The organism is Neolewinella antarctica (assembly GCF_011927835.1).
Classification (GTDB): Bacteria; Bacteroidota; Bacteroidia; order Chitinophagales; family Saprospiraceae; genus Neolewinella; species Neolewinella antarctica.
The window spans coordinates 502446-560116 of the sequence record NZ_JAATJH010000001.1 but is presented as its reverse complement, the minus strand read 5'-3'; the positions used below and the strand labels follow the sequence as shown (position 1 = coordinate 560116).

Genomic DNA, 57671 nt, shown 5'->3' with positions numbered 1-57671 from the left:
GGCTGTTCGCGCTGATCGTGGCGGAGGGGCTGATCGTGGCCGTCATTGGGTACGGCCTGGGGATTCTACTCGCCCACGCCATCCTTACTTTGCTGGCGGCGGACATCAGCGGGGAGTTTCGCTATTCGCTTGACGCCTGGCGCTTCTTGCCGGAGGAATTTTGGTTGCTGGCCGGCGCCGTTTTGTTGGGCTTGGTCGCGGCAATCATCCCGGCCATCCAGGCGGCGCGTACGGACATCGGGGAGACGCTGACGGGGGAAGGGTAGGGCGTGGTCGTCCCGACTGATTGCGGGACTCGCAATCGCTTCGCGGATGTGGGGGAGGTGTGTAAGGCAAAGAAGATTGGGCGTGCGGACGAACGCTCGGGCCGCTCATCAGTTTTTGTGGTAACTTGATGGTACGCACGCTGCGGAAGTAATCTCGTCGAGGGTTGGCGCATCAGTCAACTGCTTACCGCAGAGATTACGATTCCGGTCTTTCGTAACCCACCTTGTGGTAGTGTACACTCCGCACTTGTTTTCTTCCAGAAATTCACTAATAAAAGACGTAACCATGGTAATCGGTGATATTTTCGACGCGGTGAAGGATGGTTTGGGTGATTTGGTCGATACCGTTGGCGGTGGCGCGGGAGAAAAATCTTTGGCGATCATCGACGACTGGCTGGAGATATTTCCGGCACTGGCGCAGTACAACCTCGAACTGACGAGCTTTTCCCTGGGCCTGGCCATCAGTCCTTCGCTCAACGTAGAGTTGGTGGGCAGCCACGCCGACTGGTCGGAAGAAAACATCGCCGAGCGCCTCGCGCGGCACCAGGGAGAACGAGCGATTACGATGGTGCTGACGACCATCCGGACGGCCTACCGGCTGCACAAGAAAACGCAGGCGGCATTGCGGGAACCGTTGATCCTTAAAGTTATCGTCAAAGTCCCGCCGGTGGTGCGGGTGGTGCTGGGGCAGCCGATTCTGGAAGATTGACTCCGGTAGTGTCACAAATACATGGCACTCTACGCATAAATCCGGCATCCACCCCGGTAGCTATCGGGGCACCCCTGCGACTTAACTTTTTCCTAACGACGGTGCCCGCGAAGCGAGCAACAAAGCCACCCCGGCGCTTGTCTTCCCATTCGTGAACAAGGACAACCCCATCAGAATTGGACTAACGCTTTCCGGCGGAGGCGCCCGCGGGGCCGCCCACGTCGGCGTCCTGCGTGCGCTACTCGAAAACGACATCGTTCCGAACAGAATCGTGGGTGTCAGCGCCGGTGCGATCGTCGGGACACTCTACGCTGCCGGACTGGACCCGGATGAGATGATGAAAGCCGTAGCCGCTACGAGCCTGGTGAAGTTAGTTCGCTTCGGTATCCCTACTACCGGCCTCACCAAGCTGGATTACCTGGCGGAAAGAATTTTGGAAGTGCTGCCGAACGACTCTTTCGACGACCTGCGCTTCCCCCTGCACATTGGCATCACCAATCTAAATTCCGGTCAATTAGAATTGCGCAACAGCGGTTCGATTTCCGACATCCTGGCCGCCTCCTGCTCCATCCCCTTCGTCTTCAAACCGGTACTGGTGGACGGTAATCACTGCGTTGATGGTGGCGTCATCTGCAACATGCCCGTGACGCCGCTACTGAACGATGCCGATTTCATCATCGGCAGTAACCTCATGCCCTACGGTATGCTGCCCCCGGCGGATACGGGTACGGTGATCAATATCGTGTGGCGATGTTTCGATTTGGGGATTATGTCCAACACGCTGCCCAGTCTCGATCTCTGCGACATTGTCATTGAGCCTTCTTTGCTCAATTCCTTCAATATCTTTAGCATCAACCGGCTCACCGAACTGCACGACGTCGGTTACGAACATACGCTGAGCAGAATCCCGGCCATCAAGAAGACCCTGGCGCTGAAGAAGGATTTGTTGCGGCAACTTTAGCGTTAGCTCGGGGCTCGTTGTGAGTGTTCTTTCGGGGCAAGGGCAGTACAATTGCACTAAAAACTAGACGGGCCAAGGCCACCGATTGAGTCGTTTATCTAGTAAGGCACCGCTGCGCAATTTATCCGGCACGTAATAATTTAGAACGGCCCGGCTTTGTCGGTCCGGCAGCAGTGTTTAGAAATTGATCTAATGGGTGCAGACGAGCGCCGCGCCAGTACGTTCAGCGGTGCATCTATCTGACTACCGCCAAACATCGTGCGTTGCGAAGCCTTACATTAGCGAGGGAATAGTTTATACTACTCTAATTCTCCAGCAGTCCGTGTAGATTGCAAACCGACCATCCGTCCAGCACGCCCCGCCCCATGCTCAAAGTCGTCAACACACTATTCCGGATCTACATCGGGCGTTACCGGCGGGAGTTGCGGGAGCACTACGATAACCCGGTGAGAATTCAGCAAGAATTACTACGCGACTTACTCGCCCGCAACGCCAAAACGGCCTTCGGGGTGGAGCACGGATTCGACCGGATATTGAGAGAACCCGACACCTACGCTGACCGCGTCCCAATCAGAACCTACGAAGCGCACTTACCCTACCTGGACCGTGTCCTCGGGGGCGATCGGCAGGTACTGACGGCCGACGAACCCGACTGGCTCGCCACAACGAGCGGGACCACCGGCGCGCCGAAATACCTACCGTATTCTAACCACGCGGTGCGGGAAATTCACCTGAAGGGCAGCTGGATGAGCCTGGCTTGCCTGTACGAAAAAGACCCGGAGATTCAAGTTTTTAATAAAAAAAACCTGTTAATCGGCGGCGCTTTTAAGGGTATTCACGCCGCGAGCGGTCTGCGGCAAGGTGATATTTCGGCCATCATAATCCAGTCCATCCCTAAGGTGATGCGCTCGTTTTACATTCCCGATCTCGACCTAGCCACCGAGGTCGACTACGCGACTAAGATTGAAAAGATCGCTCAACTCGCCGCCACCGAGCCGGGTATCACCATCCTGGGCGGCGTCCCCACCTGGAACCTACCGCTGTACCGACGAATCCTGGAAATATCCGGTGCCAAGAACATGGTCGAAGTCTGGCCCGACGCACGGGTTTTCAAACACGGTGGCGTGAACTTTGCGCCGTACCGGGAGCAATTCGAGCAGCTGTTCCCACGCGAGGATTTCATCTTTCAGGAAATCTACAACGCCACGGAGGGTTTCTTCGGCGTCCAGGACAAGGACGATCTGCGCACGATGTTGTTAATCCTCAACGCCGGTGTGTACTACGAATTCATCACCTGGAAAAATTACCAGCAACAGCACTTCAAAACCGCCGTCTCACTTTCCGGCGTCACTACCGGGGAAATCTACGTAATGATCATCACCACCGAAGCCGGTTTGTACCGCTACCCCATGGGTGACCTGATCGAGTTTACTGAAACGGACCCCTTCCGCATCCGCATCCTGGGCCGGACGCAGGAGTTCATTAACGCCTTCGGGGAAGACCTACTCCGCTCCGAAGCCGAAGCCGCCTTACTGGAAGCTTGTAAACAAACCGGCGCGCTCGTCCGGGAATTCACCGTGGCCCCGGTCTACATTAAGCTGGACGGTAAGGGCCGCCACCACTGGGTGGTCGAGTTCGAGCGAGCCCCCGCAGATTTCGACCGGTTCAACGACCTGCTCGACGTGGAGTTGCAAGCAAGCAATTACAACTACAAAGCTAAGCGCAGTAACGACTACGCCATCGGGCGGCACAGGCTGACGGTCGCACCGGACGGGTTCTTCCGCGGGTGGCTACGGGCGCGCGGCAAAGAAGGCGGGCAGCACAAGGTGCCGCGGCTGGCGAATCACCGACGTTTTCTGGATGATATTTTGGCGCGAATTAATGAATGATATTTAATGCGAAAAAATGCACACCGGGGCCGCAGCGATTGTTAGGGAAATATGACAAAGTATATTGCTATTGCAGTAGTCGTTTGCCTCATCGCTTTTGCGGTATTCATACTCTACTTATTCCGAAAGCCAGTATTAAAGAAACTCAAACCCTTCCCCCGGAAATGGCGCGTGTTCCTCAACCAGCGCGTACGTTTCTACCGTAATCTCGATAAAAAGGAGAAGAAACGGTTTCAGCAGCGGATCCAGCGTTTCCTCAATAGGGTGACCATTACTGGCATTGAAACGGAGGTGACCCTCGAAGACCGGCTGCTCGTTGCGGCCAGTGGTATCATTCCTACGTTTGGGTTTGAAGCCTGGAACCATTATCCCCGCCTGAAGGAAGTGCTCCTTTATAAAGGTAATTTCAGCCGCGGGCAGTTTGGGCTCAAGGGTGATGATTCTAGCGCAAGTGGTATGGTGGGCGGCGGTTTCCTTAGCGGGAAGCTATTGTTGTCGAGACCTTCGCTGGAACGCGGCTTCAAAACGTTCGGGCCGGATAACGTCGGTATCCACGAATTCGTCCACCTGCTGGACATGGCGGATGGTGCCGTCGATGGCGTCCCCGAATATTTCTTGGAAAATACTTACGTCCTGCCGTGGGTAGAAATGATGCGGTCCGAGATGGAAGCGATTGAGCGGGGGCGTTCCGACATTGGCGCTTACGCAACTACGAATAAAGCGGAATTTTTGGCCGTTGCCTCGGAGTACTTCTTCAGCCAACCGGATAAATTTGCGGAAAAGCACCCGAAGATTTTTGCGCTGATGGAGGAGATTTTCGAGCAGGACCTCGACGAAGACGGAGGAATCGGGACCGTCGACGGGAATGACATTCTTAGTAAAATTGTGCAAGAAAAGAATTGAAAGCCAGGGTTAAATTTGGGTTAACACGGTGCGTGTATGTTAATAGTCTCGGCGGGAGAGAATAGATTGGATACATAAGTCCATTCTCATGCAACACTCATTTATCTTTTTAATAGTCATTTTGTGTACGACGACCCCGTACGCGCAGGAAATGCAATCCGGCACCCTGGTGGCAACCATTGAGGGCGGGCAGTACTTTATTGAGATTTCCACCGCCAAATCTTACAATCGCCACCTGTACGTTTCGGGGGAGGTGTACCTGAGTCAACCCGATCGCTACGCACCGAGCCAGCGCATCGCGGGGGATTCACCGGACGACCTACGCATCGTTCTGCAACACGTCGACGGGTTACGGGCGGAAGGTTGGGTACTGCGGACGGTCACTAACGAAACTACGTTCGCGGACGGGGCACCCGCCAACAATTTAATTGCCGCCACGGCGCGTCGCTACGTTTACTTTTTCGACGTCCCCCCCGGGGCCATGCCCGCCGCCTCGGAACCGAACGAAATGTCGGTGGTGCACGAGGTGAAACGTGCGCCGGTTCACGCCAGTGATGCCGTGCGCCGGGTACAAATACTACGGGACCGGGCGGGTACTGGCTACCTCAGGATCGCTAAATTCGGTCAGGGGACTTGGTTTGAAATTGTCGAAATTGTCGACGTGCCCTTGTTAAAATTAAACGATGGGTTTACCATAACGGACGTTGAGTACGTGGGTAACGCACTGAGTATTAGCACGGCTTCGAAAGAGTCGACGTGCAGTTATACGTTCAAAGAGATAGGTAAGAAATTAGTGCTTCGTGAAGTACGGTATTCCCTGAACCAGGGGGGCGCGGACGCGGGGTGCAGGGTTAATGAGTTCTTCGTGCGGTACGGGCCGTACGAACGGACTTTCATTTCCGGAAGCGTTCCGCCGGGTGCCTGCCCGCTGGGGAATAGAGATAGAAACACTTTTTCCCTGCGCGTTGATCCGGAAGTCATTTGGATCGACGACTTGCGCCCCGGCGAAATGACCATCATGGTCGAAAAACCTCGCCTTGCCTTGCGGTTTTAGGGTTAAGCCGAACACACCGGGTAGGTAGGCGCGTTGCCGAGGGGAAAGGGCCGGCCAACAATTCATTTCCGTACCTTGGACCCAGACAGCCACCTATGATTCCCGAACTCCGCAGACAGTACAACGATCTATTTACCAACGAAGCTTACCGCGCCATGCTGGACTGGATGGGGGGGCAGTACGGTGAGAGACCCGAATTTCACATCGCTGAAACACCGGTTTTCGTGCCCAATGAACTGCGGGATCAACTCCTCGAAGCTTGCCAGGAAATCATGGCGTTCGTTACGCGGCCAGACTTCGCCGAGCGGGCCAAAAAGGCCATCCCCGCGGGAGAGAATGTACCCGGCCAGGATGAGCACCCGCTGTTCATCCAGCTGGATTTTGGACTCTGCGAGGGGGAAAACGGCAAAATAATTCCCCAGCTAGTCGAAGGCCAGGGCTTTCCATCGCTGTATTTCTTTCAGTACCTACTCGACAAATGCTACCGTAAGTTTTTCCCCGTCCCGGAAGATTTTACCTGCCGCTTTAACGGGTACGATGAGGCGGGGTATCTCGATCTGCTGCGCAAATGCATCCTCGGAAACCACGCAAAGGAGAACGTTATCTTGCTGGAAGTAGAGCCCAGAAAACAAAAAACGCGCGTCGATTTCACCGTCACTTGCGCCGAACTAGGTATCGAGGAAGTGTGCATCAGTGAAGTGGAGCGCGATGGCGATAAGCTATATTACCAAAAAGACAGTGCTCGCACCCGCATTCACCGCATCTACAACCGTGTCATCTTTGACGAACTCAAACAACGGCCCGACCTGAAGCGAAGCTTTAACCTCACGGAAGACGTCGACGTCGAATGGGCCGGTCACCCGAACTGGTTTTTCCTGCTGAGCAAGCATTCTCTGCCATTCCTGAAAAGTAAGTACGTTCCGGATACCCAGTTCGTGAGTGACCTGACCGAAGTGCCCGCCGACCTCGAAAAATACGTGCTCAAACCGCTGTACAGTTTCGCCGGGGCCGGGGTCAATCTGCACCCGACTCCGGAGGCAATTGCCGCGGTGGACGACCCGACGCACTATATTCTCCAAAAGAAGGTCAAGTACGCCGAGATAATCGAGACCCCCGACGGCCCGGCCCGAGTAGAAATGCGGCTGATGTTCGTGTGGCCGGAAGATAGCGCGGAGCCCATTTTGGTCAATAACCTCGTCAGAGTTTCGAAAGGAGAAATGATCGGTGTGCGCTACAATGCGGGTAAAACGTGGGTGGGTGGTGCTATTGGCTACTTCAAGCCCTGAGTGTCGAGACCACAGGCCGCAGACCGCAGACCGCAGACCGCAGACCACAGACCAAATACCACAGACCACCAGACTAATACCCATATCCGTACCTTCGCTCCATGAAAGATATCTTCGATCTGGTCGGGCGCGTTCTCCTGTCCTTCCTCTTCTTTTTCGAGGCTTATGACTACTTTGCCTACGAACGACTCAACAAGGAAGCGATGACCATTTACGGCCTGACGTGGAACCAGAATTTCTTTCTCTACGTCGCCATTTTCTTCCTCATCGTCGGTGCGATTACCCTGCTACTGGGCTACCGGATGCGCCTGGGGGCCATTCTGTTGCTCATTTATTTCATCCCGCTCACGTTCATCGTGCACGACTTTTGGACGGAAATACCGGGAACCGATGATTATCGCCTGCAGAGTATTTTGTTCATGAAGAACGTAGCGATCATCGGTGGCTTACTCATCGCGGCAACGCATATTTCTGGTCGCTACCGAATCCGTAGAATTTTCGCAACGACTAAAGTGTAGTGGTATCAGCAACACCTCTAAATCTACCACTAACTGCGTAGGTTAGAAAGTTGCGAGATTAGGGGCCCAATTAGGGTGGGGAAACATCTATTTTTTCAGAAACACATAAAAAGTTTACGTATGTGGATTTGTTGTCGTAAATTGTGGCAACAACAAAAACTTAGCCAGTCACTTTTTGTGGCGTATTACTTTAGATTCCCATCGATTTAACGAGCAACAGATGCTGGTTGCTTCTATTTTAGCATACTCAATTCGTATTCCGTACACACTGTCTTCCAACTCTCTCACTGAAACATAAGTTATTTTCCGAGCTACGGCCATCGGTGCGTTCAGTCGTACCTCATTGGCCGAATAGTGAGTGAGTTTTGGTATATTTCGTATGAACAACAACACAACGTTTTCCATGCTGCACTACGCTACAAATCGGTCTTGATCTGACCGTCGAGACATTGTAACTCCAATGTTATAATACTCGCAAAGAAGTTTTTTTGAAGTAGGTCTTGATGGTCGGGTTTGAGAGGACTCGGCCATCCATTATTTATACCCCCTCCTCTCTCCCTTTCTTTTTAGAAGTACGATCTACCCACTAATCGCGTAGATTCATACGCCTACCACCATCGCCGTAGCGACATTAAATCTGGCGGTTAGGTACAGTCCTAGTCTTAGCTACTCGCACTGAGCTAAGTAGGTATCGACGAAATACCTTAGCTAAGTATAAGCTGAGACGCTAGCTTCCAGTCTTATCCTAGTCACATTTGTACTGGTCTTCGTCAATAAAATCCACGATCTCCGAAGTGACTGGCGCGGCTAAACGCTGGTCTACCTTTGGTGCTACATCGTGCTTACTACCTCAACTATCACGAAACCTTTGTAAGTCCGGCCAGTAACCCACCCCGAAGAAGCAGCGGAGCTAAAGTCATAACACGCGCTAAACACGGGTTTAATCCATAAATATCACCTTACCGCGGTTCTGGCTCCATTCGCCCAATTGATCGGTGTACCGCTCGTGCACCTGCGTTCGCTTTACCTTGAGCGTCGGGGTCAAGAGCCCGTTCTCTACGGTAAAGTCCTCGCTGGTAACGACAATCGCCGCAATCTTTTCGTGCCCACCGAGATCGCCGTTGATCTCTTCTAGTTTGCTTTTGAGTCCACTCAACACGGCATCCCGCGACCGCGCATCCCCAGTTTCGCTCAGTGTAGCGACCAGCACGGGTTGTGGTTGGCCGAGCCCCAGCAGGCACAACTGCTCGATGTCGTTGATCCCCGCGAACTTGTCCTCGATGGGTTGAGGAACGACGTATTCGCCCTTGGCCGTCTTAAACGTATCCTTAACGCGACCGGTCAGGTACAGGAAACCGTCTTTGTCCACGCGGCCCTGGTCGCCCGTGTGCAGCCAGCCACCGGCCAGCGTTTCGGCCGTTTTCTCGGGGGATTTATAATAACCCACCATCGTGTTGCTGGAGCGTACCAACACTTCGCTCGTCTCCGGGTCGATCTTGCACTCCGTGCCCGGCAGCGTTTGACCCACCGAGCCCTTACGTTGCTCTTCCGCGTCGAGCATGTGCCCCACCGCACCGTTCTCGGTCATTGCGTACGCTTCGGAGATCGGGATGCCGATGTGGCCCCACCAGTCCTTCATTTCTTGGCTGATGAACGCTGCGCCGGAAACGTTGCGGCGACTTTTATCCAGACCGAGGCCGCCACGGATTTTGCGCCTCACGTACCAGGAGATTAACGGGATTTTGAGCAGCGTACTTAGTTTCTCCTGTGGCATTTTCTTGAGGACGCCCTGGCGAAGCTTGGTCCAGATGCGCGGGACGGCGAAAAAGAAGGTCGGCGAAGCATCCTTCAGGTTGGCGGCGAAACGGTCAATGCTTTCGGTGAAAAAGATTTCTCCTCCGTGCGTGAAGCACATCATTTCAATCGTGCCGCGCTCTGCCACGTGGTTCAGGGGTAGGAAACTGAAGTAGCGGTTAGCCCCGCCGTAGTCAGCCCTGAGTGGGTTACGATCGTAGAGGTTGGCCATCAGCGCGATCTGGGTGGCGTAAGCAAGCATAACGCCCTTGGGCGTGCCCGTCGTGCCGGAGGTAAATATGATGGTCCAGATGTCATCGTCGTGCGGGGTCGGGTCGGTGGTTAACTCAGGTGACGTACTGATGATGTCCGACCACTTTTTGCCCCTTTCCACTTTGTCGTTGTCTGCGTAGGCGGGGAAGGAGATAACGGGCATGTCGGCGGGGACGCCACTCTTCATATTCTCCCAAACTTCCAGCTTACCGACGAACAAGGCATCTACGTCCCCCAGCTCCAGGACTTCACCGATCTGCTCACCCGTCAGGGTGGGGAAGAAGGGGACCGATACGTAGCCGGCCATCATAATGGCCAGGTCGGCGATGATCCACTCGCGGCAATTTTTGGAAACGAGGCCGATGTGTGCTTTCTCCCTCAGGTTGAGTGACTGCAAGTGGTGGGCGACCTTACGCGCCATGGAACCGACCTCCCCCCAAGTATAGGTCTCCCATTGGTCGCCGAATGGCTGGTGCAAAAAAGGGTTGTTGGGGTTGGCGGCTGCTTTTTCGTTGAAGCTTTCGAGGCAAGTCTTGTCGTACATGGCCGCCAAGATAGGAATTCAACCGCGGACGAAACGAAGAACTTTTTTGCGATAATCAAACACATAATGCACGTGGCGACCACCCGTGCAAAATATTATCCGGTCCTACGCGCCGGCTATCCCAGAACGTACCAACACAAAGGTTTCCGGGTCGTGACCCGATCAAACCAAATCTCCTATCTTTGCGTCATAAGGCCTCTAAACGGCTTCTTCTGACCGTACTTTTCCCCCAGCCAACCTCCTTCCTTATGTTGCAATTGACCAACGACCGTTACACCATCGGTGGCGTGGATGCGCTTTCCATCGTGGAGCGGTTCGATGCCCCCATTTATGTTTATGATTCGGCGACGATGAAACGCCAGTACGAGCGGATGGAAGGCGCCTTCAAGCAAGTCAAGCGGCTCCGGATCAACTACGCCTGCAAAGCCCTGACGAATCTCAACGTGCTGCGGTTGTTCCGCGGCCTGGGCAGTGGGTTGGATACCGTATCCATTCAGGAGGTCGAGCTGGGCCTCCTGGCCGGTTTCGATCCCCACGATATTCTTTTCACGCCCAATTGCGTGAGCCTGGCCGAAGTAGAAGAAGCGGCCGCTAAGGGAGTGCGACTCAACATCGACAATATTTCCATCCTGGAGCAATTCGGCACCCTGCACCCGAGTGTGCCCGTTTGCATTCGGATCAATCCCCACATTATGGCGGGTGGAAACTCTAAGATTAGCGTGGGACACATCGACTCTAAGTTCGGGATCAGTATCCACCAGGTTCCGCACGTGCTGAAGGTCGTCAAGGCGCTCGGGATCACCGTCGAGGGTTTGCACATGCACACGGGGTCGGACATCTACGACGCGGAGGTTTTCATCCGCGCGGTGGAGATTCTGCTGACCGCCGCGAGTGATTTTCCGGATTTGGATTATCTAGACTTCGGGTCCGGTTTCAAGGTAGCCTACAAAGAAGGTGGCATCGCCACGGACATCGAGGAACTGGGCGACAAGCTTGGCCGCAGGTTTAATGAGTTCTGTGGCGACTACGGCCGGGAGTTAGAACTCATGTTTGAGCCCGGTAAGTTCCTGGTCAGCGAAGCGGGTTATTTCCTCGTCCGGACGAACGTCGTCAAAACCACCACGGCGTCCGTATTCGCGGGCGTGGATAGTGGCCTGAATCACCTCATTCGGCCCATGTTTTACGAATCCTACCACCACATCACCAACATCTCAAACGCGGGAAGTAAAAAGCGTATTTACAACGTCGTCGGGTACATCTGCGAGACCGATACCTTCGGCGTCAACCGTCAACTGTCCGAAGTGCACGAAGGCGATATTTTGGCCATGGCCAACGCGGGTGCCTACTCCTTCATGATGGCGAGCAACTACAATAGTCGCTTCCGCCCGGCGGAGGTGATGGTGCACGACGGGGAGGCATTTCTCATTCGCGAGCGGGAGAACATGGATGATCTGCTGCGCGGGCAAGTGGCCATTCCGTCGTTAGAACGCAGCACGCACGAAGTCGAAGCATAATGAAAGTTTACGCTCTTTATCGCTACCCGGTCAAGAGTCTGGGCGGTCAGTCCGTCAGTGAACTGGTTCCCCAGCAACGCGGATTTCAGGACGACCGCAGGTGGATGTTTACCGACACCAGCGGCAAATTCATCAGTCAACGCAACAACGTTCAACTCGCCCGTTTCAGCGCGGAAGTCGTGGGGGACACGCTCTCGTTTTTCGACGTTCAGTCGGGTGAGCAAGTGGGCGCGGTCGCGGGTGCCAGGGTGGTTGGTGAGAAAAGCGAAGTGACCGTGTGGGACGATACCTTCCCCGCTACGGAAATCAAATCCGAAGCCCTCTACGCACTCACGCGCAAGCTCGGCGTGCCCGACGCAAGACTGTTCTACATGGATGCGGGCGACGAGCGCCCGGTCGACTCCCGCTACGCCCGCCCGGTCGAATCCGTTTCCTTCGCCGATGGCTATCCCTACTTGGTTGCCACAACCGCTAGTCTTGAATCTCTGGCCAGTCTACTCGATGAACCACAAATCGATATGGCGCGCTTCCGTCCCAACATCGTCGTTACTACGCGGGAAGCCTGGCTCGAAGACAATTGGGCCCGGTTGGACATCAACGGTCACCAATTCCGCCTCCCGAAACCCTGCGCTCGCTGCATCATGGTCACGCACGAACCCGGCACCGGCGACCGCGACCTACGCGTCCTAGCCACCCTAAACCAGCACCGCAAAGTTGACAACAAGTTGCTGTTCGGCATGAACGCCTGTTGGGAAAGCGGAACGGGTCTGCTGCGGGTAGGCGACGTTGTGAACGTGATTGATTAACTCGATTACAACTTGTAAAAGAAGGTTGCCAGGAAGTAACGACCGAGGCTGTTGGAAGTCGTCTCGGTGGTCACGAACTGCCCCACGTTTCGATCGATGACCGTATTCTGATCGAATAGATCGGAACCGGTAAGCTTTACGTAGTGGCCCGCTTTCTTGAACGGACGAATCTCCAAACCAAGCCGCATATCCGCAATCGTCTGCTGTTCGGAAAAGTCATTGGCCGCGTAAATATTGTAGCCAAAGCGCGTCTCGAGCCGCCAGACCGGATTGAGTTCCAGCGCAAAGTCGGCGCTCAGGTAGTGAATGGTTTGCATTGTCGTGACGGTTTCGACGTCCTCAAAGCTGTTGCGCAGGTTCGTGAGGTCATACCCGATAGTGAGGTAGCTGTCATCATTGAGCTCCGTAGTGATGTCTATATTTCCGGATAAGGTGAGATTTGTATTTGTGCGGTCAAGTCCATCTACGAATCCCTGCCCCTGGTTGTAGTTGGTGCTGAACCCCATTTCCGTCTGTCCGTTAATGAAAGCCATCCCGATCGTGCCCCCGAGGTAAAAGTTGGCACTGTAGGCGTGGCTGACGTTGATCGTCCTAAATATCTGCTGACCCTCCGTAAACGTGACTTCGTTACCGAACGCATTGTCGGTGTAGCCTACATTTAAGTTGACGTTACCACTGAGCGCGCGGAACTGATCGTTGTACCATAAGAAAGTCTGGAAATTGGTGGATTGAGCCGGCGTCAGGCTAGAGTTGCCCACCGACACACGTCCGTTGATGCTGGGCTCGGCGATGGTTTGCAGTTGCTGAATGCTGGGCTCCCGTACGCTGGAACGCAGCCCGGCGCGGAAGTAGCCTTTTTCCAGACGCTTACTGTAGCTGGTGTAGGGAAGTAGGTAGTTAAAATTGCGGACTGAATTTACGTCGCCGGATAGTGCCAGGTCGGCCCGCTTGTAGTTAGTACCGATGTCAAAATTTCCGCCCGATTCGAAGCGGTAAGTAAAGCCCAGGTCCGTATCGAACGTTTCCCAAGTGCGTTCCAGGAGGTTCTTCGTCGTATTCTCGTTGAAGTTGAAGCGGTAGTCGCCTTCGTCGTCATCGATGGCGTACCCCACGCCCCCGTCCAGCGACCATTTATCGCCGAGAGGTTCTCCGTACTGAATGCTGCCCCCGTAATTAAGTGAATTAGTCAGTCGAGTCTGCGTCTGCCGGCCGTTCACCAGAGCACCCGGGATGGCCAGGTTGCCATCTTCACTCAGACCTATCGTGGCCAAGTCGATGTCCCGCTGATTTTCGCTAAAACCAACGTTAGCGTTCACGCCCAGGGTGCGGTCCACTTCCGTACTGAGTTTAGTATTGTACCGCGCATTCATCCGCCCGTTCGGCTGGTCCACGTTGCTAATGTTGTTGACGGTAAATTCTTCCCCGCCCCGCCCGGTGTTTTTGACGACGGTGTTGGAATTGTTCGTGTTGTCCCCGCCCGTCAGGTTAAGGTTGCCGTTGACCCGAATCCGGCCGAGCGTATCCAGTTTTTGCCGCAACTCGAAGCCAAAGCTGTGGCGGTAACTATTGGCGCCGTTTACTTCGTCCGTGGAGATAATCCGATTATCGTTTGCCCGGTTGAAGGATTGTAGGCTAGAAGTGAGCTGGGTCTGCTGGCGGTCGAAGAGCGCGTAGTCCGCGGTCAGCTGCCCGTCCTTGCCGAGCGTTTTACCGAAGTTAAGTCCGGCGGCAATGCTGCGGTTCTCCCCGCTTGCGTCTCCGGCCCGTTGGAGACCTTCGTCGCCGCCACCGCCGTTACTCCACCACGACCCGCGGCCCCGCCCGGAAGAGCCGTTGAAACCACTGATTTCGTCGCCGCTAAAGCCTACCCGGTTAATGTTATTGATCGTTCCGAGCACGCCCCACTGGCTGGCGTCGGAAATGCGAAAACCCTTGCCTCCGGCCTGGTAGCGTTCTCCCGTTCCGTAGCCCCCGTAGACGTCGCCGAATACCTTCGCCTTAAATTCTTCCTTGGTTTCCAGGTTAACCGTGATGTTCTCCACACCGTCGTCGACGCCGGTAATTTCTTCGGTATCGGTTTTTTGGTCGTACACCTGGATGTTTTTGACGGCCTTCGCGTCGAGGTTCTGCGTCAGCAGGGTAGTGTTGCCCCCGAAAAATGGCTTGCCGTTGATCATCACTTCGCTAATCGGTCGGCCGCGCCAGGTGATCTGGCCGCTGGCGTCGACCGTCATGCCCGGCAGGCGGCGGAGGAGATCTTCCACCACCGCATTCTCACTTACACCGAACGCGCCGGCGTCGTAAAGCATCGTGTCTCCCTTCATGCGGATCGGAATACGGTCGGCGGTCACCTCGATGCCGCTCAGGAGAAAGCCGGCTGGGTAAAGTTTAATTTCGCCCAGGCCCAGGTATTGATCGTCGCTGGTCAGTTTCAGCGGCATGTCCGGGCGTTCAAAGCCGATGAAGGAGACCCGTAAAAGGTAATCTCCGGTCGGTACGTCCTGCATGCGGAATACGCCCTTGTCGTCCGTCGTTCCGAACGCCGTCAGCAGGCTGTCGGAGGAGCGTAGTAAAATGGCGTTGGCTCCGGGCAAGGTCGTGCCGGTAGAATCGATCACGGTGCCGACGATTTCAACCTGGGCGAAAAGCGGAGTACCGCACAGCAGTAGCAAAAGGGGTAGAAGGTGTTTCATAGTGTGGTACGTCAGTGGGTAGAAAAAGCAGAATAGGCCCGGTGTGCGCCGTTGGCTACCGAATTGAAAGCCGCTTAATAGTGGAATACGTCAAGTATTTAGTCCCGTCCGCGGTCCCAGCCCCGTCGCCGCCGTTCCTGTGCTTGTTTAGCTCGGGTCATGTGTTTGTCGAATGCCTTGCGGGTGATCACTTTCGCATCATCTGGCTTCAGGATGTTTAGACCCTTCGCGTTTGGCGCCATGGTGCTCATCGTGTACTCCGTCGCGCTACCGTCGCTCTGTACTTTGAGGTACAGGATCGCGCCGGGCAGGCCGCCGTAACCTTTGGGGCCGATGGAGAGCGGGATGCTCTCGGTGAAATAGGCCGTGAGCGTGTCGCCGTCGGCGGTGATGGCGGTGGCTAGTTGGGTCGGTAGGGGTAGCTCCTTCATGCCAACCTTCATGTTAGCGATGTTCCAGGAGGGTGGGGTGTAGGCTTCTTCCAGGATGAAGGCTTGGTCCATAATGCGGCGGCGGTCCGTGCGCGTAGAGTCCTTGACGTTCACGTAGTACACCTCCGGGTTCTCCCCCATCCGGGCCATCCAGCGGTTGCGGCCGGTTAATTTGCTGGCGTCGACCGGGAGTTGCTGGTAGCTAAACTCCTCCTCGTTAAAACTAATCTGGCCCGTCTGGTCGAATGCGCCGGAAGCCATTTCCGCTTCCAGTTGTTTTTTACGCGCCGCGTCCATCCAGTCTCCGAAGTCGAAACTGCGGTGCTCGGTGTAGTTGATGGTCCCTGAAGATATTTGGGCGCTAAGGCAAAAGGAGACGGTGAGTAGCAAGAAACAACTGACGGTGCGTAGGGTAAAATTCATGGGTAAGGTTTAGACAGTAAGGTAAGTCAGGTTCGTATTTTTTTGTTGCGTGTTCAACGTTCGTTAACAGGGTAGTACTAATAGGTACGCTTCCGTCGGTAGGTTAGCCCTTTCGGCCTTCTAGTTATGGCGCGGTCGCGGGTGCTGGGTTGTTTTGCTTAAGAAGCAAAGCGCCTTTGCCCACAAATGTAGGTCGACCGTCTCCTAGTCCTGAGCCAATAATGGTTAATAAAGGTTAACCGACACGACAAGGACGCCGGGTCTGTGCGTTCTTTGTGCAAAGCTCGTCAGCGAAGTACCGTGAAAAAACTTGCCTACACCTTTAGCGCTATTCTCGTCCTGCTGGCCGGCTTTCTCGGGGTGTGGTGGCACCAGTCCTACCAAAAGGACGCCGCCGTGCTGCGCGAAACGGTCGAGAATGAAGTCAACCGACTGGTGAGCGACGAGTTCGTTTACCCCACGCTCCAGGCTTTTATGCACCACGAACAGTCCGTCCGGGAAGGAATGATCCTCTGGCGTGATGCAAATACCAGCGTAAACGGTGGGTTGATGCGGATTAAAAAGATTCGAACCAATGCCTACGGGCAGCCGGAAACGGCCGAAATCACCATCATCCGCAACAGCCGGCCCATCGCGAGCTCGCACTTTTACTACGATAAGAAACTGATCGCACTCGATAAGCTTCCCGAGACCGTTCGCGACAGCATGTACCGCAAGTTTGGCATTAACCTGCGCCCGGTATTTTTTCAGCTCCGCTCGGTGACCTTTAACGATCAGTACACCACCGCACCGGAAGAGCCCATGACGGTCCGGATCAAATACATCTCTTCCGTGGGGGCAAGTCACTCTCGGGCGTCCTTCGTGGTTACGGACTACGTGCCCCAGCTATTGCTGGGTCTACTTCCTGAATTTCTCTTCGGATTCATTCTTTTCGGTGCCACCGGGTTCGCCTTTCTTTCCGCGTACCGCAACCTCAACGAACAGCGCGAACAGTTACGCGCCAAGGATATTCTGGTCGCAAACGTCGCCCACGAACTCAAAACGCCCATCGCTACGGTCGGCGTGGCCCTTGAAGCCCTTAGCCTGTTCGGCGCCGATACGGACCCCGCCCGCCGGCGGGAATACGTAGCCATCAGCCAGACCGAGCTCAGGCGCCTCGACGCGATGGCGGACCGGGCCATCGACTCCCTGCAGGAGGGAGACCTCAGTCAGCGACTTGTTCTGGGTAACGTCGACCTAACCGTCGCCATTCACGAAGCGTGGCGGAGCCTCGCCCTGCGCCACCACTTACCCGAGTCCGCACTGCAACTGACGACCTACGGAACCACCCTGGCCGAAGTTGACGCGCACTACTGGCACCACCTGGTGTACAACCTACTCGACAACGCCTGTAAATATGGCGGCCGTCCCCTGGTCGTCGACGTAAACCTGACGAGCCAGGTCGGTGCGCACGTCCTGACGGTTGCCGATAACGGTCCGGGGGTTCCCGCAGCGGAAAGACACAAGATATTCGATCGCTTTTACCGGATTGCGCGTCCGAGTTACGGCCACGCCGTGAAGGGCCACGGGTTGGGCCTCAGTTTCGTCCGCCAGGTAGCTACTGCCCACGGTGGCGGGGTGGAGGTTGACAATGTCGCTGGACGTGGCGCTCGCTTCACCGTGCGGATACCATCCGTGCGTTGACGTCGTACAATCTCGTCAAGCTGGGTACTGCCGATCAGTACTTCACCTACGCCCGTTCGTTTCCCGCCGCTCATAATTATTTCAACCATGAAAGTACTTTACCTAGAAGACGAACTCCTGCTGGCCCGGATCGTCAAAGACTCCTTGGAAAGTCGGGGGCTGGATGTCGACTGGTTCACCGACGGGAAAAAAGCCAGTGGTGCGCTACGGGATGCGGGTAACTACGACATCGCCGTGCTCGACGTTCAGTTACCGGGTGAAGACGGTTTCAAGATTGGCGAACGCCTCCGGGCGGCATTTCCTGACCTGCCGATTCTCTACCTGACGGCTCGGGTTCAGTCGAAAGACGCACTGGTTGGCTTTGCCTCCGGGGGTAACGACTATGTGCGCAAACCCTTCAGTATGGAAGAATTGCTGGTACGCATGCAGAACCTAGTCAACCTGGCGGAGGGCAATTCTTCCGCTCTTAATCTAAATGACCCCGCACCCGCGACCACGCAAACAACCGTACACGTAGCGGAGGAGGTTTATCGCTTTGGCACCTTTATTTTCGACTATAACCATTTGCGATTGACCCACGAAGGAGCAACTACCCGCACGGACTCACTAAGTCACCGGGAGGCCGAGTTACTCCGGCTGTTCCTACGTGCGTACGGCGAAGAAGTGATCGAGCGGAAGCGCATCCTTCTGGAGATTTGGCACGACGACGGGTTTTTCACCTCGCGCAACCTCGACGTTTACGTGCGCAAACTACGGAGCTTACTGGAGGTCGACCCCGGCGTCCGCATCCTGACTTTGCGGGGCGTGGGTTACCGTTTTGTGCTGGACGGCGGTCAACCCTAAACCCCTTTTGTGGTTATCTTTACCACCTATGATAGCAAGTATGACGCCGGACGAAAAGCAGGATTGGATGATTAAAGTAGACGGCGCCCTCGACGACGTCCGTCCCCACTTAGCCATCGACGGTGGCAACATCGAAGTGCTCAACATCAGCGACGATATGATCGTCCAAATTAAGTGGCTCGGTGCCTGTAACGGATGCTCCATGACCGCCATGACGATGAAGGCCGGCGTGGAAGAAACCCTCCGGCGGCGCATCCCGGAAGTCGTTGGCGTAGTGGCGGTGAACTGATTATGCAGCTATTTTACGATCCGGACGTGCAGCGCGGCCCGCACGCCCTGCGGGCGGAAGAAGCGCGGCACGCTTTCCAAGTGCTCAGAAAAAGGGTGGGCGACGAACTCAACTTGGTCGACGGAAAAGGTGGCTGGTACAAAGCTACGGTGGCCTCTATTTCAAAACGAGAATGCTTGATCGACGTCACGTTGTTGCGGCGGGAAGCAGCACGCGCTTCCTACTCGACGACCCTGTTGGTCGCGCCCACCAAAAACATCGATCGCTTCGAATGGATACTTGAAAAAACGACGGAAATCGGTATTGACTTTATCCAACCCATCCTCACGCAGCACTCAGAACGAAAAAACATCCGTACCGATCGTCTGGAGCGGGTCATTGAGTCGGCGATGAAGCAAAGCTTGCAAGCCTGGCTGCCCGCACTGGGTAATTTGTGTTCTTTTGCAGAGGCATTGCAGCAGTCCGACCCGGCGGGGCAAAAATATTTAGCTTACCTCGGTGGACAAAATACACCGCAACTTCACCGCACTTGCCGGCCCGGCGGCCACGTTACAATTGCGGTCGGTCCGGAGGGGGGATTTAGCCCGGCAGAGGCAGAACTAGCCGTTTCGGCGGACTTTAATTTTGTTAGCCTCGGCCCACAACGCCTCCGTACGGAAACGGCCGCGATTACCGCGGTGCACACCATCGCACAGTTAAACTGGTAATATTATGAAAAAGCTACTGGGCCTAATTAGTATTCTCGGAGTGGCAGTGTTGTTCGCTGCGGCCACTTCCCCGGCAGCTCCGGTGGGTATCGGGGCTGCGCAACTTAAACTAGGATTATTAAAGTACAACGGTGGCGGAGATTGGTATTCTAACCCGACTGCCCTCCCCAACCTGGCCGCTTTCTGCAATAACCAACTGGGGACTAACCTAAACGTAGGCTACGGAACCGTTGAAGTCGGCAGTGCTGAACTGTATAACTTTCCGTGGGTCCACATGACGGGCCACGGGAACGTGGTCTTCAACGCGTCCGAAGCGGATAACTTACGCAACTACCTAATCGGCGGCGGCTTCCTGCACATCGACGATAATTACGGCATGGACCCCTACGTCCGGGTTGCGCTGGAGCAGGTATTTCCCGAAACCAAACTCACGGAACTTCCCTTCGATCACCCGGTCTACAACCAAGCTTTCCGGTTTGAAACCGGCTTGCCCAAAATTCACGAGCACGACGGCGGGCCGCCCCAGGGTTACGGCATTTTCCACGAAGACCGGCTGGTGGTTTTCTATTCCTTTCAGTCCGACCTGGGAGATGGTTGGGAAGACGAGGCCGTGCACAATGATCCGCCGGAAATTCGGCAGGCAGCCTTGCGCATGGGGGCGAACTTGATTCAGTATGCATTCGAGCAATAAGCTGCCATCATTACCCGCCGTTTCAGTAATCCTGAGCACGTACCAGCAACCCGACTGGCTGGCGCTCGTGCTGGAAGGCTACGCCCGGCAATCGTTCACAGATTTTGAACTCATCGTAGCGGACGATGGCTCGGACGACAGGACGCGGTCTCTGCTGAACACCACGGCGCCACAATTACCTTTTTCCGTGAAGCATGTCTGGCACGCGGACGACGGTTTTCGCAAGACGATAATTCTTAACGAAGCCGTACGGGTGTCATCCGGTGAGTATCTGGTGTTTTCTGACGGGGACTGTATTCCGCGCGCGGACTTTTTGGCCAAGCACGTCACCCTGCGGGAGCGCGGTGAGTTTTTGTCCGGCGGCTACTTTAAGCTTCCGGCAAGTGTGAGCTCGGCCATTGACGTTGGATCGGTTCGAAGCCAGGAATGCTTTGACTTTGAGTGGCTTAGGTCGCGCGGACTGGAAAGTGGGTTCAAGAATCATAAGTTGACGGCGGCGGGTTATTGGGAGAAGTTTTTGAACCGCTTCACACCAACCGGAGCGACCTGGAACGGTATGAACTCATCTGGCTGGCGGGAAGATATTTTGGCGGTTAACGGTTTTGACGAGCGGATGCAGTACGGTGGGGAAGACCGGGAAATGGGGGAGCGGCTGGTCAACTTGGGCGTCACCGGTAAGCAAATCCGGTACAGCGCTATCTGCCTGCACCTACACCACGAACGGGGTTACGTAACGCCGGAGATGATTGCACGCAACGAAGCTATCCGCAAGGATACCCGTAAGCAACGACTCACCCACACGCCCTTCGGCATCGACCGGGCGCAAGACGATTCATGAGTGCTGCTTAGTTAGCGCGCGCAGTTTTGCTTCCCGCATCCACACGTACTGGCCGTCCGTCTTGGCGATGAAATAGCCCGGCAGTCCGTCGAGAAAACCTAATTGAAAAAAATACTCGCTGATGAAGCGGCCGGCTGGTTTGGTGAGTAGTCGTAGCATGCTACCGCGCTTGCCCAGGTCGTGGAAAGATTGCGCGGCAATGGTGCTATGCTTATTCAGCCGGTTGATGCGGTCGTGAAACCCTTCGTCGGTGTAGTGCAGCAGATCACCGGATAGCAGGGTGTTAGTGGCGCCGGCAACTGGGTCGAAACTATCGTGGGGGTTCACGCCACCGAGGCGGTACTTTCGGCGATCGAAGAGGCGCATTTTACGGTCCGGATACCAGCCTCCGTGGTGAATCCAGACACCCATGAAGCGATTTAGGCGATTCATGTAGTAGCAATCGTGGGTCCAGTCAGCGATTACCGCCCGTAAACTGGTCAAAAGAGCGGGGGAAAGCGCCTCGTCGGCGTCGATCGAGAGCACCAATTCGTTGGTAGCGGAAGCGATCGCGAAGGCTTTTTGCTCCCGGTGGCCCAGAAAGGCCTGGTGAATGACCCTGGCCCCGGCGGCTTCGGCGATGGCGACGGTGCTGTCCGTAGAAAGACTGTCAACCACCACGACTTCGTCGGCAATCGCCCGGACGCTCTCCAAACAGCGCGGTAGGTTTGCCGCCTCGTTTAAGGTAATGATGACCACGCTTACTTTCTTCACCTGACTTGGTTTGAACCGGCTCTCTAGTTGAATTTGGGTTACCGCAAACATACCATTTACCCAACTTGTAATTTTGATTGGTGAATAGGTTCCTTCATCTACACTCACCCTGCACCCGCGTCCGCGCCCACCTCTGCTACGGGAAGGCCAGGTGCTCCTTTACCCTTTCGGCAAGCGCCGTCAAAAACATACCTTTGGCCCATGCCCGAAAATCCTTCCCTCCTCGTCATTAGTTCCTACCGCGAAAGCATCAACACGGTGCGTCCCGAGGGGCGGTGGTTCGTCGGTCTCGCCCGCGACCACGGTTACCGCATAACGGTGATGACCGAACGACGCGAGGCGACTTACCTGGAGGAAATGGAAGCCGCTGGCGTGCGCATTATCGATTGGCAACCGAGCAGTAAGTGGAAGCGGGCCGATAGTCTTCGAATCGCTCGCGAACTCACTGAGAACCATTACGACCTACTGTTCCTGTTGAACAACGTGAGCATTTACTCCGGCATCCGCGCGGCTAAGGGATGGGTGGGAAAAGTCGTGACGTACCGGGGTTACACCGGTAACATCCACTGGTGGGACCCGACAGCCTACCTGAATCACCTGAGCCCGCGGGTGGACATGATTTCGTGCGTAAGTGCCGCCGTTGCCGAAAGTTTGCCCGGATTACCATTCCTGGACCCGAAGAAACTCGCAGTGGTTGGGAAAGGTCACGACCCCGCCTGGTACGCGGACGTAGCACCGCTGGATTTGGAACAGGCGTTCGATATTCCGCCGCACCGCAAGGTGATCGTGATGGTAGCCAACGCGCGCCGGATGAAGGGAACTAAGTACCTCGGCGCCGCCATTCAGCAACTGCCTCCGGGGCTGGATCTCCACTTCCTGTTCGTGGGCCGTGGTCTGCGGACGCCCGAGTTCGAATCGCTACTCACCGACAGCCAGTACGCCCACGAATTTACGTTTGCCGGTTACCGGACGGACGTGCTCGAGATCGTGGCCGCCGCCGACATCAGTCTGCTGCCGAGCGTGAAGGGGGAGGGGCTCAGTAAAGTGCTGCTGGAATCGATGTTTCTGGGCCGACCGACGATCATGACCGACATTGGTGGCAACAGGGGGCTGGGCATCGATCGGGAAACCGCGCTCATCATTCCCGCGCGCGACGACGCGGCGTTGAAGACCGCCATTCAGGAAATGGCCGAAAATGGTGACCTCCGCGCGCGGCTCGGCCCGGCGGGCAGGGCGTTCGTCACCGAGCACTTCCGCGCTACGAAAACGGCGCGTGACCTGGATATCGCCTTTAGAAATCTACTCGCCAGCGATTAAGTGGATTTTTTGCGCGGTCCCGATTGCTATCGGGAGTGCAGGGGAAATGCGGTTAACACCCTACATAATATGGCGAAGCGTAGATGTGGCGGGTAAAAGTAGGCCCGTCGCGGGACTAGTCAATAATTATGCCGGAGGGCTCGACTCGATTTCGCCTATTTTCGTGTTCACTTTGGTAACTTGCCCGTCCAACCAACAACAACATGAGCAGCACCCAGATCACCCGGTTTAATAAAATCCTCGTAGCTAACCGCGGTGAGATCGCCATCCGTATTCTCCGTGCGGCCAGTGAGCTGAAAATGACCACCGTTGCGATCTACACCTACGAAGACCGCTACAGCCTGCACCGCTACAAAGCCGACGAGAGCTACCAGATCGGCGCGGACGACGACCCGCTACGTCCCTACATCGACATCCCCGCCATCATCAAACTGGCCAAGGAGAAGAAAGTCGACGCCATTCATCCCGGCTACGGCTTCTTATCCGAGAACACGGATTTCGCGCGCGCCTGCCGCGACGCGGGAATCGCTTTCGTGGGGCCTTCCCCGGAGAGCATGGATCAACTGGGCGATAAGGTAGCGGCCAAGTTGCTCGCCAGAAAAGTGGGTGTTCCGCTCATCCAGGACAGTGACAAGGATATTTCTAACCCCGAGATCGCCGCGGCGGAAGCGAAGCGGATCGGCTACCCGGTCATCATTAAGGCAGCCTCCGGTGGTGGCGGCCGGGGGATGCGCGTGGTGCGCAGCGAGGAGAAATTGAAAGTCGAAGTAGTCGACGCGGCCAACGAGGCGGAAAAAGCGTTTGGCGACGGTACGATCTTCCTGGAGAAATTTATCGAGAACCCGCGCCACATCGAAGTGCAGCTGCTGGGTGATCACTACGGTAACTTAATTCACCTGCACGAGCGTGACTGCTCGGTCCAACGGCGCTTCCAGAAGGTCGTCGAAGTTGCGCCCGCGCCCAACCTCAAGCAGGAAACTAAAGACAAGCTTTTCGAGTACGCACTCATGCTGGGCCGCGAGGTCGGCTACTACTGCGCCGGCACGGTAGAGTTTTTGGTGGACGCGGACGAGTCGATCTACTTCATCGAAGTGAACCCCCGGATCCAGGTGGAGCACACGATCACGGAAGAAATTACCGGAATCGACCTGGTTCGTACTCAGTTTCTGGTGACGATGGGCTACCCCCTGGACCACCCGACGATCTTCATCCGGAGCCAGGCGGACATCTCGGTGAATGGCTACGCCATCCAGTGCCGGGTGACGACCGAAGACCCCGCTAACGACTTTAAGCCAGATTACGGAACGCTCATCGCCTACCGTTCCGCGAGTGGCATGGGTATCCGTCTCGACGCGGGTTCCGCCTTTCCGGGAGCCGTGATTAGTCCCTACTTCGATAGCTTGCTGGTTAAAGTATCCGGGAGCGGCCGCACCCTCGCCGGGGCCGCCGACCGGTTGCACCGCGCGCTGCGGGAGTTCCGGGTTCGGGGCGTTAAAACCAACGTTGGCTTCCTGTTGAACCTGCTTGAGAACGAAGATTTCCAGCGTGGCAAGGCGACCGTCCGCTTCATCCCTGACCACCCGGAATTGATGGTGGACCGCCAGTTCCGCGACCGGGGGACCAAGCTACTCAGCTACCTGGCTAACACCATTGTCAACGGCAACCCGGACGTCAAGAAGTACGACCCTAAGACCAGGTTCCTCAAACCAATCGTGCCGGCGTTCGATCAGTACGCGACCGTGCCGCAGGGCAGCCGTGATCTACTCAAGAAGCTCGGCCGGGATGGATTCGTCGACTGGCTGAAGAACGAAAATAAAATTCAGTACACCGATACGACCTTTCGGGACGCCCACCAGAGCCTGTTGGCCACCAGGATGCGGATGATCGACATGCTTAACGTGGCGCGTAGCTACGCGGTCAACCAACCGGCGGACCTGTTCAGTATGGAGGTGTGGGGCGGCGCGACGTTCGACGTCTCGATGCGTTTTCTCAACGCCGACCCCTGGCGGCGCTTACGCAAGTTGCGTGAAGCCATCCCCAATACCATTTTTCAGATGCTCCTCCGGGGCAGCAACGCGGTTGGCTACAAGGCCTATCCGGACAACCTCATCGTGAAATTTATCGAGGAGGCGGCGCGGGGCTTCGATACCTTCGATGAAAACGGCAAGGTCAACGGCGCAACCGGTGGCATCGACCTGTTCCGAATTTTCGACTCCCTGAACTGGATCGAGAACATGGAGACGTCCATCCGTACCGTCCGCGAAAACACGGATTCGCTGGCCGAGGCCTGCATCTGCTACACCGGCGACATCACCGACCCCAAGAAGACTAAATTCACGCTTGACTACTACCTCAAGTTGGCTAAGCGGTTAGAAAATGCCGGCGCGCACCTCTTGTGCATCAAAGACATGGCCGGATTGCTCAAACCCCTCGCCGCCGAGGAGCTCATCCAGGGCCTGAAATCCGTAACCAAGCTGCCCATTCACCTCCACACCCACGATACGTCGGGAATCCAGAGCGCAACTTACCTGAAGGCGATCGACGCCGGTGCCGACGTTATTGATGTTGCCATCAATCCGCTGTCGGGGCTCACCTCTCAGCCTGGGTATAACTCAGTAGCGGCCATGATGCAGGGTCACCCACGGGAGAACCCGGTGGACCTGAAAAAACTAAACGAATTTGCGGATTACTGGGAAACCGTCCGCACGTATTACTATCCCTTCGAGACGGAGCTCCGCGCCGGTACGGCGACGATCTACGATACGGAAATTCCCGGTGGTCAGTACTCTAATCTGCGCCCGCAAGCACGCGGTCTGGGCCTGGAGGAGCAATTCCCGGCTATCCGGCAGAACTACACGGCCGCCAACGCGCTATTTGGTAACCTGGTCAAGGTAACGCCATCGAGCAAGGTCGTCGGTGACATGGCGATGTTCATGACGTCAAATAACCTGACCGCCGACGACATTCTCACGCGGGGTGATAAGCTCGACTTTCCGGATAGCGTCAAGAACCTGATGCGGGGTGATTTGGGCCAGATCGAAGGCGGGTTCAATCCCGTTGTTCAGCAACTCGTGCTGGGCAAGGAGAAACCCTACACCGACCGGCCTAACGCTCACCTTGAGCCCATCAACTGGGAAGAAGCTGCGGTGGAATACGTTGAAAAATTTGGTGTGAAGCCGGACACGAAAGCCTTGCTGGCCTACTTGCTTTACCCAAAGGTGTACGCCGATTATTTCGCGCACGACGATGAGTACGGTCAGGTAGCTAATTTGCCGACCAGCGCTTTTTTCTACGGCTTGCGGCCAAACGAGGAAGTGCTTGTTCGCATCAGCGCCGGTAAGCGCATCACGATCAAGTACCTCAACATGACCGAGGCGGACGAGCAAGGAAATCGCCTCGTCTTCTTCGTGTTGAACGGCCAGACGCGGAGTATCACCGTCACCGACCTCGGGCTGAACATCAACGTGGTCAAGAACCAGAAGGCGACCGGTGCCGGTCAGGTGGGAAGCCCGTTGATGGGTAATCTGTCGCGTATCCTGGTCAAGGTCGGTGACACCGTCGAGGCCGGTGATCCGCTATTCGTTATCGAGGCGATGAAGATGGAATCCACCATTACCAGCCCCAATGATGGGGAAATTCTGGAAATCGCGCTGAAGGAAAAAACGCTCGTCGACACGGATGACCTGGTCGTTACCGTGGGGTGATCTTTGCGAATTACCTTGCACCCGCGACTGCGCCCACTAGATGCGGCACCGCGGCCAAATAAAGATGAAAGGAGAAGCCCCAACCGGCTTCTCCTTTTAAATTAGATGATCACCATGAAGCAATTTCCAACTAACTTTCTCTGGGGGTCGGCCACCTCGGCCTACCAGATCGAGGGCGCGCACGACGCGGACCGCAAGGGCCCTCACATCTGGGACGTATTTGCCCACACGCCCGGGAAAGTCCACCGCCAGGAAAATGGTGACGTAGCCTGCGATCACTACAACCGTTACCCAGCAGACATCAAACTGATGAGCGAAGTGGGGTTAAAATCATACCGCTTCAGCATAAGTTGGGCGAGAATTCAGCCGGACGGAAAGGGAGACCCCAACCCGGCAGGCATTGCGTTTTACGGCAAACTGATCGACAACTTGCTCGCCAACGACATCGAGCCCTGGGTCACGTTGCACCACTGGGATTTGCCCGCCGCCCTGCAAATGGAAGACGACGGCTGGTTGGGCGAAACCACCTCCGATCATTTTGCGCAGTACGCGAGCATCTGCTTCGAGCACTTCGGTGACCGGGTAAAGAACTGGATCACTATGAACGAAAGCTGGGTGATGTCCATCCTCGGATTTCACAGCGGCCTGTTCGCGCCCGGGCGAAAGTCAGCGGACGAACCGTACCGCGCCGCGCATAATTTGTTACTGGCTCACGGCAAGGCCGTCCGGGTTTACCGTGAGCAGTTTAAGTCTCAGGGCGGGCAAATCGGGATGACCAACAACTGCGACTGGCGACATCCACTAACTGATAGTGAGGCGGACCGAGCCGCCGCGCAACGGTCGCTCGAATTCATGCTCGCCTGGTTCGCCGACCCGATTTATTTTGGCGACTATCCAGCCGTTATGCGGGAACATCTGGGCGACCGCCTACCAAAATTTACCGATGAGGAGAAAGAAATGCTGAAGGGCAGCTCAGATTTTTTCGGCCTGAATCACTACACCACCATGTACGCTGGCGACGTGCCGGCGGGCCAATCCGTGGAAAATGGCGAGTACGCAAACGGGGGCGTTTTTTCCGACCAGCACGTCGCGCTAACCACCGACCCCGCGTGGGAAACGACGGATATGGACTGGCCGATCGTGCCGTGGGGTTTCCGGGAATTACTGCTGTGGATCAGTGCGCGTTACCAACGTCCACCGATTTACATCACGGAAAATGGCTGTGCTACGCCGGATACTTTATTGGCGGGGGAAGTTGACGATCCGCAGCGCATCGCTTACTTGAATGGCTACGTCGGCGCGGTGCACGAGGCGATCGAAAAGGGGGCCGACGTCAGGGGATATTTCGTATGGTCGCTGCTGGATAATTTTGAATGGGCCAGTGGTTACGACAAGCGGTTCGGAATAATTCACGTTGACTTCAAGACGCAGCAACGTAAGTTGAAATCTTCCGCGCACTGGTTTCGGAAGGTAATTGAACGGAACGGGCTGGCGTAAATCCGTGTAGCCCACGCGGAACCCACGGGGCAAAAATTATGAGTTCTATGCACAGATTACAACACGTGACGCTGATCGTCGACGACATCGACGTAGCGACCGACTTTTACGTGCGGCATTTCGATTTTGAGGTAATCGAAGTCAAAGGTCTGGATTACCCGGGCGCATTTCTCCGGATAAACGATTTCGATCAACTGCACTTAGCGGTTATGCCGGACGGCCCCACGACCTTTCGGGGGCACTTTTGCTTACGGATCGATAATTTTAGCGAGCAGTTTTTCAAGTTTCAGCGCCTGGAACTGCTCGACCTTAAGCCCTGGGGCAAAATGCGCGAGTTACCGAACGGGTCGGTACAGATGTACGTCCGCGATCCTGCGGGAAACTTGGTCGAGCTCACTTCTCACCCGGAGGATCGCGCGGACATTGATCCCACCATTTTTAATCAGCCGGAGTGGGGTGGGGCGCCCTACTCGTACACCGGTAAGGCTGGCTAGATGTTTGTTAGCAAGCATGCGCGGTCGCGGGTGCCGGGTAGATGGGCGGAAAGCTCGCGCTAGTGTGTGTTCGCGAATCATGACAATTTCAGGTACTTAATTATGCTCTTTGTGAGGGCTTTTTCGTCGGGGCTGAGATCCGAATTGAGGTGTTGGTGAAAGTAGGCACGCTGCGCGGCGGCGATATCTGTGCGCGCGCCCATTTGCTTCAGTAGTTTTAGCTTGGCCACCCTGAAACCCGGCGTCGCACTGATGGCCATCAGTCGTTCGTTCAGGCCGGTCCAGTCTTCCATTTGGCTGATGAGCTTACGGATCGCCGAGATGGCTAGTGCCGCGACTTTGTCGAAACGGTGGGAGATCAAAGTTTGTAGTTGATTCAGGATGGCTGCGGAAATTTTGATTTCCGGATGCTGCCGAATGACGTAGTTGAGTTGCAACAGGGCGTTATACTTCAGCCGAGCTTCTGGCCTGGTGATGTATTCTTCAATGAGCGCCATGGTCGCGAGGGGCGGCGCTTCGTCCAGTAGTGTTTTCCAGGACTCCGACAACTGCTGTTGCCACACCACCGGAGCCGTATCGAGGAATTGCCGCTCGGCTAGCTTACGGTTGAGCGCGTCCAAAGAAATTTGTTGATCCGGGGAAGCCACCTCGCGCAGCAATTCCACGTACCGAAAAACAACCCAGAAAGCTTCCGTACTCCAGAAAACCGCCCGTACGACGGACAGCGGATCGGACACCCCATTGGCCTCGAAAACCGCCAGTGCTTCCGGGAGGGCTTCTACCTGTTTTTCTAAAAGGTAAGTAGCCACCTTCACGGCCGCCGGTGAAATAATTTTTGCGACTACGTGTAGGTAAGGCTTCGCAAAATCTGCCGCGTATTCGTTGCGGTGACCGAGTGCCAGGAGACGCTCGGCATCTCGTGGCGCTTCGAAGCAAAACGATAAAGCCGTAAGGATGGCCGTCCCCTGGGGGTGTACGCCCGGCCGCTCCAGTTGGGCGAGCATCGCGTCGGCGGCGTTGGCCGTTCCCAGTCGTCCCAGTATTTCCCAAGCCAGCCTAACCGAATTGCTCGGGACGAGGTCGAACAAGGTCATCACCCAGGGTTCGAGCGCGGCGAGCACTTCGTTCGGTGCGCTGGTCCATCGTTTAGTGTTCCCCGCCATCCGTTGCAGGGAACTTTCGGCCGTAGCTGGGGTCAGGAAAAGTGCGCCGCGTAGGCGGTCCTGCTGCCGCCAGAAATCAATCCGTAACGCGCTAGCTGAATCTTCGGAAATAAATCTCGTGAAACTACGTAGCGAGGTGAACTGGGACTGGATTGCGGCGTACTCGGCGGGAACGTCATCCAAAAAAGGTACGGCCTCTAAGCTGAACCGCACGTTCTTGACCAATCCTGAAAAATACGCGGCCGCTATTTCTGCACGGTCCCCGAAAGTAAGCTTCAGCATCACCGGTGATAGTCGGCCGGCCGAGGAAGACACGTCCAGCACGGTGCCCGCCTCCGAATAGAGAACGGTGGTCGTCACCGGGCCGAAGGGCGTTGGTTGTTGTAGAGAGAATTCTGGCATGGTATCGATTACTTCAGGCTAGACCTTCCTTGAAGGGTACGAACTGGCAAACTCCTAAATCTTCGGTCGTCCAGATGGCCTTTTCCGTCCTCACGATTTTGAGTAGTCGCTGGTTTTCACCGTCGGGCCCGACGGGAATCACCAGTATGCCGCCGACCTTCAATTGTTCCCGCAGCGCTTGCGGCACCTCTTCGGCCCCGGCCGTAGCGAGGATACGATCGAAAGGTGCCCACTCCGGCAGCCCTTTGTTCCCGTCCCTAAGGAAAGACCGAATACCGTTCAGTCGCAACTGCTTGAACGTGAGTTTAGCTTTTTTGTAGAGCGGTTTGTGGCGTTCTACGGTAAATACCCTCGCGCCCAGCACCGAGAGCACCGCCGACTGGTAACCGGACCCAGTTCCGATTTCCAGCACGTGCTGGCGGGACAGCACGTCGAGCGCGGACGTTTGCCACGCCACCGTGGAGGGTTGGGAGATGGTTTGCTCGCAGTCGATGGGAAAAGCTTCGTCGCGGTAAGCCCAGCCGTGAAAACCACTTTCGAGAAAAGCGTGGCGGGGTACGTTTGCCATCACCTGGAGTACGCGCTCGTCGTACTTGCCGGTCTCGCGTAAGCGATCGATGAGTTGCCTGCGTTGTCCGCGGTGGCGGTAGGAGTCCATGTTGCTTGAGTATTAACGACCGAACGGCTGACTGAGGAAAATGGTTAGCCCGCTAGCTGACCCTTGATATCCGCGGCGGAGTAGTGAACGTTCTTCAGCACCTTGCCGTCCTCAATCCGGTGGACCAGGAACACCTCGCCCGATGGGACGATCTTCCCCGCCTGGTCTAGTTTGCCGTAGTGTTCGATGGTTTGCGCCGCTTCCGCTACCGTTGCGCAAGTCTTGCTCATGTTGCTGCGGTGGACTTCGTCAAAGATGCCCGCAAACTTCTGCCCCAGCCCAAACTCCAGGATGGCCCCACTGAGGACGTACTGCAAATCGGCGCAGGCGTCCGCGACTTCTACGAGGTCATTGTCAGCAAGCGCGGCTTCCAACTCATCCAGTTCTTCGCGAAGCAGGTTGATGCGCAGTCGACAGCGATCGGCGGAGGGGATGACCGGTGCATCCAGTACCGGCAAATGGAAAGTTCGGTGGAATTCCGCTACGGATTCCAGGGCTTGGGGAGATTTCACGGAAAGATTTTTTGGGTGAAGCCAAGGTACGATTCGACAACGGAATCGGTCGCTAAATCTCACCCGGTAAAGAATTGACAGACAAATTTTCGACTACGGGAAAAGCCCGGTCCGAACTTGCGTTCGAACCGGGCTTTAATAACTTTTGCGTTTAACTCATACGGAGAAAGCTCCGTACGGGGTACTATGCCTGATCGTCCGTAGCGGGGGCATCCGAGACGGCAGCCTCGATGACTTCCACGGGAGCGGAAGCGGCCTGCGCCATGGGGATGGGAGCTACCTGCGGGGCGATGGTGCCGCCGCCGGCCGTGAGGGTGGGGTCGATGCTAACGTACATCCGGTTCCGGTAGCTCTTTCTGAAGCTAACCTTGCCGGCTACTTTGGCGTGGATCGTGAAGTCCTTACCCATGTAAACGTTTTCACCGGGGTGGTACTTGGTACCGCGCTGGCGAATGATGATGTTGCCTGCCTTAGCGGCCTGACCTCCGAAGAGCTTAACGCCAAGGCGTTTCGAGTTACTATCGCGGCCGTTATCGGTACTACCGACACCTTTTTTGTGAGCCATGGTATTGGATTTTAATTGTTTTCGCCGCTTTTGGTCACGCCTTTAGCGGAAAGTCGGTCGCTACCACTCCCTTTGTTTCCGCTAAAGTCGTGACGCGGCGAAAACAATTAAAATAGGAAGAGATCAAGACCTTTCTATAACAAAATTAAGAGATGGGAACGGTTAGAAAACTAGACCGTGACGGAGTCGATTTTGATTTTGGTGTAGGACTGACGGTGGCCGTTCTTCACTCGGTAGCCCTTGCGGCGCTTCTTCTTGAAGACGATGACCTTGTCACCCTTCACGTGATCAATAATGGTGGCGCCGATGGAGGCACCACTGACGTTCGGCGTGCCAATTGACGTGCCCGCGTCACCCGAGGTGAAGTGGACGTTGTCAAAGCTGACGGAATCGCCAGCGCTGGCTTCTAGCCGGTGGACGAAGATCTCCTGACCCTCGACTACTTTGAATTGTTGACCGGCTATGGTTACGATTGCAAACATTAGGAAATGTGTTTTAATGGGGCGCAAAGGTAAGCAAGGCAAGCCGCCCGTGCAAATTAGTTGCCTCGTTCCGGTTGCACCATGCTCGACGCGAGTTTAGCTTTCCTCCCCGTTATTCTGACTCAGGAGATTAAAGATGAAATACAGCACGCCGATGACGAGTAGTAAAATAACCGCCAGCACGACGTAACTCGTAGCGCTACCGTTACCGGCCAGAATCGAAGGGAATTTTAGGAACATGGTGCTTAGGGTTGCGTGATAAAAGCGGTTGGTGCTTCTGCGTTCAAGGTACGCTTATCGTAATGATGAGCGTCAGCAGCGGGAGTCGGGTCAGCGGTTCGCCCGCACGTTGTAGACAAAGGTAGGGGCACGTCTGGTCGGGTGCACCCTTAATTCCACTGCTTTCCCCCAACCACTCCGCACCCGCCCCGATAGTTATCGGGGCGGCAAATAATTTAAACGTTGAAGCGGAAATGCATCACGTCTCCGTCTTCTACTACGTATTCCTTGCCCTCTACGCTCAACTTACCGTTGTCGCGTGCGCCGGATTCGGAGCCGAATTCTACGAAGTTGTCGTAGTGGATGACCTCGGCGCGGATGAAGCCGTGTTCGAAGTCCGTGTGGATGACGCCGGCCGCCCCGGGGGCTTTCGTGCCTTCCGTGATCGTCCAGGCGCGCACTTCTTTTTCACCGGCCGTGAAGTAGGTCAGTAATTTCAGTAAGTTGTAGCTAGCGCGGATGACGCGGTTGACGCCGGGCTCGGGCAGGCCCATGTCCTCCAGGAACTCCTGGCGTTCTTCGGCGGTGTCGAGTTCGGCAATTTCCGCTTCGATCTGGGCGGAGACGAGGAGGACCTCCGCTTTTTCGGCCGCGACTGATTCCCGAAATGCTTTCGTGTGTTTGTTGCCGTCGGGGAAGCCGTCTTCGTCTACGTTACAGACGTAAAGAACGGGCTTTGCCGTGAGCAAATAGAGGTCGTCCAGAATGGCTTTTTCGTCGCCGATGTCGAAGCTACGGGCCGGCTTTTCCTGGTTGAGGTGGGCGAGGAGACCGTCGTAGATCTCGACGATCTTCACGTGTTCCTTGTTGCCGGATTTAGCGGTGCGGCGCAGTTTCTCGACGCGCTTTTCGATGGTCTCGATGTCCTTAAAGATCAACTCGGTGTCGATGATCATTTTATCGCGCACCGGGTCGACGGAGCCGTCGACGTGCACCACGTTGTCGTCGTCGAAGCAACGGACGACGTGGATGATGGCGTCCGTTTCCCGGATGTTGCCGAGAAACTGATTGCCCAGTCCTTCGCCCTTACTCGCGCCCTTGATGAGCCCGGCAATGTCGACGATGTCGACGGTCGTCGGCTGGACCTTCTGCGGATTTACCAATTCCGCTAACTTATCGAGCCGGGTATCGGGCACGGTAATGACGCCGATGTTGGGCTCCTTGGTGGCGAACGGGTAGTTCGCCGCCAGCGCCTTGGCGGAAGTCAGGGCGTTAAATAAGGTTGATTTGCCTACGTTCGGCAGGCCGACGATGCCACATTTGAGCGCCATGGAGTTGTTCTTTTAGGGTACGGTGATTTGGCCGAAAACCTTTTTTGCGCGGTCGCTGGTGCAAGGTTGCGTCAGTTATGGAGCAAGGGCGGTTGGGCGGTAAATCGGGCGCAAAAGTAGGGATAATTATCTACGCAACCCGCGGTTCCACCCGCCCGGTGCGGTGCTTACCAAAATTGCGGATTACTACCGGACATCACGAGTGTAGTTAGAAAAAATCGGGGCCCTGCGGTTGGCTGACCTTGACGATGAATTCCTGCAAGAAATCCCGTGGCTCGTTAAACACTATGATCAACGCTACGTAAACCACCAACCCAAAGATGGCTCCCCACAGGTGTGCGTTGTGGTTCGTCGTGCCGCCGCCCCGGCGATCCTGGTAGTCCGAGTAAAAGATGTACCCGATGCCGAGCAGGATGGCGGGGAGCGGCGGAAAAATAAACCAACTCCAGGGCGCGATCATGATGAACGGCCACATCACGGCGGACACCCCACCGGAAGCACCGATGCTGGAAAACCCGTAGTTATCTTGATGGCGCACGTAAGTGACTATCTTGGCCGCCACGATTCCCGCTAGGTAGAAGAGTAAAAACCCAACGTTGCCAAACGTCGTTCCCAGCATGGAGCTGAACGTGAATTCTCCGGCCGCGCCAAAAATATACAGCGCGTACATGTTGAAGAACAAGTGCATACCGTCGCGATGTACGAACCCGGCACTGACGAAGCGGTAGTACTCGCCGCGCTCCTTAACGGCGGCGGGTGAATAAACGAGTTTGTTCATCATGCCGGGGTCCTGCCAGGCGCGCCAGGACACTAGTACGGTAAAGGCGATGATGATCGTGGTAATGGTAATCGACATAGGGCGTAAAGTAAATACTAAAACGAACAACGCACGAAGGATTCATTTGATACACAACACCCGTTAGTTTTCAAAGCGGCGACGCAACGCAACCAATACTTAATGACCGAGCCCCCGACCAGCATGATTCACACTGTCTACTTTTGGTTAGATCGCCAATTAACCTCCGCGGAAGTCACCAACTTCGTAACCGGAGCCAAAGCCCTCGGCGCAGCCCCGACCGTCCAAAGTTTCTTCGGCGGCGGTCCGGCGGATACCAAGCAGCGCGACGTGACCGATCACTCTTTCGACTACTCCATCCACCTCCACTTCGCCAGCGTTGCGGACCACGAGGCCTACCAAGTTGACCCCGTACACCTCAAATTCGTAGCGGAGCAAGCGCATAAATTCGCCACCGTAAAAGTTTACGACAGCAAAGCCTGAAACCATGAGCGTCACCTACCAAGTGCAAACCTTCGCCGCCGCCCGGGAACTACTCGGTAGTCCGGTGAGTATTACGTTACCGCGGGGCGCAAAGGCCCGCGATCTCCGCCAGCAGTTGCTCGTCGACTTCCCCGCCCTCGCCACCCTCAAAGATTTCGCCATCGCCCGCAACGAAGCGTACGCCCTGCCCGGTGAAATCCTCGAGGCGGGGGACGAACTCGTCATCATTCCCCCCGTTAGCGGTGGCTAAACCAACCCCAAAATGATTGACGTACGGCTCTCGGGCGATGATCTCGACTTAAGCACTTGTTACGATTTTGTTCAGGACCCGGCCTGCGGCGGCATCGCGCTGTTCGTCGGCGCGATCCGTAACCACAACCAGGGCGAGGAGGTTACCCACCTGGAATTCAGCAGCTACGACGGGATGGCCCTCAAAGAAATGCGGAAAATTGCCGAGGCCGCCAGCGAAGATTATGGCCTGGCGAAAGTTGCGCTCCACCACCGGAAGGGCGAGCTGAAGATCGGGGACGTGGCCGTCATCATTGCCGTCAGCAGTCCCCACCGGAAAGCTGCTTTTGAAGGCTGCGCGTACGTCATCGACGAGCTGAAAAAGCACGTTCCCATTTGGAAGAAGGAATTTCGGGCGGACGGAACCCACTGGCTCAACGCGCGGCCCTAATTACCAAGGCTTATCGCCCAAAAGCTACCAGCCCACCCCGCAGACTCAAGGCGGCAAACCCAGCCTTCTGCAGTTGGGAAGCCAACATCAGGCTTAATTTTCCCGAATTACAGTAGATCAGGTATTCCCCCTCCGGTGTCATCCGCTCGACGCACTGCCCGTAGGGATTCCGTTTGGTCAGCCGAATCACGTCCGCCGCGGGTTCCGGTTCGCGCTGCTCGTCGAGCATGGTGAAGACGAGGTCGTACCGTGCCAGTTCAAAATCATCCGTTTCGAGGCTGGCTCTTTTTTCGCCGCCCACGCCCCACGGTGGCAGAATTACTTTGTCGTACTGCTTTTTGATCTTCAGGCGGTGTTGTCGGTTGTCGAGGAGATTGTAGGTCAGTAGGGTATCGATTGGGGGCGTGCCGATGCCGAGGAGAAAAGTCAGGGCGGCGTTTGCCTGCAGCATACCAATCGTGCCGACGGCCGTGTTGAGGACGCCGGTGGTAGCGCAATCGGGTAGGGTGGGGTCGGGCTCCGGGAACAGGTCGCGTAAGTGGATGGACTTGGCGGTGTCGTTCGGAAATAGGGCCAGGTAGCCTTCAAAGACCTGGGCGGCCGCGTACACTAACGGCTTGCGCAACAGGTGACAAGCGTCACTGAGTAAGTGTTTGGTGACGGCATCGTCGGTGCAGTCCAGAACGATGTCGGCGGCCTGCACGAGGGCCTTCACGTTCCCGACTTCCAGGTATTCGTTGACGGCGCGGACGCGGGTGCCGGGGTTAAGCGAGCGGCAGTGTGTGGCGAGTGCGTCAGCTTTGGTGTCCGTTTCACCTTCCCGGAAGAAAACTTGCCGGTGGAGGTTACTGACCGTGGGTTTGTCGCCGTCGACCAGGGTGAGTTCCCCGATGCCGGCACCCGTGAGGTACACGGCGGCGGGGTTGCCGAGTCCGCCGCAACCCACGATCAGGACGCTCGTTGCGCTTAATTTTGCTTGCCCTGCTTCCCCCACGCCGGGGAGGACTATTTGCCGTGCGTAACGGTTGCGATCTTCCGGGCTCATACTTCGGGGGCTTGGTAGTCAGACTTTCCGCCGGTCTTACTGACGAGGTGAATGTTTTCGATCCGGATATCGTGGCTCATTGCCTTGCACATATCGTAAATCGTCAGGGCCGCCACCGCGGCACCGTGGAGCGCTTCCATTTCTACGCCCGTGCGCCCCTCGGTTCGAACCCGGCATTCCACCAACATGGCACCCGCGTCCTCGCCCTCAACCTTAATTTTACAGGAAGAAATCGCGATCGCGTGGCACAACGGAATGACCGACCAGGTCTGCTTCACCGCCTGCGTACCCGCAATGATGGCTGTGTGGACGACACTACCTTTCTTACTGTTGAATCCGTTATCGCTCAGCTCCGCCATGATCTTTTTACCCAGCACGACCGTAGCGTGGGCGACGGCCACCCGCGTCGTAATTACTTTATCACCGACGTCGACCATCGTGGGCCGGCCGTCGGAATCCAGGTGGGTAAGGGACATAATTTAATGTTTTATCCGCCGATGGACGTCATTGAGGCGAAGGTGCTACTGGATTGCTCCAACCGCTGGGTGATGTGGCCGGTCGCGTGCTTGCCCCGCACGAACTGCGTGATCAACTCCGCAAGATCGTCGTTACCGATGCCGGCGCGTAACAGCGGCCTGAGTTCAAGCCCCTTGGTTGAATAAAGGCAATTCAGCATGGTCCCTTTCGGCGTGAGTCTGAGCCGATTACAGGTCCCACACAAAGTCCTGCTGTAAGCCGGGATTACCGCAACCCCACCCAAAAAACCGGGTACTTTGTACCGAACCGCGCTCGCGTGGACGTCATTCTGGTCGGCAACGAGCGTTGGGTACCGCGACCGAATACGCTGTAACATCTCGGCCGACGAAAGATACAGATGGTGGTTGCCGTCACCGTCGTTGAAGGGCATCGCTTCGATAAAACGCACGTCGACGTTACGGTGCTCCGTTAGGGCCACGAAGTCCAGTAACTCATCGTCGTTTTCACCGAGTAGCACGACTACGTTAATTTTTACGCGCAGACCGGCGGCTTCCAACAATTCCAGCGCTCGCCACGTCCCCGCGAACTCGTCGCGGCGCGTGATTTTAAAAAAGCGCTCCGGGCGCAGGGTATCGAGGCTTAGGTTATAATTGGTGAGCCCGGCGGTCAGTAGTCGGTCCAGGTGGGCGGGGAGGAGGATGCCGTTAGTAGTCATCGACAGCGTGGGAAAGAGTTTGCCGAGCTCGTCCACCAAGTCGGGCAAACCACGGCGCGACAGCGGTTCACCGCCGGTCAGCCGGACTTTATTGACGCCAAGGCTCGCCAGCACCACACAGGTTTGCGTGATTTCCTCAAAGGTCAGCAGCTCGTCACGCGGCGCAAAATTAATGCCCTCCGCCGGCATGCAGTAGCGGCAGCGCAAATTGCACCGGTCCGTCACCGCCAGGCGGAGGTAGGTAGTTTGGCGGCCGTGATTATCTAGGAGCATGGGCGTGGAGAAAATAGCTAAGGGAAAGGTGGTACTTTCGGTGGGAAACAGAGACTTTTTGCGTGCTGGAATGCACTATTCAATAGTCGACGAAAGACGCATTCGAATTTGCGTTCAACCGCTCCGTTATATACCGATTACCGGCCGGAAGGTTGCCTACCGTGAGCTCAGGAACGCCAATTCAATAACTGGCCGGCTCAGCCACCCGTAATTGCCACCGCAATTAAAACTTGCCGGAAACACCCAAGCCGACATCCAACCCCGCCGCCGACACACCGCTGGCGAAAGTGCGGTAGTGACGGTCAAATAAATTGTCCACTTTCAGCCGCAGCGTCCACCGGTCGTTAACGGCGTACAGGGCGTTTACGTTGAGCGTCCACCAACCCAGGCTGCCCACGTACCGCCCGGTTGCCGGATCGACCGGCGTAAACTCAAAATTATCGGAAGTGCCCGTGCGGTCGAAGGTGAGACCGGCCACCCCGTCACTAATGTCACTCACCGCGTAATCTTCCGGCCGTTTCGCGAATTGGTAGCGTACGTTGCCGCCCACCAGCCATTTATTTCGCCGGTAATCGAGCGCGAACCGGCCGTAGGGCGGGGGGATGTGGTCCTGCGGCAGAACAATGGTCTCACCGTCGGGCCCGGCCTGGTCCCTAACTCCCCGTAGCGCGTGAAAGCTACCGGACAGGTCCAGCCCCCTTAGTAGCTGGTACCCAGCCCTCACGTCAAATCCGTAAACCCGTGCCGAAGAAGCGTTCGCGTTCGTCTGCACGCTCAGTACCTCCCCGTTGGTGGTCAGAAACGGACTACCGTCCGGCAGCAATCCCGGTACGCGGATCACGGCGTTCGCCAGCCAGGTGTGGTAAGCCGTTGTCGTCAGTAAAAATTTATCGTCGTCGGAAGTGAAGGCGTAGCCCAACTCGAAAGTGTTGGACCGTTCCGGCACGAGCTCCGGATTGGGTACCAGGATGAAGCCGTTGCGTTCCCGAAACTTAGCAAAGTCGTCGATGTTCGGCGCTCTGAAGCCCTGCGAGAACAGCCCGGTCAAGCGCCCAAACTTCGTGGATGCCTTAACCCCGAAGCTACCGGTTACGGACGTGTTGTAGTTCACAATACCCGCTAAGTAAGCTTGCGGCCACTCGATGGGGTCGTCGCGGCCGAAGGTGGCCCGTAGTTGCTGGTGGGCGACCCTCAGGCCACCCCGTAGCTTGATCACTTCGTTTAACGAATGCTCCAGATCTACGTACGAACCCAGCCCGGTGAGCGAACTCCCCTGGCTGGGGTAGCGTGTTGCCAGGCCGGGGGTGCTGAAGTCTCCCGTACTGACGTTGCGGAGAAAAGCTGCGCTAGCCACCCAGTCGCGCCTTAGGTCGATACCGTACCGGAGCGTGGTGCCCGCGAGTTGTTTGCTGAAGTCCGTTTGCAGATTGGCGGTGTGTACTTTCTCCAGGTTGTTTTCCTCCAGATCATCCCCGAAGCGCCGACGAATGCGGTCTTCGGCGACGAACTGGTGAGACACTAGGTAAGTAGCCGCGTCGTACAATTTAGTGGGTCGTAAATCCGTCAACTTGGCCGCGGCGAGGGTGCGCGTTTGCGGGCCGTAATCCCACCGCGCCCAGCGTAAATTCCCCGCGCGGGCTTCGGTGAGGGCGTCGTAGCGGGGTACGTCGCCGGTGGTGCTGGCCTGCAGGTTGAGATCGAGTAATAGGCCGCGATTGAGTCGCCAGCGAAATTTTTGTAGCAGGTTGTACTGGTCGTAAGCCGTTCCGATCTGTCTCGCGGGGCGTGGGTTGTTTTTCACTTCATCGTTCCCGCCGACCCGTTCGACGTAAGTCGGGCGTCGGCCAAAATCAGGGAATTCGTTCGGACCCCGGGCGCCGGCGCGCAGGTGCGAGGTTTGGGTGGTGGATAGCAGCGTAAGGGTGGCAAAGCTTTTAGCTCGGTACTCCACCAGGGCGCTTGACTGGACCGACCCGGCCGCGGAGCCTACGTTTACCGCTACCTCACCGGACAACTTCCGGTCGGTTGCTTCCGCCCCGGGGCTCAAAAGCCGCGGCGCCTTCGTCCTGAAGTAGACCACCCCACCAATCGCGTCGCTCCCGTAAGCCAGTGAGCCCGCCCCGTAAATTACCTCTAACTGCGCTAACGCCAGCGGGTCGACCGTGATGCTGTTTTGCAAGTGACCGTTGCGGTAAATGGCGTTGTTCATCCGCACGCCATCCACCACGAGGAGAACACGATTGGCCTCGAAACCCCGCAGTATTGGGCTGCCACCGCCGAATTGCGATTTTTGAACGTAGGCTCCCGAAAGATTTTCCAGCGCGGCCGCCGTTGACAGTGGCTGTACGCGTGCAATTTCCGCGCCCGACAGCACCTCGACCTGGGTGATGCCGCCAGCATTTTCCCCACGGCGGCCGTAGACAACCAGGCGCTCGTCCCCGAAAACGGTGGTGGCCACTTGTTGCAAGCCGAGCCGGTAGGATGCTTGGGCCAGTTCTGCACCAGTGATTTCTCCCACTTGGTAACCGACGTAACTTACTTTGACGGTATCTGAAGCCAGGAGGTCTCCACCCAGCGCAAATCTCCCCCGTTCGTCCGTCAGTCCGGTCGTGCCCGGTGCCACCACGGTCGCGAAGGCTAAGGGGACCGAGGTTGCAGCGTCAACGACCCGCAAGATTTGCTGGGCCTTCACCGCGGAGCCAACCAGAAAAATCGCAAGAACACAACACAAAATCTTGCTCATTTGCGGGGAAGTTTTGATCATCTCGGCCGGGGGGGACGACGTCAAGTCCCAACACGCTCTAAGCTTCACTTTATCCTTTCGCCTCTTCCGCCCCGGGCTCCGCTACCGGTTCATCCCTGAACGCAAAGGGTAGCATGATGAACATGCCCGCCATGATGGCCATGTCCGCAACGTTGAAAATACCGGTTTGTAGACCAAAAGCTTTCATGTGGAGCATGTCGACGACGTGGCCGAATAGCAGCCGGTCCACGATGTTGCTCAGGCCACCGCCCACGATGAGCGCCAGGGCAACTACCTGCCACTTGTTGAGGTGGCGCTCCTTAAAAATGTAGTAGAGTAGCGCGACCAAGAGCGCGGCCGGAAAAACTTCTAACAGTAAGGTTCTGAAAATGGGACCCAAGTCCGAACCGAGGGAAAGAAAAGCGCCGGTGTTCCGGACGAACGTCAACCGAAATAACTCACCGAAGAACAAATGATCCGGCTGCCCCAGCAGGTGCTCGATGGCGAGCTGCTTAGTCCACTGGTCCAGTAAAACCGTGACTACGATCGCGATGGCTACGGGAACTATTCTGGCTTTGAATTTAGTCATGTCGGAAAGAATTAGTGCAGTCTTGTGCGGCGGGGTTGGGCGCAAAAGTAAGTGGAAGCAAAGTCCGGGAATAACCGAACGCTATTTTCCCACAAATACTTCGGCGAGTTTCCGCTCGAGCGCGGGGCCACGCAAATTTCGGGCAAGGATACGACCTTCCGCGTCGAGCAGCACGGTCTGCGGAATGCTACTGACGCCGTACTGACGCGAAATGCTGCCACTCCATCCCTTCAACTCGGATACGTGGAGCCAACCGAGTTTATCATCCGCAATCGCCTTGAGCCAGCGTTCGCGCTTCGAATCCAGGCTGACGGCCAGGATTTCGAACCCTTTATCCTTATACGCATCGTACACCTTGACCACGTTCGGGTTTTCTCGCCGGCAGGGGCCGCACCAACTCGCCCAAAAATCAATAAGCACGACCTTACCGCGCAGGCTCGCCAGCGAAACTTCTTCTCCCGCCGGATTCGGCCCGGAAAAATCCGGTGCCTGCGCACCAACGGCAAAAGTGCGCAGCCCGCCCGACTGCTGCTTGACCTGCTGCACGGCGGCGGGGTTAGTTGCTGCATAGTCCCGAACGATCACGTCCGCAAGCTTGACGGCGGCGGGGTGCTTCTGCTGGGCGAGGGTGGCGAAAGCACCACTGAGGGCAAATAAGCGAGCGTTGCCACCCGCCGGCCACTGCTCGTAAACTTGTAGCAGAATATCCGCAAGCTGTTCCCCCTTGATCGCGCCGGCGAGCGTAGTCACGAAATTTCGGCTACCCTCGTACGTCCAGGGTAAGTCGTTGTAGCTACTGTCCTGAAAGTCAACGTACTGGAAGTAGGTATTGATGAAGTAATCCAACTCGCTGGGGAAGCGGCCCCCGTTGGCTGTCAGGAAACTCTGGTAGGTGTTGAGTGCAGCGATGCGTCCGAGGATCGGATGAGCGATCGTTAGCTCCGTAAGGGTAGCGAGCTTGCGCGCGTCGATGGCGCGTAAGGCAGTCAGTTGGGTGGCCATCGCCGTGGAGTCGCCACTACGCTGCGCGATCTGGTGGGCGCGGCTTGCGGTGGTGGCCTGACCGTTGTGTTCCTGGAAGGTGCGCTTCAACGCTTGGTAGCGATCGTTGACGGGCGAATTACTGACCGTCGCGCTGCGTAGCCTACCACAATTACCAATGATGGTCAGTTCCTCGCCGGGTTGAATGATGACCGGAAGGGCGTCGCCGGGCTTAGGACCGACGTAGCGAAATTTAGCCTCCGGGTAATCTAGTGACAAACTGAAAGAACCGTCGGGCGCCTTGGTAAAATCGGCTTCGGTGTCAAAGCTCGAACCGTTAAACTGGTATACGTACAGTGCTTTGCAGCCGGATGCCGTCACCGTTAGCTGAGACGGCTGCGCCAGTAGGGGGAGGGTAAAGAAAGCACAGAGGAGTAAGCGTAAGTAGACCATCGACGTAAATTTACAAATTAAGGTAACCGCCGGTCGGTCGGCGACGCACATAAGACGGCCAAATGACCACGTTGGACGAATACTCGCCGCATCTTACCACGCCGTTAACAACCTGCCGCTGTTTTTACGGTTCTTGAAGGGCAACAAATCTCAATTACCCATGGCTTCATCCAATTCATCAACCGGTGGTTCGACCCTGCGCACGGTCGGCAGTATTATGGTGGTGCTGGCCGTCGTTTACGTCATTTTCCAGGTGCTGGGTTTCGTATTTGACGTGATCATCTACGTGGCTCCACTGCTGTTCATTGCTTCGCTCGTAATCGATCACCAGGTGTTCCTGGGTTTCCTCGGAATGCTCAAACGACTTTTCCAGCGCAACTGGATTTACGGCGTTGCCGCCGGTATTGCGAGCGTAGTATTCTTTCCCATCGTCGCCCTTTACTTATTGGGTATGGCGCTTTTCAAGAAAAAGGTCAAAGACCGCCGCCGCGAAATGGACGAGCAGGTCAATGGCAAGTGGGTTGATTTCGAGGACGTTTCCGAGAAGCCGCTCGATCTGGACACACCCTACGAGGAACTACCCCCGGCTCCCCAACCCAGTGCGTCGCGCCGCGGTAAGGACACGGGCTACGATGAGCTTTTCGACTAGGTCTCCTTGCATTTTTTTCTGACCGCACCCATCACGATTTGTGTTTTTACCTATTGCGTCTGGCAGTGGAAGAATTATCGTGCTTGGCAATCACAGTTAGGCGGAAGCACATCCATCGCCAAAACAAACTTATCCCTGGCGGTGATTATCCCTTACCGTAACGAGGGGGATAACCTGACTAAATTATTGAATGCTTTACTCAACCAGAATTTTCTCGATAACAAGCTCGATATTATTCTCGTAGATGATCACTCTGACGATGGTGGGCCAGAACTAGTTAGGGAATTTTGCGCGAGCGCGGGTGCCGGGAAGGTGGGTGAACAGAGCGAAGTGAGCGCGAACTTCTACCTCAATACCAACCGTGCCGTAAAGCTTTTGAGTTTACGAGATCACCTGGCCGGCAAGTTGGTTGTCGCCCACAAGAAAGCGGCCCTGAACTACGGTATCGCGAACACGGACTCGGACGTCATCTTAACCACCGATGCCGACTGCCTGCCACCACCCGGCTGGCTAGCGCGAGTAGTCAACCAATTCCAACCCGGTACGGACATCGTGTGCGGCCCGGTGTGGATCGCCCCCGAACGAACTTTCTGCGACCAATTCCAGGCGCTGGACCTCACCGCCTACCAATTTCTCACCGCCACCTCGATCGCGAAGGGCACCCCGACGCTGGCTAACGGAGCTTGTTTCGCTTTCCGAAAAAGTGCTTTCGAAGCCGTGGGCGGCTACGCGGGCGTGGACCACTTGCCGAGCGGTGACGACGTCTTGTTGCTGCACAAATTCACCAATCATTTTCCCGCCGGTAGTTTTAAGTGGCTCGGGAACGGTCCGGTCGTGACGACCAGACCCGTTGCCGGGTGGCGGGCGCTCTGGCGCCAGCGGCTCCGGTGGGCGGGCAAAGCCGGTCATTACCAGGCGCAAGAACTAAAATTCGCCCAGGCACTGACTTTTTTGACTTGCCTCAGTCTGCTCGCGCTCATCCCAATCTCCCTGCACCTGCGCTCCGTCGCCCCCTTACTTATTTTGTGGAGCTGCAAGGCGGTCGTGGACTGGCTGAACTTGCGGGCGATCCACCAGCACTACGGCAAAAAGCTGGATACGTCGGCTTATCTAAAATCCGCCCTGCTGTATCCGTTTTTTCTCGTCGCGGTGGGTAGTGCCGCGCTGCTTGGCTTACGGGCCGACTGGAAAGGACGGACTTATTGAAAACGAGTACCTTTCCGGCCCAGCAGTCTTTTTATGCCCCTAGCGTTACGTCCCTTCCCCGTGTTTTATCGTCCGCCATCCGGGCAAGTAGATGCTTTACCCAGCACCAGAAATGGCGTTCACCTCGTGCCACCCAAGCAATTGACTGCGAGCGCACCGGGCACCTTCGCCGAACTCAAAATGAAGGAGCAACTGACGGGATGTACTAGTCGGGGCATATGTGGGCTCGTGCCCGCTAGCGCCTTTTCATCCGGCACGATTAGGCCTCACGAAAGCACCCTGGCCGCCCGCCTGGCCCGCCAGAAAAAATTGGTCACGGAAGACCGCGGTGCACTGGGCAAACCCGTGCTGATTACCGCCGACGACTTAACCGGAGTCTGGCAACAATTAGCGAAAAACTACGGCCCCACCGGCGCCGAAACGTCATTCTACGGTACCGACACGGACTACTGGCTGCGAGAATTTGCACTAAGGGGCAATAGGTCGACCACGGGTCTGGATCTGAGTAAGCTGAACGGCTTGGCCATCGCCGACGGTCACCACCGCGCGGAAACCCACGCCCGCCTGGCCGCAACCGGCCGACCCGAGTTTCGGCAAGTACCGGTCTGCATCGTTGCGGCGCGGGAGTTGTCGATTGGCATATTCTTACGACAGCTCAACGACTTTTCGGGGCCGGTTCAAGACTTGCTTTCGCAACTCGCGGCGTTCTTTACCGTCAGCGAAATCGCACGACCCGTCGCTCCGACCGACGTCAATCAGTGGCTGATGACCTACCGGGGCAAGCACTACCAACTGACCCGCCGCACCGGCGACGATAACTTTACCACCCCGATGGCCTGGATGGTGCAAGTCGTGCTTAAAGAAATATTTGGGATTGAAAACGCCAGCACCGATCCTCGGCTGACAAACGAACCGGTGGATACCTTGCCCAATGGTTTACTTGACCTTAAAGACGCGAGCGTCCTGACGTTTGCCGGGAGCGCCGTCACGCCCGAATTATTCTTCGCTGAGATCGCGGCTAACCGCTTACTGCCCCCCAAAAGCACGCGGTTCATGCCCCGCGTGCCTAGTGGACTGGTGGTGTGGCGGGGGAGCCTGCCGTAGTCGGCTGGCGTTTACCATCGAAAGGTATGCGTAACATCCGGGCGATGCTCTGGTGGTCATCGTGGTCCATGTGCGTGTCCACGCCGTAGATAAGTTGGCTGTTGTCAACTTGCTGATAAGTACCGAACACGCGGTCCCAAAAGCTGAAGATGTTGCCGAAATTACTGTCCGTCAGCGGAAGCTGGTAGTGGTGGTGCACGCGGTGCATATCGGGGGTGACGACGAGCCAACTGATCGATTTGTGGATCCAGGCCGGGACGGTCACGTTGGCGTGGTTGAACTGGCTGAGTAGCGCGCTCAGGGTTTGGTAGACGAACACCAGCCAAATGGGGGCACCGACGACGAAAACAGCGAGCGTGGTAAAGACAAAGCGAATCACACTTTCGCCGGGGTGGTGGCGGTTGGCCGAAGTCGTGTCGACGTGCTGATCCGTATGGTGCACGAGGTGGAAGCGCCACAGCACGGGGATGCGGTGCTCGGTCCAGTGGGCGGCGTAGGCACCGATCAGGTCGAGCAGCATCAGGCCGGCCACGGCCTCCACGACGACGGGGAGCGACACCCACTGCATCAGCCCAAACTCGTTCGCTACGACCCAGTCGCTACTCCAGACGAGAATAAAGGCCAGGAAAAAATTGACCAGGATCGTCGTGAAGGTGAAAAAGAAGTTGATCCCGGCGTGCTTCCATTTCGTGTATTCGTGCGTGAATAAGGGTAGGGCGCTTTCGAGTAGCCAGAAGACCGTAATTCCGCCTACGAGCAACAGGGTGCGGTGGCTACTGGGGATGTTCGTAAAATAATCGATGATCGCTTCCATTGCTTAAAGATAAGGCACGTCAGGAAGTCTCTTCACCAGGCTCAGTTCATTTGCAGCCCAGCCGTCAGTTGCTTCGTGGTGAACCCCGATCAATTTATTACCGAGTGCACGGAGCAACCACCGAGTGATAATTACCTTCGCCCGGCGCTGAGCCGCCCCGAGACTACCAGACCACCGAACCACCAGACCAAGTTCCCTTCATGCTAAAGCGACTATTCCTCAACGAACGGGCCGTGCTGGTAGCCATCATCCTCAACGCCGCGGTCATCTTCGCGCTTTACTTCCCGTCGTTGCGCAACAACTTCTGGCTCGTACTGCTGGACCAGCTTTTCTTGCTGTTTTTTGTGGTGGAACTAATCGTGAAGCTATCCGTGCTGAAGCCAAAGACCTTTTTTGCCGGGGCCTGGAATCGGTTCGACTTCATCATCGTTGCCGGTAGTCTTCCCGTATTTGCGGAGCCGTTCATGTCCGTCCCGGAAGGGGCAAATTTGCTGATATTGTTGCGGCTGTTCCGGTTGGTGCGCCTGGTGCGGTTTTTACGGTTCATCCCCAACATCGAGCAGGTCGTGATGGGGCTCGGCCGGGCGATTAAAGCGTCTATTTTCGTGCTCGCGGCACTCGTGTTCCTCAACTTCATGCTGGCCATCCTCACCTGCCACTTTTACGCCAGGATTGCGCCGGAGTACTTCGGCAACCCGCTGGTAAGTATCTACAGTATTTTTCAGATGTTTACGCTGGAAGGATGGAACGAGATTCCCGCCGCCATCACCAATAATCCGGACGCGCCGATGTCGGATACGATGATCGGGCTGACGCGGTTTTACTTCGTCGTGGTTGTCGTGCTGGGCGGAATCTTCGGACTAAGCCTGGCCAATGCCGTGTTCATCGACGAGATGATGATGGACAACAACAAAGAGTTAGAGGCTAAAGTGGATGCATTGATTATGGAAGTGCGGGCTTTGCGGGACGAAGGGAAAAACACCTAGGCATTCCCGGGTGGATTTTCTGCCACAAAAACACACAAATACAAAATTATGGAACTTGCTTTTCTGTGCTTTTGTGTTTGTGTGGCTAACAACTTTAACCGGAATTTAGATAAATCGATTCCCCGTAGTTACCTTAGCGCCATGCAGAACAAGCGCAGCAGTATTTCCCTTTGGTGGCGGGCTCAACTCAACTCCTGAGTAACCTGATGCGGCCCTGCTTTGTACGATACAAAACTAATAATTAGCCCGTCGGTAAACTCCGACGGGCTTTTTTTATGCGTTTTTTTGCCCGCGCGGGTTTTCCGACCTTAAGATTCTCCAACCAGATGACCAGCTCCCCACCCAAACACAAAATCAACGTCCAAACAACCCGGATGACGGCGGATCACCTCACGCCCGTCCTCCTTTACCTGGCCCTGCGCGATGACTTTACCGATCCGGTTTTGCTGGAGTCGAATGAGTCGCGGGACAACGAACACTACTATTCCATCATCGGGCTGGAAACGCTGGCTTCCTTTCGGGTGCGGGACGGGATCATTCGCCAGGACGTGAACGGGGAGACCCTTAGTTCCGAGTCGGTAGACGGCGACGTTCAGCTGGTTTCGCGTCGGCTCCAGGAATTTCTGTCGAGTTTTGAAATTGACAACACCGACACGGACGCCATCATTGGTAAGTTCAACGGACTGATCGGCCACACTAACTTCGAGGGGGTGCAGTACTTCGATACCCTGAAATTTGCGCAGCGGAAAGTATTGCGGTCGCCGGATATCCGCTACCACCTCTACCGGTATGTCCTGGTCTTTCACCACTACCGCGACGAACTGATCATCATCGAAAACCTTCCCGTGGGGCAAGTCAGCGAAGTCGAGAAAGTCACCGCCGCCATCAAACGGGGTGGGGGCGTGCATCCCTTTCGCAGGCACGAAGAAGAAAGTAGTAACCTGACGGACACTGAGTTTAAAGAACTCGTCCGGCTGGGAAAACGCCACTGCCAGGTGGGTGATGTCTTCCAGATTGTGATGAGTCGCCAGTTCCGGCAGGGCTTCCGGGGCGACGAGTTTCAAGTTTACCGCGCGCTGCGCAGCATCAACCCCTCGCCCTACCTTTTCTACTTCGACTACGGTGACTACCGCATCATGGGTTCCAGCCCGGAAAGCCAAATGGTCATCAACGATGGCGTAGCCACCGTCAACCCCATCGCCGGCACTTACCGCCGGACGGGCGACGAAGCCGAAGACCGCGCTGCCACCGAACGCCTCCTCGCCGACCCCAAAGAAAACGCCGAGCACGTGATGCTGGTCGACCTGGCCCGCAATGACCTGAGCCGCCACACCAAGAACGTGCGGGTAAAAAGCCTGCGGGAAGTACACTACTACAGCCACGTCATCCACCTGGTTTCCAAAGTGGTGGGCGACCTGACGACAACCGACGAAACGGTGAGGATTTTCGGGGACACCTTTCCCGCCGGCACGCTCTCGGGCGCGCCGAAGTACAAAGCCATGGAATTGATCGCGCAGTACGAAAACCAGCAACGTGGGTTTTACGGTGGTGCGATCGGCCTCATCGATTTTCGGGGCGGAATGAACCAGGCTATCCTAATCCGGTCCTTCTTTTCGCAGGACAACACGCTGTTCTACCAGGCCGGGGCCGGCGTCGTGGCCGCGTCGGATGAGGACAGCGAATGCCAGGAGGTCTACCACAAGCTCGGTGCACTGACCAAAGCACTGGACAAGGCGGAAGGGCTATCCCTGATTTAAGCGGAACACCGCCGCAAAGTTGGGCATCGTCAACGTTATTACTCATCCGAAATTTTCTTTCTTATGAATGTATTGATTATCGATAATTATGACTCGTTTACTTACAACCTCGTGCAGTACGTTGAGGAGGAGCTGGGCCATTCCATCGATGTATACCGCAACGATAAAATCGACGTCGAGCGGGTGGGGGACTACGATCTGATTGTTCTGTCTCCCGGCCCTGGCGTGCCGGCGGATGCAGGGATCATGCCGGAAATTATTAAGCGCTACGGCAAAGAGAAAGTGATATTCGGCGTCTGCCTCGGTCACCAGGCGATCGGGGAGGCGTTTGGGGGGCAGTTGATGAATCTGGACCAAGTGCATCACGGCATCGAGACGACCATGGAGCGGACCACGGCCGAGGATATGCTGTTCGCCAACATTCCCACTAGCTTCAACGCCGGTCGGTACCACAGCTGGGTCATCGACCCAGCGAGCATGCCGGCTGAATTACAAATAACGGCGACCGGTGAGTTCGGCGGCGTGATGGCCCTGCGGCACCGGGAGTTTCCAATCTTCGGCGTCCAGTTCCATCCGGAAAGCATTATGACGCAGCACGGACGGCTGATGATCAAGAATTTACTCAACTTCGTGAAAGAACGGATAGAAGCGAAAACCGGTGTCGCTGCGTGAGGGTTACACCCACGTACCCGCTCGCTAACCGATTGAAGGCTTAATTGTACTCCGTGACTAACTGCCACAATTATAAAGAGGCACATTATTAAGACGGTACTCCGTGTCCTTTGCTCTTCCCGTATTTTCTCTGGCACCCGCGTCCGCGCCCACTTTACCCAAAATTTATCGATACCATGACCAAGAATTTGCACATCGACGTTGACGAACGCGGCTATTACGGTCGTTTTGGTGGTGCCTACATCCCCGAAATGCTACACCCCAATGTGGAGGAACTGCGGCTTCGGTACCGGGAAATGACGGCGGAGCCCGAGTTCAAAAAAGAATTTGACGCACTGCTCAAAGATTACGTCGGCCGGCCGAGCCCGCTCTATTTCGCCAAGCGAATGAGCGAGCACTACGGCACGCAGATCTACCTCAAACGCGAAGACCTGAACCACACCGGCGCGCACAAGATCAACAATACCATCGGCCAAATCCTGGTCGCGCAGCGCCTGGGTAAAAAGCGGATTATTGCCGAAACCGGTGCCGGACAACACGGCGTTGCTACGGCTACCGTCTGCGCACTAGTCGGCGTGGAATGCATCGTGTACATGGGCGAGGTCGACATCGCCCGCCAGGCGCCGAACGTCGCGCGGATGCGCATGCTCGGTGCGGAAGTGCGCCCCGCCCTCAGTGGTTCCCGCACGCTCAAAGACGCCACGAACGAGGCCATCCGCGACTGGATCAACAACCCCGACGATACCCACTACATCATCGGTTCCGTCGTCGGTCCCCACCCGTACCCCGACATGGTGGCGCGCTTCCAGTCCGTGATTTCGGAGGAAATGAAGTGGCAGTTGCAGGAAAAAATCGGACGAGATTACCCCGACGCCATCGTTGCCTGCGTCGGCGGGGGCAGCAATGCGGCCGGTGCTTTCTACCACTACCTGAACGATGACCGCGTGCGCCTCGTGTCCGTCGAAGCCGCCGGCAAGGGCATCCACACGGGGGAATCCGCCGCCACTTCCGTGCTCGGTACCGAAGGCATCATCCACGGCTCCCGCACGCTGTTGATGCAGACCGATGACGGTCAGATTGTCGAACCCTACAGTATTTCCGCCGGTCTGGATTACCCCGGCATCGGCCCCCTGCACGCCTTCCTCATCGACAGCAAACGCGCCGAGGCCATCAGCGTCACCGACGACGATGCGCTAGCCGCGGCACTATTTACGGCCCGCACCGAAGGCATCATCCCCGCCCTCGAAACCGCCCACGCCTTCGCCGCGCTCGACGATATGGAATACGGCCCGGACGACGTCATTGTCGTCTGCCTCAGCGGCCGTGGCGACAAGGACCTCGCCGCCTTCACCACTTACCTCGATCAGCTAAAAGACTCATGAACCGACTCACGAAACTCTTCCGCGAAAAATCTAGTGACTTGCTCAACGTGTACTTCACCGCGGGCTATCCGCAACTGAACAATACCGTCACGATCATCCGCGAGTTGGACCGCGCCGGTGCCGACCTGATCGAAGTCGGCGTCCCGTATTCCGACCCGATGGCGGACGGTGAGACAATTCAGAAAAGTAGCATGAAAGCGCTGCAGAATGGGTTTACGCTGAAGGTGCTGTTCGACCAACTCCGGGAAGCGCGGCAGCATACGGAAGTTCCGTTGGTGCTGATGGGCTACTTCAACCAGGTGATGCAGTACGGGATGGAACGTTTCGTGAAGGCAGCGAAGGAAGCCGGTGCCGACGGCTTAATTCTGCCCGATCTTCCCGTCTTCGAGTACGAAAACGAGTTCAAGCACATCGCCGAGAAGTACGATATTCAGGTAACTTTTCTGATTACGCCAAACACGTCGCAGCAGCGGATCGAGCAGATTGGTCAATTATCGACCGGTTTTATCTACGTGGTTTCCAGCAGTAGCATCACTGGAAAGTCCGGTGAGATCACCCAGGCGCAGAAGGATTATTTCGCCCGTATCGCCGCACTCAACTTACCGCAGCCACGACTAATCGGCTTCGGAATCAGCGACGCCAAGAGTTTCCGGACGGCCTGCGAATACGCCAACGGAGCCATCATCGGGTCCGCCTTCATTCGCGCGCTGGCTGGCCGGGACGACGTGGCCGCCGCCACGCGCGAGTTCGTTGAAAGCGTGCTGGAACCGGTCGCCTGATGCCACGTACGAAATTGACTGTGGTTGGCGGACCTACGGCGAGTGGAAAGACTACTTTGGCCATCAAGCTCGCAAAGCAGTACGGCACGGAGATTATTAGTGCGGATAGTCGACAATTCTACACCGAGATGAAGATCGGCAACGCGCGGCCCACGGAGGAAGAGTTGGCCGCCGTGCCGCATCATTTCGTGGCCGATCGGAGCATTCTCGACCCCCTTACCGCCGGTTCTTTCGCCCGCGAGGCGTTACAATTGTATCATGATCGGTTCACCGGTGCCGAGCATCTGATTGTGGTTGGCGGCAGCGGCCTCTACCTGCGTGCCCTGTGTGAGGGCCTTGACGAGTTTCCCGACGTGACGGATGCGGCGCGGTCGCGGGTGCAATGTTTATGGGAAGAAAAAGGCATCGCCGGGTGGCAACAGCTCCTAGCTGAATTGGATCCGACCACCTACGCTACCGTTGATCGGGCAAACCCCCGAAGACTACAGAGAATGTTGGAGGTGAGTCTGAGCGAAGGTCAGCCCTACAGCAGTTATCTGGGCAAGCGCCCCGCCCGTCCGTTCGACGTAGCGTACCTAACCACCGACCTACCGCGCGAGTTGCTTTATGACCGGATCAACCGACGGGTTGCCCAAATGGTAGCTGCGGGTCTCGAGGCCGAAGCTCAATCGTTAACCGTCCACCAGGATCTACCCGCCCTACAAACGGTGGGCTACCGCGAATGGTGGCCGTACTTTAGGGGGGAATACAACCGGGCAAGGGTCATCGAATTAATCAAGCAACACAGCCGGCGGTACGCTAAGCGACAGGGGACCTGGTTTCGGGGGGCAAACTATATGCCGGTCGTCACACCCTAGAATAAAAATACACCTATTAGAATTACCTCGGGACTATAATGGTATGCCGGTCGATGCGCCGCCCCGGCGCGAACAAGTCGGACGCGTATACTTAGGTCATCTCGCGCCGGGACGGTGCATCGTTCGGGAAACGTTACGCATTTGAATACGCTTCCAAATACTTAAACTCCGGCCCCAAATCACCTTTCCAGGCAATACTCGCCCGGTCGAGAATCTCTGACGACCCTTTTTCAAATTCCGGCAGGATACTCTCAATGAAGATCTGACCGAATGCCTTACTGGCGTCGCGCGGAAGCTCGCTGGGGAGGTTGTCGATGGACATGACGTCGATCATACCGTCCTGGAAGGGCTCGGTTTCTTTACCGGTCTTGGGGTCGAAGCCAAACACGGGGTCGGCAATGGTGGAAGCGAAGAGCGTTGACGGCACGCTGGAAGCCGGGGCAATGTCGCAGGTCACGTCACCGATCACTTCGATGCGGAAATCCTCGTGCGCCATTTCTTCGGTGGTAAAGAAGGCAGGTGCCTTACCGTCCCAAAAAATACCGTTGATGAACACGTCCGACACTTCGGCGTAGCGGCGGAAGTTGCTGACGAATTTGGAGCCGTCCCGGTAGAATTCCTTCTTGGTAAAGGGACTACCGTCCGGGTGCTTGGCGTAGTGCTTCACGTTGAGAATAGTAAAAACGGCTTTCCCCGTGCCGTTGAGGTATTCTTCGGGGCTGACCTCCGCAAAACCAATGTCCCGCAGCACGCGCGCGGCCCCTTTGCCAACCCGACCGGTGCCCGTGAGCACGACCCGCATTTTCGGGAGCTTGAGTTTGCCGTAGATTTCTTTGGCGGCGTTGTAGTCAAACAAGTCTTTGAGGCGAGGAAATTCGAATTTGCCCGTCCGCTGGGCGTAGGTCCACACGGCGTTGTGGGCACCGACCATACCGGCCCAGTAGCCGAAGGCGATTAGCCGGCGTCCTTCCGCGTCGGTGAGGTATTCGTAGTCGATCATCCGGATGCCGTCGTCGAGGAGGGCGCGGAGGAGGGGTTGGTTGTAGGGCTGTTGCTTGGCAACGTGTGCGAAGAAGCAGTAGGTCTTTTTCGGAATAAGCTGCTCGATGGGGACTTCTTTAACGCCGAGCAAGAGCTCGCGGCCCGTAACGTCTTCGACGAGGGGGACGCCCAGCTCGGCGTACTCGTGGTCCTTGAAAATGCGACCCTCGCTGGGTTGCACGACGATATCGATGCCGCGGCCGCGTAGTTTGGCGACTTGTTTCGGCGTGAGGGGGGTGCGGCTATCGGGCGGTACTTTGCCTTCACGGATGACGGCAATGGTGGGGTAGGGCATAGATTACTTTGGATTGGCTGGGGCGGGGAAACACCCCGGAGTGGTGGCGTCAACGGGCACTCAAGCAGTCATTACGCTTCTGGTGGGCTGACTTTTTCCGTTACGGGCGGCAAGGTACGAAAGCGCGTGGCCCAACCACGCTTTAAAATTGCGTGGTTGGCGAAAAGTTTGTCCTGCCAGTAGTAGACAACGATGGCAACCGTGACGCCCAGCACCGCGCCCGCCGTCACGTCACGCAAAAAGTGATAGAGTAGGTACATTCTGCTAAATCCCACCATGGCGGCGAGTGCCAGGCAAAACAGGGTGATGGGTAGTTTACCGGAACGCGCGTTGAAGGAAAGAAAGGAGTAGAGCGCGAACGCCGAGGCGGTGTGGCCGCTCGGAAAACTACCCACCTCCGCCCAGCTCCGCCACTCCTCCTCGAAGTGGTTCAGGCTGTGCCAGGTGGCTTCGTGATTGTCGAAAAACCAGCGTAGCGGTCGGGCCTCAGCGAAACAGAGCTTCAGCACCCCGGCAAGTACCCCGGCGGCCGCCCCGGTCAGTACGGCAAATAATGCCTTGCGGTAGCTAAATGCACCCACGATGGCCACCACGCCAGCGTAAGCGACGGGCTCCCCGAAGTGGGTACCGATCTTAAAAAAGTAGTCGAAGAAGACACTGCGGTACTGATTAATAACGATCAGCGTATCGCCCTGCTGGGAGGTAAACAGTAAGTAAAGGCTGGCCACGACGAGCAGTAAGGTTGCCACGAGAAACAACCAGTTGTGCCGGAAAAAACTGACCGGTTCCTGCTCCGCTTGTCCGTCGGGGGGAAGGTTGTCCATGGTCACGAAGATAGCTCGTTGGGTAAATACCCTGGCGTCCGTCAAATATCCTCGGCACCGGTCCCTTACTTAGTCGGGGCGCCCTTTTTGACGTACCTGGCGTAGAGCTTTTTGAACAGATCGCTGATGTTATCGAAGTCGATCAGCTTTGCGTCCTTCATGGCACGATCCGTGATGTAAAGGCTCACCGGGAAAAGAATGATGCAGGGCAGCCAGCCGGCGAGCACGCCGTTGACGACGAAGCTCTCCGCGAGCTTCCGGCACAAAATGGTGAGGATGATAAAAATTACGAAGAAGATGATGGAGACCAGAATCGGATAACCAAAGCCACCCTTGCGTACAATCGCCCCCATCGGCGCGCCAATGAAAATGAAGATGATGCAGACCACCGCCATGCTGAACTTCATGTGCTTGTCGTACACGTATTTAATTCGGTTCTCGTGAATTCCCGGAAGTATTCTGGCCGTCGACGCCGCCTGGCTCACTACCGAACGGACGCCGGAGCGCGCGCGGTTGTACGTTCTTTTGCGTCCGTCCTTAGCTGCCACCAGTAACATGCCATCCATGCCCGGCCAGTCCGCCGCAGCCGTGACGAGGCGGTGTTTACGGGCCTTTTCGAGGGCGCCTTGGTGGGTTGCGGCATCACGAGTCTCCGCCAGCTGGGTCGCTTCCGACGACTGCTTGGTCGGCCGGAGCGGAGAAGTCTTTGCGTCGGTGATGAGTTCTTCCACGTCGAGGGAGTCTATACCGGATAACTCATCATCTTCCGCATTAGGGCGCGAAGCTCTACTGCCGCTGTCGAGGCCGCTAAAGCGCGTCGTGGTGGATAATCCGAATTTGGTCGTGTCCTTGCGCAGTAGTGGTAAGTACGTTTTTGCGTGATTACTAATGGTTTGCTTGCGGGTGCCGATGACGTCACTGATCGAGTCGATGCCGATCTGAAGTTGCCAGGAGGAAAGCATGGAGCGGTTCGTCTCGAACAAGCTGACGTCGGTCTGGCCCAGGTTGAACTGCTTTAGGTCGAAGATCTTTTCGTAGGTATCGAAATAGGTGCGCACGTAGGGCAGGGAGTTTTTGCCGGAGCCCGCCGTTTTCCGGTCGGAATACTGCACGCCGTCGTTGAGTTCCATGACGAGTGCCTGGCCGTCGTTTTCCGTGTACATCTGCCCGGTTTTTGCCGTGATTTGCCCCAGGTCGCCCGTCGTTGCGCGGCTGTGGTCGTAGATCAGCACGTCGGAGATGTTGCGGCCGTCCGTATCCCGCTCCCCGAGCCGAATGGCAAACCCGTTGAAGTCCGTATTGAACATGCCCGGCTCCATGTTCAGCGTCGGTTTTTTCTGGTTGATGTCGTACATCCGCGCCCCGAACTGGAGATTGGCGGCCGGGATGACGTAGTCAGAAACCATAAAACTAGCTCCGGCGGAAAGCACGCCAAAAACGATCATCGGCATCATGACCCGCAGCAAACTCGTGCCGGCGGATTTGATGCTCGACAGTTCATAGTGCTCCGCCATCCCCCCCAGGACCATGACGGACGAAATGAGTAAAGCCAATGGCAAAGCCAGGGGTACCAACCCGACGCACTTGTAAGAAAGCAGCTCAATGACCGTAAAAAAGCTAAGTCCCTTACCGGCAATCCGCTCCAGGTACTGCCAGAGCGCCTGCATGATGAGCACGAACATGGCAATCGCGAACGTCACGAAAAACGGTCCGATGAACTGCTTGATCATCAATTTATCGAGCTTCTTCATTTATTGGGGTAAGGCCGTAGAGACACGGCCAGGTAGGATAAGGTGGTATCGAGGAGAACTAGCTGAACGCTGTCATCCGGCGCAGGGATACACGACGGCGGCCAGAAC

The 57671-nt window shown here is 56.3% G+C and carries 53 protein-coding genes and 1 pseudogene (1 of these 54 only partly in view); 32 read left to right on the top strand and 22 right to left on the bottom strand.

All coding sequences use genetic code 11. From position 1 onward, the window contains the following. The 8 genes from GGR27_RS02345 to GGR27_RS02310 form a co-directional block, all read left to right on the top strand. Positions 1–266 carry the 3' portion of an ABC transporter permease gene (locus GGR27_RS02345; RefSeq protein WP_168035780.1) on the top strand. Its footprint begins 1018 nt before the window's first position, so 266 of the gene's 1284 nt are visible here — the last part of the coding sequence; its start codon lies beyond the left edge, outside the window; the stop codon is at positions 264–266. Between the two features lie 286 nt (positions 267–552). Beyond that, positions 553–975 carry a hypothetical protein gene (locus tag GGR27_RS02340; RefSeq protein WP_168035779.1) on the top strand — a complete coding sequence of 141 codons (423 nt, stop codon included), beginning with the start codon at positions 553–555 and terminating at the stop codon, positions 973–975. A 151-nt stretch (positions 976–1126) separates the two neighbouring features. Then, positions 1127–1936, top strand: coding sequence for a patatin-like phospholipase family protein (locus GGR27_RS02335; RefSeq protein ID WP_168035778.1), 810 nt, complete (start codon positions 1127–1129; stop codon positions 1934–1936). A 329-nt stretch (positions 1937–2265) separates the two neighbouring features. After that, complete coding sequence (locus tag GGR27_RS02330) at positions 2266–3825, top strand: GH3 auxin-responsive promoter family protein (protein WP_168035777.1); 1560 nt, start codon at positions 2266–2268, stop codon at positions 3823–3825. 51 nt (positions 3826–3876) lie between these two features. After that, positions 3877–4728 (top strand): M90 family metallopeptidase, encoded by an 852-nt coding sequence (locus GGR27_RS02325; protein ID WP_168035776.1) that lies wholly within the window; start codon positions 3877–3879, stop codon positions 4726–4728. A gap of 88 nt (positions 4729–4816) precedes the next feature. Continuing rightward, positions 4817–5782, top strand: a complete 966-nt coding sequence (locus GGR27_RS02320) for a hypothetical protein (RefSeq protein ID WP_168035775.1) — start codon at positions 4817–4819, stop codon at positions 5780–5782. A gap of 95 nt (positions 5783–5877) precedes the next feature. Then, positions 5878–7068 (top strand): ATP-grasp domain-containing protein, encoded by a 1191-nt coding sequence (locus GGR27_RS02315; protein WP_168035774.1) that lies wholly within the window; start codon positions 5878–5880, stop codon positions 7066–7068. A gap of 101 nt (positions 7069–7169) precedes the next feature. Beyond that, positions 7170–7586: a DoxX family protein gene (locus GGR27_RS02310; protein ID WP_168035773.1), complete on the top strand. Its 417-nt coding sequence runs from the start codon at positions 7170–7172 to the stop codon at positions 7584–7586. A gap of 940 nt (positions 7587–8526) precedes the next feature. On the opposite strand, the gene GGR27_RS02305 is transcribed toward GGR27_RS02310, so the two are convergent. Further along, positions 8527–10197 carry an AMP-binding protein gene (locus tag GGR27_RS02305; protein ID WP_168035772.1) on the bottom strand — a complete coding sequence of 557 codons (1671 nt, stop codon included), beginning with the start codon at positions 10195–10197 and terminating at the stop codon, positions 8527–8529. Positions 10198–10445: 248 nt separating this feature from the next. On the opposite strand from GGR27_RS02305, the gene lysA reads away from it, so the two are divergent. Next, complete coding sequence (gene lysA, locus GGR27_RS02300; protein ID WP_209037860.1) at positions 10446–11711, top strand: diaminopimelate decarboxylase; 1266 nt, start codon at positions 10446–10448, stop codon at positions 11709–11711. Next, positions 11711–12517, top strand: coding sequence for an MOSC domain-containing protein (locus GGR27_RS02295; protein WP_168035771.1), 807 nt, complete (start codon positions 11711–11713; stop codon positions 12515–12517). The genes lysA and GGR27_RS02295 overlap by 1 nt, the downstream gene beginning before the upstream one ends. Before the next feature lie 5 nt (positions 12518–12522). Here GGR27_RS02295 and GGR27_RS02290 read toward each other — a convergent pair whose 3' ends face one another. Next, positions 12523–15210 carry a TonB-dependent receptor gene (locus GGR27_RS02290; protein ID WP_168035770.1) on the bottom strand — a complete coding sequence of 896 codons (2688 nt, stop codon included), beginning with the start codon at positions 15208–15210 and terminating at the stop codon, positions 12523–12525. A gap of 98 nt (positions 15211–15308) precedes the next feature. Then, on the bottom strand, positions 15309–16064 hold the full coding sequence (locus GGR27_RS02285; RefSeq protein WP_168035769.1) for a GLPGLI family protein: 756 nt from the start codon (positions 16062–16064) through the stop codon (positions 15309–15311). A gap of 300 nt (positions 16065–16364) precedes the next feature. On the opposite strand from GGR27_RS02285, the gene GGR27_RS20355 reads away from it, so the two are divergent. The 6 genes from GGR27_RS20355 to GGR27_RS02255 all read left to right on the top strand — a co-directional run bounded on the left by GGR27_RS20355 (position 16365) and on the right by GGR27_RS02255 (position 21115). After that, positions 16365–17747: a sensor histidine kinase gene (locus GGR27_RS20355; protein WP_168035768.1), complete on the top strand. Its 1383-nt coding sequence runs from the start codon at positions 16365–16367 to the stop codon at positions 17745–17747. A gap of 87 nt (positions 17748–17834) precedes the next feature. Continuing rightward, positions 17835–18590, top strand: coding sequence for a response regulator transcription factor (locus tag GGR27_RS02275; RefSeq protein WP_209037859.1), 756 nt, complete (start codon positions 17835–17837; stop codon positions 18588–18590). Between the two features lie 28 nt (positions 18591–18618). Further along, positions 18619–18879: a NifU family protein gene (locus tag GGR27_RS02270; RefSeq protein WP_245184369.1), complete on the top strand. Its 261-nt coding sequence runs from the start codon at positions 18619–18621 to the stop codon at positions 18877–18879. 2 nt (positions 18880–18881) lie between these two features. Continuing rightward, positions 18882–19586, top strand: coding sequence for an RsmE family RNA methyltransferase (locus GGR27_RS02265; protein WP_168035767.1), 705 nt, complete (start codon positions 18882–18884; stop codon positions 19584–19586). Between the two features lie 4 nt (positions 19587–19590). Continuing rightward, entirely contained in the window at positions 19591–20277 is a 687-nt protein-coding gene (locus tag GGR27_RS02260) for a DUF4159 domain-containing protein (RefSeq protein WP_168035766.1), read from the top strand. After that, positions 20261–21115 carry a glycosyltransferase family 2 protein gene (locus tag GGR27_RS02255; RefSeq protein WP_168035765.1) on the top strand — a complete coding sequence of 285 codons (855 nt, stop codon included), beginning with the start codon at positions 20261–20263 and terminating at the stop codon, positions 21113–21115. Before GGR27_RS02260 ends, GGR27_RS02255 begins: the two co-directional genes overlap by 17 nt. On the opposite strand, the gene GGR27_RS02250 is transcribed toward GGR27_RS02255, so the two are convergent. Beyond that, positions 21110–21868 carry a glycosyltransferase family 2 protein gene (locus GGR27_RS02250; RefSeq protein ID WP_168035764.1) on the bottom strand — a complete coding sequence of 253 codons (759 nt, stop codon included), beginning with the start codon at positions 21866–21868 and terminating at the stop codon, positions 21110–21112. The two genes, GGR27_RS02255 and GGR27_RS02250, sit on opposite strands and share 6 nt — an antisense overlap. Before the next feature lie 201 nt (positions 21869–22069). On the opposite strand from GGR27_RS02250, the gene GGR27_RS02245 reads away from it, so the two are divergent. The 4 genes from GGR27_RS02245 to GGR27_RS02230 all read left to right on the top strand — a co-directional run bounded on the left by GGR27_RS02245 (position 22070) and on the right by GGR27_RS02230 (position 28880). After that, positions 22070–23185, top strand: a complete 1116-nt coding sequence (locus tag GGR27_RS02245) for a glycosyltransferase family 4 protein (protein ID WP_168035763.1) — start codon at positions 22070–22072, stop codon at positions 23183–23185. Positions 23186–23388: 203 nt separating this feature from the next. After that, positions 23389–26889 (top strand): pyruvate carboxylase, encoded by a 3501-nt coding sequence (locus GGR27_RS02240; protein WP_168035762.1) that lies wholly within the window; start codon positions 23389–23391, stop codon positions 26887–26889. 114 nt (positions 26890–27003) lie between these two features. Further along, positions 27004–28386 (top strand): GH1 family beta-glucosidase, encoded by a 1383-nt coding sequence (locus GGR27_RS02235; RefSeq protein WP_168035761.1) that lies wholly within the window; start codon positions 27004–27006, stop codon positions 28384–28386. Positions 28387–28433: 47 nt separating this feature from the next. Further along, the gene (locus GGR27_RS02230; RefSeq protein WP_168035760.1) at positions 28434–28880 is read left to right on the top strand and encodes a VOC family protein; all 447 of its coding nucleotides are present in this window, start codon (positions 28434–28436) and stop codon (positions 28878–28880) included. A gap of 77 nt (positions 28881–28957) precedes the next feature. Here the strand turns inward: GGR27_RS02230 and GGR27_RS02225 are convergent, their stop codons facing one another. From GGR27_RS02225 to GGR27_RS02190, 8 genes and pseudogenes are all read right to left on the bottom strand, one after another. Then, on the bottom strand, positions 28958–30445 hold the full coding sequence (locus GGR27_RS02225) for a hypothetical protein (RefSeq protein WP_168035759.1): 1488 nt from the start codon (positions 30443–30445) through the stop codon (positions 28958–28960). A gap of 13 nt (positions 30446–30458) precedes the next feature. Beyond that, the gene (locus GGR27_RS02220) at positions 30459–31103 is read right to left on the bottom strand and encodes a protein-L-isoaspartate(D-aspartate) O-methyltransferase (RefSeq protein ID WP_168035758.1); all 645 of its coding nucleotides are present in this window, start codon (positions 31101–31103) and stop codon (positions 30459–30461) included. Between the two features lie 44 nt (positions 31104–31147). Beyond that, a complete protein-coding gene (locus tag GGR27_RS02215) occupies positions 31148–31615 on the bottom strand; it encodes a pyrophosphohydrolase domain-containing protein (RefSeq protein WP_168035757.1) in 468 nt (155 codons plus the stop codon). A gap of 316 nt (positions 31616–31931) precedes the next feature. Next, positions 31932–32180, bottom strand: a pseudogene (gene rpmA, locus GGR27_RS19795) (50S ribosomal protein L27); the annotation flags it as partial. Positions 32181–32350: 170 nt separating this feature from the next. Continuing rightward, complete coding sequence (gene rplU / locus GGR27_RS02205; protein WP_168035755.1) at positions 32351–32662, bottom strand: 50S ribosomal protein L21; 312 nt, start codon at positions 32660–32662, stop codon at positions 32351–32353. A gap of 96 nt (positions 32663–32758) precedes the next feature. After that, on the bottom strand, positions 32759–32902 hold the full coding sequence (locus GGR27_RS02200; protein WP_168035754.1) for a hypothetical protein: 144 nt from the start codon (positions 32900–32902) through the stop codon (positions 32759–32761). Positions 32903–33117: 215 nt separating this feature from the next. Next, positions 33118–34212, bottom strand: coding sequence for a redox-regulated ATPase YchF (ychF, locus tag GGR27_RS02195; protein WP_168035753.1), 1095 nt, complete (start codon positions 34210–34212; stop codon positions 33118–33120). A 208-nt stretch (positions 34213–34420) separates the two neighbouring features. Continuing rightward, complete coding sequence (locus GGR27_RS02190; protein ID WP_209037857.1) at positions 34421–35068, bottom strand: rhomboid family intramembrane serine protease; 648 nt, start codon at positions 35066–35068, stop codon at positions 34421–34423. 102 nt (positions 35069–35170) lie between these two features. Here GGR27_RS02190 and GGR27_RS02185 point away from each other — a divergent pair, with 102 nt between their 5' ends. From GGR27_RS02185 to GGR27_RS02175, 3 genes are read left to right on the top strand one after another with little or no spacing between them, the layout of a single operon-like run. Then, positions 35171–35491, top strand: coding sequence for a Dabb family protein (locus GGR27_RS02185; RefSeq protein ID WP_168035752.1), 321 nt, complete (start codon positions 35171–35173; stop codon positions 35489–35491). Positions 35492–35495: 4 nt separating this feature from the next. Further along, the gene (locus GGR27_RS02180) at positions 35496–35741 is read left to right on the top strand and encodes a MoaD/ThiS family protein (RefSeq protein ID WP_168035751.1); all 246 of its coding nucleotides are present in this window, start codon (positions 35496–35498) and stop codon (positions 35739–35741) included. 12 nt (positions 35742–35753) lie between these two features. Next, complete coding sequence (locus tag GGR27_RS02175; RefSeq protein ID WP_168035750.1) at positions 35754–36170, top strand: molybdenum cofactor biosynthesis protein MoaE; 417 nt, start codon at positions 35754–35756, stop codon at positions 36168–36170. A gap of 10 nt (positions 36171–36180) precedes the next feature. On the opposite strand, the gene GGR27_RS02170 is transcribed toward GGR27_RS02175, so the two are convergent. From GGR27_RS02170 to GGR27_RS02145, 6 genes are all read right to left on the bottom strand, one after another. Beyond that, positions 36181–37215, bottom strand: a complete 1035-nt coding sequence (locus GGR27_RS02170) for a HesA/MoeB/ThiF family protein (protein ID WP_168035749.1) — start codon at positions 37213–37215, stop codon at positions 36181–36183. Then, a complete protein-coding gene (gene moaC, locus GGR27_RS02165) occupies positions 37212–37691 on the bottom strand; it encodes a cyclic pyranopterin monophosphate synthase MoaC (RefSeq protein WP_168035748.1) in 480 nt (159 codons plus the stop codon). The genes GGR27_RS02170 and moaC overlap by 4 nt, the downstream gene beginning before the upstream one ends. 11 nt (positions 37692–37702) lie before the next feature. After that, positions 37703–38680: a GTP 3',8-cyclase MoaA gene (gene moaA, locus GGR27_RS02160; RefSeq protein ID WP_168035747.1), complete on the bottom strand. Its 978-nt coding sequence runs from the start codon at positions 38678–38680 to the stop codon at positions 37703–37705. Between the two features lie 223 nt (positions 38681–38903). Next, entirely contained in the window at positions 38904–41423 is a 2520-nt protein-coding gene (locus GGR27_RS02155) for a TonB-dependent receptor (RefSeq protein WP_168035746.1), read from the bottom strand. Positions 41424–41493: 70 nt separating this feature from the next. Then, positions 41494–42012 carry a signal peptidase II gene (lspA, locus tag GGR27_RS02150; RefSeq protein ID WP_168035745.1) on the bottom strand — a complete coding sequence of 173 codons (519 nt, stop codon included), beginning with the start codon at positions 42010–42012 and terminating at the stop codon, positions 41494–41496. An 81-nt stretch (positions 42013–42093) separates the two neighbouring features. Continuing rightward, entirely contained in the window at positions 42094–43446 is a 1353-nt protein-coding gene (locus tag GGR27_RS02145; protein ID WP_245184366.1) for a TlpA disulfide reductase family protein, read from the bottom strand. Between the two features lie 160 nt (positions 43447–43606). Here GGR27_RS02145 and GGR27_RS02140 point away from each other — a divergent pair, with 160 nt between their 5' ends. The 3 genes from GGR27_RS02140 (at position 43607) to GGR27_RS02130 (ending at position 46405) form a co-directional block, all read left to right on the top strand. Then, positions 43607–44095: a hypothetical protein gene (locus GGR27_RS02140; RefSeq protein ID WP_168035744.1), complete on the top strand. Its 489-nt coding sequence runs from the start codon at positions 43607–43609 to the stop codon at positions 44093–44095. 141 nt (positions 44096–44236) lie between these two features. Further along, positions 44237–45301 carry a glycosyltransferase gene (locus GGR27_RS02135; protein WP_168035743.1) on the top strand — a complete coding sequence of 355 codons (1065 nt, stop codon included), beginning with the start codon at positions 44237–44239 and terminating at the stop codon, positions 45299–45301. A 33-nt stretch (positions 45302–45334) separates the two neighbouring features. Then, the gene (locus tag GGR27_RS02130) at positions 45335–46405 is read left to right on the top strand and encodes a DUF1015 family protein (protein ID WP_168035742.1); all 1071 of its coding nucleotides are present in this window, start codon (positions 45335–45337) and stop codon (positions 46403–46405) included. On the opposite strand, the gene GGR27_RS02125 is transcribed toward GGR27_RS02130, so the two are convergent. After that, a complete protein-coding gene (locus GGR27_RS02125) occupies positions 46368–47219 on the bottom strand; it encodes a sterol desaturase family protein (protein WP_168035741.1) in 852 nt (283 codons plus the stop codon). The two genes, GGR27_RS02130 and GGR27_RS02125, sit on opposite strands and share 38 nt — an antisense overlap. 200 nt (positions 47220–47419) lie before the next feature. Here GGR27_RS02125 and GGR27_RS02120 point away from each other — a divergent pair, with 200 nt between their 5' ends. From GGR27_RS02120 to miaA, 6 genes are all read left to right on the top strand, one after another. Beyond that, complete coding sequence (locus GGR27_RS02120) at positions 47420–48205, top strand: ion transporter (RefSeq protein ID WP_209037856.1); 786 nt, start codon at positions 47420–47422, stop codon at positions 48203–48205. Between the two features lie 326 nt (positions 48206–48531). Then, complete coding sequence (locus tag GGR27_RS02115) at positions 48532–49962, top strand: anthranilate synthase component I family protein (protein WP_245184364.1); 1431 nt, start codon at positions 48532–48534, stop codon at positions 49960–49962. A gap of 63 nt (positions 49963–50025) precedes the next feature. Further along, positions 50026–50634 (top strand): anthranilate synthase component II, encoded by a 609-nt coding sequence (locus tag GGR27_RS02110; RefSeq protein WP_168035740.1) that lies wholly within the window; start codon positions 50026–50028, stop codon positions 50632–50634. Between the two features lie 176 nt (positions 50635–50810). Beyond that, a complete protein-coding gene (gene trpB / locus GGR27_RS02105) occupies positions 50811–52016 on the top strand; it encodes a tryptophan synthase subunit beta (RefSeq protein WP_209037855.1) in 1206 nt (401 codons plus the stop codon). Further along, the gene (trpA, locus tag GGR27_RS02100; protein WP_168035739.1) at positions 52013–52795 is read left to right on the top strand and encodes a tryptophan synthase subunit alpha; all 783 of its coding nucleotides are present in this window, start codon (positions 52013–52015) and stop codon (positions 52793–52795) included. The genes trpB and trpA overlap by 4 nt, the downstream gene beginning before the upstream one ends. Further along, the gene (miaA, locus tag GGR27_RS02095) at positions 52795–53652 is read left to right on the top strand and encodes a tRNA (adenosine(37)-N6)-dimethylallyltransferase MiaA (protein WP_168035738.1); all 858 of its coding nucleotides are present in this window, start codon (positions 52795–52797) and stop codon (positions 53650–53652) included. Before trpA ends, miaA begins: the two co-directional genes overlap by 1 nt. A gap of 133 nt (positions 53653–53785) precedes the next feature. Here the strand turns inward: miaA and GGR27_RS02090 are convergent, their stop codons facing one another. The 3 genes from GGR27_RS02090 to GGR27_RS02080 form a co-directional block, all read right to left on the bottom strand. Further along, positions 53786–54988, bottom strand: a complete 1203-nt coding sequence (locus tag GGR27_RS02090) for an NAD(P)-dependent oxidoreductase (protein WP_168035737.1) — start codon at positions 54986–54988, stop codon at positions 53786–53788. A gap of 71 nt (positions 54989–55059) precedes the next feature. Next, a complete protein-coding gene (locus GGR27_RS02085) occupies positions 55060–55812 on the bottom strand; it encodes a phosphatase PAP2 family protein (protein ID WP_168035736.1) in 753 nt (250 codons plus the stop codon). 65 nt (positions 55813–55877) lie between these two features. After that, complete coding sequence (locus GGR27_RS02080) at positions 55878–57563, bottom strand: LptF/LptG family permease (protein WP_168035735.1); 1686 nt, start codon at positions 57561–57563, stop codon at positions 55878–55880. Positions 57564–57671 lie beyond the last annotated feature (108 nt).

What these genes read in the sequence shown, in the direction of transcription:
- GGR27_RS02130 (WP_168035742.1), top strand. Translation starts at nt 45,335, where the DNA reads ATGCCCCTAGCGTTACGTCCCTTCCCCGTGTTTTATCGTCCGCCATCC.
- GGR27_RS02170 (WP_168035749.1), bottom strand. Translation starts at nt 37,215, where the DNA reads ATGAGCCCGGAAGATCGCAACCGTTACGCACGGCAAATAGTCCTCCCC.
- GGR27_RS02260 (WP_168035766.1), top strand. Translation starts at nt 19,591, where the DNA reads ATGAAAAAGCTACTGGGCCTAATTAGTATTCTCGGAGTGGCAGTGTTG.
- GGR27_RS02230 (WP_168035760.1), top strand. Translation starts at nt 28,434, where the DNA reads ATGCACAGATTACAACACGTGACGCTGATCGTCGACGACATCGACGTA.
- GGR27_RS02295 (WP_168035771.1), top strand. Translation starts at nt 11,711, where the DNA reads ATGAAAGTTTACGCTCTTTATCGCTACCCGGTCAAGAGTCTGGGCGGT.
- GGR27_RS02265 (WP_168035767.1), top strand. Translation starts at nt 18,882, where the DNA reads ATGCAGCTATTTTACGATCCGGACGTGCAGCGCGGCCCGCACGCCCTG.
- GGR27_RS02285 (WP_168035769.1), bottom strand. Translation starts at nt 16,064, where the DNA reads ATGAATTTTACCCTACGCACCGTCAGTTGTTTCTTGCTACTCACCGTC.
- GGR27_RS02270 (WP_245184369.1), top strand. Translation starts at nt 18,619, where the DNA reads ATGATAGCAAGTATGACGCCGGACGAAAAGCAGGATTGGATGATTAAA.
- lspA (WP_168035745.1), bottom strand. Translation starts at nt 42,012, where the DNA reads ATGACTAAATTCAAAGCCAGAATAGTTCCCGTAGCCATCGCGATCGTA.
- GGR27_RS02120 (WP_209037856.1), top strand. Translation starts at nt 47,420, where the DNA reads ATGCTAAAGCGACTATTCCTCAACGAACGGGCCGTGCTGGTAGCCATC.
- ychF (WP_168035753.1), bottom strand. Translation starts at nt 34,212, where the DNA reads ATGGCGCTCAAATGTGGCATCGTCGGCCTGCCGAACGTAGGCAAATCA.
- GGR27_RS02090 (WP_168035737.1), bottom strand. Translation starts at nt 54,988, where the DNA reads ATGCCCTACCCCACCATTGCCGTCATCCGTGAAGGCAAAGTACCGCCC.
- GGR27_RS02175 (WP_168035750.1), top strand. Translation starts at nt 35,754, where the DNA reads ATGATTGACGTACGGCTCTCGGGCGATGATCTCGACTTAAGCACTTGT.
- GGR27_RS02245 (WP_168035763.1), top strand. Translation starts at nt 22,070, where the DNA reads ATGCCCGAAAATCCTTCCCTCCTCGTCATTAGTTCCTACCGCGAAAGC.
- GGR27_RS02085 (WP_168035736.1), bottom strand. Translation starts at nt 55,812, where the DNA reads ATGGACAACCTTCCCCCCGACGGACAAGCGGAGCAGGAACCGGTCAGT.
- GGR27_RS02110 (WP_168035740.1), top strand. Translation starts at nt 50,026, where the DNA reads ATGAATGTATTGATTATCGATAATTATGACTCGTTTACTTACAACCTC.
- GGR27_RS02320 (WP_168035775.1), top strand. Translation starts at nt 4,817, where the DNA reads ATGCAACACTCATTTATCTTTTTAATAGTCATTTTGTGTACGACGACC.
- GGR27_RS02115 (WP_245184364.1), top strand. Translation starts at nt 48,532, where the DNA reads ATGACCAGCTCCCCACCCAAACACAAAATCAACGTCCAAACAACCCGG.
- miaA (WP_168035738.1), top strand. Translation starts at nt 52,795, where the DNA reads ATGCCACGTACGAAATTGACTGTGGTTGGCGGACCTACGGCGAGTGGA.
- GGR27_RS02340 (WP_168035779.1), top strand. Translation starts at nt 553, where the DNA reads ATGGTAATCGGTGATATTTTCGACGCGGTGAAGGATGGTTTGGGTGAT.
- GGR27_RS02240 (WP_168035762.1), top strand. Translation starts at nt 23,389, where the DNA reads ATGAGCAGCACCCAGATCACCCGGTTTAATAAAATCCTCGTAGCTAAC.
- trpB (WP_209037855.1), top strand. Translation starts at nt 50,811, where the DNA reads ATGACCAAGAATTTGCACATCGACGTTGACGAACGCGGCTATTACGGT.
- GGR27_RS02200 (WP_168035754.1), bottom strand. Translation starts at nt 32,902, where the DNA reads ATGTTCCTAAAATTCCCTTCGATTCTGGCCGGTAACGGTAGCGCTACG.
- GGR27_RS02275 (WP_209037859.1), top strand. Translation starts at nt 17,835, where the DNA reads ATGAAAGTACTTTACCTAGAAGACGAACTCCTGCTGGCCCGGATCGTC.
- trpA (WP_168035739.1), top strand. Translation starts at nt 52,013, where the DNA reads ATGAACCGACTCACGAAACTCTTCCGCGAAAAATCTAGTGACTTGCTC.
- GGR27_RS02305 (WP_168035772.1), bottom strand. Translation starts at nt 10,197, where the DNA reads ATGTACGACAAGACTTGCCTCGAAAGCTTCAACGAAAAAGCAGCCGCC.
- GGR27_RS02080 (WP_168035735.1), bottom strand. Translation starts at nt 57,563, where the DNA reads ATGAAGAAGCTCGATAAATTGATGATCAAGCAGTTCATCGGACCGTTT.
- GGR27_RS02255 (WP_168035765.1), top strand. Translation starts at nt 20,261, where the DNA reads ATGCATTCGAGCAATAAGCTGCCATCATTACCCGCCGTTTCAGTAATC.
- GGR27_RS02155 (WP_168035746.1), bottom strand. Translation starts at nt 41,423, where the DNA reads ATGAGCAAGATTTTGTGTTGTGTTCTTGCGATTTTTCTGGTTGGCTCC.
- GGR27_RS02185 (WP_168035752.1), top strand. Translation starts at nt 35,171, where the DNA reads ATGACCGAGCCCCCGACCAGCATGATTCACACTGTCTACTTTTGGTTA.
- GGR27_RS02225 (WP_168035759.1), bottom strand. Translation starts at nt 30,445, where the DNA reads ATGCCAGAATTCTCTCTACAACAACCAACGCCCTTCGGCCCGGTGACG.
- moaA (WP_168035747.1), bottom strand. Translation starts at nt 38,680, where the DNA reads ATGCTCCTAGATAATCACGGCCGCCAAACTACCTACCTCCGCCTGGCG.
- GGR27_RS02325 (WP_168035776.1), top strand. Translation starts at nt 3,877, where the DNA reads ATGACAAAGTATATTGCTATTGCAGTAGTCGTTTGCCTCATCGCTTTT.
- GGR27_RS02220 (WP_168035758.1), bottom strand. Translation starts at nt 31,103, where the DNA reads ATGGACTCCTACCGCCACCGCGGACAACGCAGGCAACTCATCGATCGC.
- rplU (WP_168035755.1), bottom strand. Translation starts at nt 32,662, where the DNA reads ATGTTTGCAATCGTAACCATAGCCGGTCAACAATTCAAAGTAGTCGAG.
- GGR27_RS02125 (WP_168035741.1), bottom strand. Translation starts at nt 47,219, where the DNA reads ATGGAAGCGATCATCGATTATTTTACGAACATCCCCAGTAGCCACCGC.
- GGR27_RS02235 (WP_168035761.1), top strand. Translation starts at nt 27,004, where the DNA reads ATGAAGCAATTTCCAACTAACTTTCTCTGGGGGTCGGCCACCTCGGCC.
- GGR27_RS02290 (WP_168035770.1), bottom strand. Translation starts at nt 15,210, where the DNA reads ATGAAACACCTTCTACCCCTTTTGCTACTGCTGTGCGGTACTCCGCTT.
- GGR27_RS02190 (WP_209037857.1), bottom strand. Translation starts at nt 35,068, where the DNA reads ATGTCGATTACCATTACCACGATCATCATCGCCTTTACCGTACTAGTG.
- GGR27_RS02180 (WP_168035751.1), top strand. Translation starts at nt 35,496, where the DNA reads ATGAGCGTCACCTACCAAGTGCAAACCTTCGCCGCCGCCCGGGAACTA.
- moaC (WP_168035748.1), bottom strand. Translation starts at nt 37,691, where the DNA reads ATGTCCCTTACCCACCTGGATTCCGACGGCCGGCCCACGATGGTCGAC.
- GGR27_RS02310 (WP_168035773.1), top strand. Translation starts at nt 7,170, where the DNA reads ATGAAAGATATCTTCGATCTGGTCGGGCGCGTTCTCCTGTCCTTCCTC.
- GGR27_RS02145 (WP_245184366.1), bottom strand. Translation starts at nt 43,446, where the DNA reads ATGGTCTACTTACGCTTACTCCTCTGTGCTTTCTTTACCCTCCCCCTA.
- GGR27_RS02315 (WP_168035774.1), top strand. Translation starts at nt 5,878, where the DNA reads ATGATTCCCGAACTCCGCAGACAGTACAACGATCTATTTACCAACGAA.
- GGR27_RS02140 (WP_168035744.1), top strand. Translation starts at nt 43,607, where the DNA reads ATGGCTTCATCCAATTCATCAACCGGTGGTTCGACCCTGCGCACGGTC.
- lysA (WP_209037860.1), top strand. Translation starts at nt 10,446, where the DNA reads ATGTTGCAATTGACCAACGACCGTTACACCATCGGTGGCGTGGATGCG.